This is a genomic window from Mycolicibacterium arseniciresistens (assembly GCF_030519285.1).
GTDB classification, from domain to species: Bacteria; Actinomycetota; Actinomycetes; order Mycobacteriales; family Mycobacteriaceae; genus Mycobacterium; species Mycobacterium arseniciresistens.
This window is the reverse complement of the sequence record NZ_JAUMSQ010000035.1, coordinates 1-50,183: the sequence shown is the minus strand read 5'-3', so window position 1 is coordinate 50,183 and position 50,183 is coordinate 1. Positions and strand designations below refer to the sequence as shown.

The 50,183-nt window shown below is 69.7% G+C and carries 48 protein-coding genes and 1 pseudogene; 32 read left to right on the top strand and 17 right to left on the bottom strand.

The annotated features are described in order from the left end of the window. Window positions 1–85: 85 nt before the first annotated feature. The 4 genes from Q2100_RS07810 to Q2100_RS07795 are packed head-to-tail and all read left to right on the top strand — an operon-like array spanning window position 86 to window position 3,101. On the top strand, window positions 86–916 hold the full coding sequence (locus Q2100_RS07810; RefSeq protein ID WP_302913544.1) for an undecaprenyl-diphosphate phosphatase: 831 nt from the start codon (window positions 86–88) through the stop codon (window positions 914–916). Continuing rightward, entirely contained in the window at window positions 913–1,623 is a 711-nt protein-coding gene (locus tag Q2100_RS07805; RefSeq protein WP_302913542.1) for a histidine phosphatase family protein, read from the top strand. The genes Q2100_RS07810 and Q2100_RS07805 overlap by 4 nt, the downstream gene beginning before the upstream one ends. A gap of 55 nt (window positions 1,624–1,678) precedes the next feature. Beyond that, a complete protein-coding gene (locus Q2100_RS07800; protein ID WP_264010703.1) occupies window positions 1,679–2,266 on the top strand; it encodes an Rv2134c family protein in 588 nt (195 codons plus the stop codon). Continuing rightward, window positions 2,250–3,101: an Rv2133c family protein gene (locus Q2100_RS07795; protein WP_302913541.1), complete on the top strand. Its 852-nt coding sequence runs from the start codon at window positions 2,250–2,252 to the stop codon at window positions 3,099–3,101. The genes Q2100_RS07800 and Q2100_RS07795 overlap by 17 nt, the downstream gene beginning before the upstream one ends. Here the strand turns inward: Q2100_RS07795 and Q2100_RS07790 are convergent. Further along, window positions 3,098–3,262, bottom strand: a complete 165-nt coding sequence (locus tag Q2100_RS07790) for a hypothetical protein (RefSeq protein ID WP_264010701.1) — start codon at window positions 3,260–3,262, stop codon at window positions 3,098–3,100. The genes Q2100_RS07795 and Q2100_RS07790 overlap by 4 nt on opposite strands. A 69-nt stretch (window positions 3,263–3,331) precedes the next feature. On the opposite strand from Q2100_RS07790, the gene Q2100_RS07785 reads away from it, so the two are divergent. The 5 genes from Q2100_RS07785 (at window position 3,332) to Q2100_RS07765 (ending at window position 9,644) form a co-directional block, all read left to right on the top strand. Further along, complete coding sequence (locus tag Q2100_RS07785; protein ID WP_302913540.1) at window positions 3,332–4,093, top strand: 3'(2'),5'-bisphosphate nucleotidase CysQ; 762 nt, start codon at window positions 3,332–3,334, stop codon at window positions 4,091–4,093. A gap of 99 nt (window positions 4,094–4,192) precedes the next feature. Further along, the gene (mshC, locus tag Q2100_RS07780) at window positions 4,193–5,434 is read left to right on the top strand and encodes a cysteine--1-D-myo-inosityl 2-amino-2-deoxy-alpha-D-glucopyranoside ligase (protein WP_302913539.1); all 1,242 of its coding nucleotides are present in this window, start codon (window positions 4,193–4,195) and stop codon (window positions 5,432–5,434) included. A 252-nt stretch (window positions 5,435–5,686) separates the two neighbouring features. Beyond that, complete coding sequence (locus Q2100_RS07775; protein WP_302913538.1) at window positions 5,687–7,288, top strand: polysaccharide lyase family 20 protein; 1,602 nt, start codon at window positions 5,687–5,689, stop codon at window positions 7,286–7,288. Window positions 7,289–7,344: 56 nt separating this feature from the next. Beyond that, complete coding sequence (locus Q2100_RS07770; RefSeq protein ID WP_302913537.1) at window positions 7,345–8,220, top strand: SDR family oxidoreductase; 876 nt, start codon at window positions 7,345–7,347, stop codon at window positions 8,218–8,220. Further along, window positions 8,217–9,644, top strand: coding sequence for a DUF1254 domain-containing protein (locus Q2100_RS07765; RefSeq protein WP_302913536.1), 1,428 nt, complete (start codon window positions 8,217–8,219; stop codon window positions 9,642–9,644). The genes Q2100_RS07770 and Q2100_RS07765 overlap by 4 nt, the downstream gene beginning before the upstream one ends. 10 nt (window positions 9,645–9,654) lie before the next feature. Here the strand turns inward: Q2100_RS07765 and Q2100_RS07760 are convergent, their stop codons facing one another. Further along, window positions 9,655–10,545, bottom strand: coding sequence for a PAC2 family protein (locus Q2100_RS07760; protein WP_269895398.1), 891 nt, complete (start codon window positions 10,543–10,545; stop codon window positions 9,655–9,657). Between the two features lie 463 nt (window positions 10,546–11,008). Between Q2100_RS07760 and metH the strand changes: the two genes are divergently transcribed. The 7 genes from metH to Q2100_RS07725 all read left to right on the top strand — a co-directional run bounded on the left by metH (window position 11,009) and on the right by Q2100_RS07725 (window position 20,050). Next, window positions 11,009–14,653, top strand: coding sequence for a methionine synthase (gene metH, locus Q2100_RS07755; protein WP_302913543.1), 3,645 nt, complete (start codon window positions 11,009–11,011; stop codon window positions 14,651–14,653). Next, window positions 14,654–15,349, top strand: a complete 696-nt coding sequence (locus tag Q2100_RS07750) for an HAD family hydrolase (RefSeq protein WP_302913535.1) — start codon at window positions 14,654–14,656, stop codon at window positions 15,347–15,349. Between the two features lie 109 nt (window positions 15,350–15,458). Further along, window positions 15,459–16,934, top strand: a complete 1,476-nt coding sequence (locus tag Q2100_RS07745; RefSeq protein WP_264010693.1) for a sugar porter family MFS transporter — start codon at window positions 15,459–15,461, stop codon at window positions 16,932–16,934. A gap of 44 nt (window positions 16,935–16,978) precedes the next feature. Next, window positions 16,979–17,248 (top strand): phosphoribosyl-ATP diphosphatase, encoded by a 270-nt coding sequence (locus Q2100_RS07740; protein ID WP_264010707.1) that lies wholly within the window; start codon window positions 16,979–16,981, stop codon window positions 17,246–17,248. Window positions 17,249–17,253: 5 nt separating this feature from the next. Continuing rightward, window positions 17,254–18,105, top strand: a complete 852-nt coding sequence (gene hisG / locus Q2100_RS07735) for an ATP phosphoribosyltransferase (RefSeq protein ID WP_302913534.1) — start codon at window positions 17,254–17,256, stop codon at window positions 18,103–18,105. Between the two features lie 69 nt (window positions 18,106–18,174). Continuing rightward, window positions 18,175–18,657, top strand: a complete 483-nt coding sequence (locus Q2100_RS07730) for a DUF4126 family protein (RefSeq protein ID WP_302913533.1) — start codon at window positions 18,175–18,177, stop codon at window positions 18,655–18,657. A gap of 13 nt (window positions 18,658–18,670) precedes the next feature. After that, the gene (locus Q2100_RS07725) at window positions 18,671–20,050 is read left to right on the top strand and encodes an FAD-containing oxidoreductase (RefSeq protein ID WP_302913532.1); all 1,380 of its coding nucleotides are present in this window, start codon (window positions 18,671–18,673) and stop codon (window positions 20,048–20,050) included. Here the strand turns inward: Q2100_RS07725 and Q2100_RS07720 are convergent. The 6 genes from Q2100_RS07720 to Q2100_RS07695 all read right to left on the bottom strand — a co-directional run bounded on the left by Q2100_RS07720 (window position 20,001) and on the right by Q2100_RS07695 (window position 23,751). After that, the gene (locus Q2100_RS07720) at window positions 20,001–20,648 is read right to left on the bottom strand and encodes a flavodoxin family protein (protein ID WP_302913531.1); all 648 of its coding nucleotides are present in this window, start codon (window positions 20,646–20,648) and stop codon (window positions 20,001–20,003) included. The two genes, Q2100_RS07725 and Q2100_RS07720, sit on opposite strands and share 50 nt — an antisense overlap. Then, window positions 20,641–21,126: an SRPBCC family protein gene (locus Q2100_RS07715; RefSeq protein WP_302913530.1), complete on the bottom strand. Its 486-nt coding sequence runs from the start codon at window positions 21,124–21,126 to the stop codon at window positions 20,641–20,643. The genes Q2100_RS07720 and Q2100_RS07715 overlap by 8 nt, the downstream gene beginning before the upstream one ends. Beyond that, complete coding sequence (locus Q2100_RS07710; RefSeq protein WP_302913529.1) at window positions 21,123–21,440, bottom strand: ArsR/SmtB family transcription factor; 318 nt, start codon at window positions 21,438–21,440, stop codon at window positions 21,123–21,125. Before Q2100_RS07710 ends, Q2100_RS07715 begins: the two co-directional genes overlap by 4 nt. 129 nt (window positions 21,441–21,569) lie before the next feature. Further along, the gene (locus Q2100_RS07705; protein WP_302913528.1) at window positions 21,570–22,082 is read right to left on the bottom strand and encodes a DinB family protein; all 513 of its coding nucleotides are present in this window, start codon (window positions 22,080–22,082) and stop codon (window positions 21,570–21,572) included. After that, the gene (locus tag Q2100_RS07700) at window positions 22,079–22,876 is read right to left on the bottom strand and encodes a thioesterase family protein (RefSeq protein WP_302913527.1); all 798 of its coding nucleotides are present in this window, start codon (window positions 22,874–22,876) and stop codon (window positions 22,079–22,081) included. Before Q2100_RS07700 ends, Q2100_RS07705 begins: the two co-directional genes overlap by 4 nt. Beyond that, the gene (locus Q2100_RS07695) at window positions 22,873–23,751 is read right to left on the bottom strand and encodes a RecB family exonuclease (RefSeq protein ID WP_264010684.1); all 879 of its coding nucleotides are present in this window, start codon (window positions 23,749–23,751) and stop codon (window positions 22,873–22,875) included. The genes Q2100_RS07700 and Q2100_RS07695 overlap by 4 nt, the downstream gene beginning before the upstream one ends. A 75-nt stretch (window positions 23,752–23,826) precedes the next feature. On the opposite strand from Q2100_RS07695, the gene Q2100_RS07690 reads away from it, so the two are divergent. Further along, the gene (locus Q2100_RS07690) at window positions 23,827–24,660 is read left to right on the top strand and encodes a tRNA (adenine-N1)-methyltransferase (RefSeq protein WP_302913526.1); all 834 of its coding nucleotides are present in this window, start codon (window positions 23,827–23,829) and stop codon (window positions 24,658–24,660) included. Here the strand turns inward: Q2100_RS07690 and Q2100_RS07685 are convergent, their stop codons facing one another. The 3 genes from Q2100_RS07685 to Q2100_RS07675 all read right to left on the bottom strand — a co-directional run bounded on the left by Q2100_RS07685 (window position 24,661) and on the right by Q2100_RS07675 (window position 25,856). Then, entirely contained in the window at window positions 24,661–24,957 is a 297-nt protein-coding gene (locus Q2100_RS07685) for a DUF503 domain-containing protein (RefSeq protein ID WP_302913525.1), read from the bottom strand. Window positions 24,958–24,966: 9 nt separating this feature from the next. Continuing rightward, window positions 24,967–25,356, bottom strand: a complete 390-nt coding sequence (locus Q2100_RS07680; RefSeq protein WP_302913524.1) for a lipoprotein LppK — start codon at window positions 25,354–25,356, stop codon at window positions 24,967–24,969. Window positions 25,357–25,502: 146 nt separating this feature from the next. After that, a complete protein-coding gene (locus Q2100_RS07675; RefSeq protein ID WP_328518115.1) occupies window positions 25,503–25,856 on the bottom strand; it encodes a hypothetical protein in 354 nt (117 codons plus the stop codon). Window positions 25,857–26,126: 270 nt separating this feature from the next. Between Q2100_RS07675 and arc the strand changes: the two genes are divergently transcribed. Further along, window positions 26,127–27,965, top strand: coding sequence for a proteasome ATPase (gene arc, locus Q2100_RS07670; protein WP_264010679.1), 1,839 nt, complete (start codon window positions 26,127–26,129; stop codon window positions 27,963–27,965). Between the two features lie 57 nt (window positions 27,966–28,022). Here the strand turns inward: arc and Q2100_RS07665 are convergent. Both Q2100_RS07665 and Q2100_RS07660 read right to left on the bottom strand, forming a co-directional pair. Continuing rightward, window positions 28,023–28,175, bottom strand: a pseudogene (locus tag Q2100_RS07665) (hypothetical protein); the annotation flags it as partial. A gap of 53 nt (window positions 28,176–28,228) precedes the next feature. Then, window positions 28,229–29,413: a DUF418 domain-containing protein gene (locus tag Q2100_RS07660; RefSeq protein WP_302913522.1), complete on the bottom strand. Its 1,185-nt coding sequence runs from the start codon at window positions 29,411–29,413 to the stop codon at window positions 28,229–28,231. 49 nt (window positions 29,414–29,462) lie between these two features. On the opposite strand from Q2100_RS07660, the gene Q2100_RS07655 reads away from it, so the two are divergent. Next, a complete protein-coding gene (locus Q2100_RS07655; RefSeq protein ID WP_302913521.1) occupies window positions 29,463–30,053 on the top strand; it encodes a TetR/AcrR family transcriptional regulator in 591 nt (196 codons plus the stop codon). Here the strand turns inward: Q2100_RS07655 and Q2100_RS07650 are convergent. Beyond that, a complete protein-coding gene (locus Q2100_RS07650; protein WP_269895382.1) occupies window positions 30,001–31,155 on the bottom strand; it encodes a hypothetical protein in 1,155 nt (384 codons plus the stop codon). The two genes, Q2100_RS07655 and Q2100_RS07650, sit on opposite strands and share 53 nt — an antisense overlap. A 53-nt stretch (window positions 31,156–31,208) precedes the next feature. On the opposite strand from Q2100_RS07650, the gene Q2100_RS07645 reads away from it, so the two are divergent. After that, window positions 31,209–32,609: a sensor histidine kinase gene (locus tag Q2100_RS07645; protein ID WP_302913520.1), complete on the top strand. Its 1,401-nt coding sequence runs from the start codon at window positions 31,209–31,211 to the stop codon at window positions 32,607–32,609. Here Q2100_RS07645 and Q2100_RS07640 read toward each other — a convergent pair. Beyond that, window positions 32,570–33,259 carry a response regulator transcription factor gene (locus tag Q2100_RS07640; RefSeq protein ID WP_302913519.1) on the bottom strand — a complete coding sequence of 230 codons (690 nt, stop codon included), beginning with the start codon at window positions 33,257–33,259 and terminating at the stop codon, window positions 32,570–32,572. The two genes, Q2100_RS07645 and Q2100_RS07640, sit on opposite strands and share 40 nt — an antisense overlap. 75 nt (window positions 33,260–33,334) lie before the next feature. On the opposite strand from Q2100_RS07640, the gene dop reads away from it, so the two are divergent. From dop to prcA, 4 genes are all read left to right on the top strand, one after another. Beyond that, window positions 33,335–34,831 (top strand): depupylase/deamidase Dop, encoded by a 1,497-nt coding sequence (gene dop / locus Q2100_RS07635; protein ID WP_269895379.1) that lies wholly within the window; start codon window positions 33,335–33,337, stop codon window positions 34,829–34,831. Window positions 34,832–34,923: 92 nt separating this feature from the next. Then, window positions 34,924–35,118, top strand: a complete 195-nt coding sequence (locus Q2100_RS07630; protein WP_264010673.1) for a ubiquitin-like protein Pup — start codon at window positions 34,924–34,926, stop codon at window positions 35,116–35,118. Further along, window positions 35,115–36,017: a proteasome subunit beta gene (gene prcB / locus Q2100_RS07625; protein ID WP_372503630.1), complete on the top strand. Its 903-nt coding sequence runs from the start codon at window positions 35,115–35,117 to the stop codon at window positions 36,015–36,017. The genes Q2100_RS07630 and prcB overlap by 4 nt, the downstream gene beginning before the upstream one ends. Next, window positions 36,014–36,772: a proteasome subunit alpha gene (gene prcA / locus Q2100_RS07620; protein WP_302913518.1), complete on the top strand. Its 759-nt coding sequence runs from the start codon at window positions 36,014–36,016 to the stop codon at window positions 36,770–36,772. Before prcB ends, prcA begins: the two co-directional genes overlap by 4 nt. Before the next feature lies 1 nt (window position 36,773). Here the strand turns inward: prcA and Q2100_RS07615 are convergent, their stop codons facing one another. Continuing rightward, window positions 36,774–36,992, bottom strand: a complete 219-nt coding sequence (locus tag Q2100_RS07615) for a hypothetical protein (protein WP_302913517.1) — start codon at window positions 36,990–36,992, stop codon at window positions 36,774–36,776. A 224-nt stretch (window positions 36,993–37,216) separates the two neighbouring features. Between Q2100_RS07615 and Q2100_RS07610 the strand changes: the two genes are divergently transcribed. The 8 genes from Q2100_RS07610 to Q2100_RS07575 are packed head-to-tail and all read left to right on the top strand — an operon-like array spanning window position 37,217 to window position 49,138. Beyond that, entirely contained in the window at window positions 37,217–39,652 is a 2,436-nt protein-coding gene (locus Q2100_RS07610) for a GcvT family protein (protein ID WP_302913516.1), read from the top strand. A gap of 3 nt (window positions 39,653–39,655) precedes the next feature. Beyond that, complete coding sequence (solA, locus tag Q2100_RS07605; protein ID WP_302913515.1) at window positions 39,656–40,789, top strand: N-methyl-L-tryptophan oxidase; 1,134 nt, start codon at window positions 39,656–39,658, stop codon at window positions 40,787–40,789. Continuing rightward, window positions 40,786–41,922, top strand: coding sequence for an aromatic ring-hydroxylating oxygenase subunit alpha (locus tag Q2100_RS07600; protein ID WP_302913514.1), 1,137 nt, complete (start codon window positions 40,786–40,788; stop codon window positions 41,920–41,922). The genes solA and Q2100_RS07600 overlap by 4 nt, the downstream gene beginning before the upstream one ends. Before the next feature lie 11 nt (window positions 41,923–41,933). Further along, window positions 41,934–43,412 carry an aldehyde dehydrogenase family protein gene (locus Q2100_RS07595; RefSeq protein ID WP_302913513.1) on the top strand — a complete coding sequence of 493 codons (1,479 nt, stop codon included), beginning with the start codon at window positions 41,934–41,936 and terminating at the stop codon, window positions 43,410–43,412. Between the two features lie 18 nt (window positions 43,413–43,430). Continuing rightward, window positions 43,431–44,966, top strand: a complete 1,536-nt coding sequence (locus Q2100_RS07590) for an APC family permease (protein ID WP_264010666.1) — start codon at window positions 43,431–43,433, stop codon at window positions 44,964–44,966. Further along, window positions 44,959–46,494 (top strand): GMC family oxidoreductase, encoded by a 1,536-nt coding sequence (locus Q2100_RS07585; RefSeq protein ID WP_302913512.1) that lies wholly within the window; start codon window positions 44,959–44,961, stop codon window positions 46,492–46,494. The genes Q2100_RS07590 and Q2100_RS07585 overlap by 8 nt, the downstream gene beginning before the upstream one ends. 49 nt (window positions 46,495–46,543) lie before the next feature. Then, window positions 46,544–48,316, top strand: a complete 1,773-nt coding sequence (locus Q2100_RS07580) for a putative nucleotidyltransferase substrate binding domain-containing protein (protein ID WP_302913511.1) — start codon at window positions 46,544–46,546, stop codon at window positions 48,314–48,316. A gap of 12 nt (window positions 48,317–48,328) precedes the next feature. Then, on the top strand, window positions 48,329–49,138 hold the full coding sequence (locus Q2100_RS07575) for an IclR family transcriptional regulator (RefSeq protein WP_302913510.1): 810 nt from the start codon (window positions 48,329–48,331) through the stop codon (window positions 49,136–49,138). On the opposite strand, the gene Q2100_RS07570 is transcribed toward Q2100_RS07575, so the two are convergent. Beyond that, on the bottom strand, window positions 49,077–50,183 hold a 1,107-nt coding region (locus Q2100_RS07570), incomplete at its 5' end, for an alpha/beta hydrolase (RefSeq protein ID WP_302913509.1). The genes Q2100_RS07575 and Q2100_RS07570 overlap by 62 nt on opposite strands.

The following is a 50,183-nucleotide window of genomic DNA, read 5'->3' as shown; positions in this document are numbered from 1 at the left end:
CGACGCGGTCGCCGACGCGCACCCGGTGCCGCGCCCCGCTCGCTGACCCGCCGCCCACGGTACGGTCGTCGGCGTGACCGAGGCCATGTCGTGGGTGCAGGTGGTGGTCCTGGCGATCCTGCAGGGCCTCACCGAGTTCCTGCCGGTGTCCTCCTCCGGCCACCTCGCCATCGCCTCGAGGGTGTTCTTCTCCGGTGATGCCGGCGCCTCGTTCACGGCGGTCACCCAGCTCGGCACCGAATTCGCCGTGCTGCTGTACTTCGCCCGCGACATCGGCCGCATCGTCACTGCATGGTTCCGCGGACTGTTCGCGCCCGAACACCGCACCGCGGACTACCGGCTGGGGTGGTACGTGATCATCGGCACCATCCCGATCGGGCTGATCGGCCTGCTGCTCAAGGACGAGATCCGCACGGCGGCGCGCAATCTGTGGGCGATCGCGATCGCGCTGATCGTGTTCTCGGCCGTCATCGCGGCGGCCGAATACGTCGGGCGCCAGGGCCGCCGGGTGGAGAACCTGACGTGGCGCGACGGTGTGATCGTCGGCCTGGCGCAGTGTCTGGCGCTGCTGCCCGGCGTGTCGCGGTCGGGCGCCACCATCAGCGCCGGGCTGTTCCTCGGGATGAACCGTGAACTCGCCGCCCGGTTCGGCTTCCTGCTGGCGATCCCGGCGGTGTTCGCCTCCGGGCTGTTCTCGCTGCCCGACGCGTTCGACCCGGTCGGGGAGGGGATGAGCGCCACCGGACCGCAGCTGCTCGTCGCGACGCTCATCGCGTTCGTCGTGGGATTCGCCGCGGTCGCGTGGTTCCTGCGCTTCCTCGCTCGGCACAGCATGTACTGGTTCGTCGGGTACCGGGTGCTGCTCGGCACGGTCGTGCTGGTGCTGCTCGGCACCGGGGTGGTGGCGGCGTCATGACCGTGATCCTGTTGCGGCACGGCCGCTCCACGTCGAACACCGCGCACACGCTGGCGGGCCGCAGCGAGGGCGTGGATCTCGACGACAAGGGCCGCGACCAGGCCGACGGCGTGGTGGAGCGCATCGGCGCGCTGCCGGTGCGCGCGATCGTGCGCTCACCGCTGCTGCGCTGCCGTCGCACGGTCGAACCGCTCGCCGCCGCACTCCAGCTGGAACCGGTGGTCGACGAGCGGCTCTCGGAGGTCGACTACGGCGCCTGGACCGGCCGCAAGATCGGCGACCTGGTCAAGGAGCCGCTCTGGGCGGTGGTGCAGCAACAGCCCAGCGCGGCGGTGTTCCCCGACGGTGAAGGCCTGGCGCAGGTGCAGGCGCGAGCCGTGGCGGCGGTGCGCGAGCACGACCGGGCGCTGGCCGAGCAGCACGAGGGTGACGTGCTGTGGGTGGCGTGCACCCACGGCGACGTGATCAAGGCGGTGCTGGCCGACGCGCTCGGCGTGCACCTCGACGGCTTCCAGCGGATCACCGCCGACCCCGCGTCGATGAGTGTGATCCGGTACACATCCCTGCGACCGTTCGTCCTGCACGTCAACCACACCGGGCCGAGCCTGACATCGGGACTGGTGGCCGCCCCGGCCAAGGCCGACGGCGACGCATCGGAGCGGCCGATGCCCGCCGACGACGCGGTGGTCGGCGGTTCCGTCGACTGACCGGCGCCGTCGTGATTACTGTCGCGACGGCCCTACCGGTATTTTGGGAGGTGCCATGGCCCGCGCTATTCACGTCTTCCGCATGCCCGACCGTTTCGTGGCCGGGACCGTCGGACAACCCGGCAACCGCACCTTCTATCTGCAGGCCGTGCACGAGAAGCGGGTGGTCTCGGTGATCTTGGAGAAGCAGCAGGTGGCCGTGCTGGCCGAGCGCATCGCGGCGCTGCTGCTCGAGATCAATCGAAGGTTCGGCACCCCGATCCCGCCAGAGACCGGGGAGATCGACGACCTCAGTCCACTCGAGACGCCCGTCGACGCCGAATTCCGGGTCGGCACGATGGGTCTGGGCTGGGATTCCGAGGCGCAGACGATCGTCGTGGAACTGCTCGCCGTCTCCGAGACCGAGTTCGACGCCTCGGTGGTGCTCGACGACGCCGAGGAGGGCCCCGACGCCGTGCGGGTGTTCCTGACGCCCGAGTCGGCACGCCAGTTCGCGAACCGCTCGAACCGGGTCATCTCGGCCGGGCGGCCGCCCTGCCCGCTCTGCGACGAACCTCTCGACCCCGAGGGCCACATCTGCGTCCGCACCAACGGCTACCGGCGCGGCGCGCTCACCGAACCCGACGATGAACCAGAAACCTGACCCGGCGGGCGGCGCCGCCAGTGGCGTCGAGGAGGTGCTGCGGTGCGGCGAACTGACCGTCATCGGACGGATCCGCTCGGCGAGCAACGCCACGTTCCTGTGCGAGGCACATCTGGGCGACCGGCAGGTGCACTGCGTGTACAAGCCGATCGCCGGGGAGGCGCCGCTGTGGGACTTCCCCGACGGCACGCTGGCGGGCCGCGAGGTCGGCGCCTACCTGGTGTCTCACGCACTGGGGTGGGACATCGTGCCGCACACCATCATCCGTGACGGACCTGCCGGCGGCGGGATGATCCAGCTGTGGGTGGACCAGCCCGGCGACGACATCGACGGGGACGCCGACGACGCCCCCGCATCCGGACCCGACCTGGTCGACCTGCTGCCCGCGGGCCGGGTGCCACCGGGCTACCTACCGATCCTGCAGGCCTACGACTACGCCGGCGACGAGGTGACCCTCGTGCACGCCGACGACCCGCGGCTCTACCGGATGGCGGTGTTCGACGTGCTGGTGAACAACGCCGACCGCAAGGGCGGTCACATCCTCACCGGGGTCGACGGCCGCGTCTACGGCGTCGACCACGGCGTGACCCTGCACGTCGAGGACAAGCTGCGCACCGTGCTGTGGGGCTGGTCGGGCAAACCGGTCGACGACCCGACGCTGGAAGCGGTGCTCGGGCTCGACGAGGCGTTGCGCGGCGATGTGGCCGAGCAGCTGCGCGATCACATCACCCGTGCCGAGATCGCCGCTCTGCGTGCGAGAGTGGTTGCGCTGCTCAACGATCCGGTGATGCCGACGCCCGATCGGCACCGGCCGATCCCGTGGCCGGCGTTCTAGTCGCAGTTGGAGCAGACACGGGTCAGCGACAACTGCATGCCGCACGTGCAGAACGCGCCCTCACGCCTCGTGTCGATCGGCTTCACGGCTTTCGCCGCCGGGGTCCGGGTCTTCGCCGGTGCCTTCACGAGGGAGTCGGAGGGCTCATCTGCTGTGCTCATCACTCCTCACGGTAGTCCGTCCGGAGGTCCCGTGGTGTCCGCGGACTGCGCGTTGGCGATACTGACCGGATGAGCCTGACCGATGCGGCGCTGGCCGCGGCGGTCGCGGCCGAAGCCGGCGAACTGCTGCTCGGGGTCCGCGACGAGGTGGGCTTCTACGATCCGTACTACCTCGGTGACGTCGGCGACATGCGGGCCAACGCGCTGATCCTCGACCGCCTGCGCCGCCACCGCCCCGACGACGCGGTGCTGTCCGAGGAGGCGGTCGACGACCTGTCCCGGGTGCAGGCCGACCGGGTCTGGATCGTCGACCCGGTGGACGGCACCCACGAGTTCTCGCTGCCCGGCCACGACGACTGGGCGGTGCACATCGCGCTGTGGCAGCGTGGCGCAGGCGGCCCCGACGGCGGCCTCACCGACGCCGTGGTGGCGCTGCCCGCCACGGGCGAGGTGTTCCGCAGCGACACCGTCACCCCGCCTCCGCCACGGCGGGAGGGGCCCATCCGCATCGCCGCCAGCGCCAGCCGCCCACCGGCGGTGCTGTGGCGTCTGCGTGAGCACCTCGACATCCAGCCGGTGCGGATCGGATCGGCAGGCGCCAAGGCGATGGCGGTGGTGCGCGGCGACGTCGACGCCTACATCCACGCCGGAGGGCAGTGGGAGTGGGACTCCGCGGCTCCCGCGGGGGTCGTCCTCGCCGCGGGCCTGCACGCGTCGCGGCTGGACGGTTCGCCGATGATCTACAACCGCCCCGACCCGTATCTGCCGGACTTCGTGATGTGCCGCAGTGAACTGGCCGAACAGCTGCTGGACATCATCCGCAGGCGCTGACGGGCGGCCCGGGAATCAAATCGCGTCCGTCGTTGTCGGTGTCGGAGAGTCACGCACCAGCGGGAGGCCGTCCTGATCGAACACCTTAGAGTCGAAGCCATGCAATCGTGGCCGGCGACGACCGTTCCGGAACTGCCGGGCCGTGGACCGCAGCTGCGCCTCTACGACAGCGCCGACCGCCAGGTGCGGCCCGTGTCGCCCGGCGAGACCGCCACGATGTACGTGTGCGGCATCACCCCGTACGACGCGACCCATCTGGGTCACGCCGCCACCTATCTGACCTTCGATCTGGTGCACCGGCTGTGGCTCGACGGCGGGCACCGGGTGCACTACGTGCAGAACATCACCGACGTCGACGACCCGCTGTTCGAGCGCGCCGCCCGCGACGGGATCGGCTGGCGCGAGCTCGGCGACCGCGAGACCGAACTGTTCCGCCAGGACATGTCCGCGCTGCGCGTGTTGCCGCCGCACCACTACGTCGCCGCGACCGAGGCCATCGCCGAGGTCGTCGAGCTGGTGGAGAAGATGCTGGCCTCCGGCGCGGCGTACGTCGTCGAGGACGCGCAGTACCCGGACGTCTACTTCCGCGCCGACGCCACCGTGCAGTTCGGCTACGAGTCCGGCTATGACCGCGACACCATGCTGCGCCTGTTCGGTGAGCGTGGCGGCGACCCGGACCGTCCGGGCAAGGGCGACCAACTCGACGCGTTGCTGTGGCTCGCCGAGCGGCCCGGCGAGCCGAGCTGGCCGTCGCCGTTCGGCCCGGGCCGGCCGGGCTGGCACGTGGAGTGCGCGGCGATCGCGCTCGACCGCATCGGCACCGGGCTGGACATCCAGGGCGGAGGCAGCGACCTGATCTTCCCGCACCACGAGTTCTCGGCCGCACACGCCGAATCCGTCACCGGTGAGCGGCGGTTCGCCCGCCACTACGTGCACGCCGGGATGATCGGCTGGGACGGGCACAAGATGTCCAAGAGCCGCGGCAACCTGGTGCTGGTCTCGCGGCTGCGTGCCGAGGGCGTCGATCCCGCGGCGATCCGGCTCGGCCTGCTCGCAGGCCACTACCGCGCCGACCGGTCGTGGAGCACCGCCGTGCTCGACGAGGCGCAGACCCGGCTGCGGCACTGGCAGGCCGCGACGACGCTGCAGGCCGGTCCCGCCGCAGGCGATGTGCTGGCCCGTGTCCGGCAGTACCTCGCCGACGATCTGGACACCCCGAAAGCCCTTGCCGCGCTTGATGGCTGGTGCACCGACGCGTTGCAGTACGGCGGTCACGACGAGGGTGCGCCGCGCCTGGTGCGCGACGCCGTCGACGCACTGCTCGGCGTGCGGCTGCCGTAGCCCGACCGTGTCCATTGCGCTTGTCCGGACATCGCCCGGACGCATTGCTCGTCGCACCCCGTAGCGCACTTTCGGCACTCGACGGTGTCGGAAGCGGCTGGAGAGCACTTTGCCAGCGCGCAATGGCATTGTTGCAGTGTCAAACATGCGTGCATTGACGACCTCGATAGTATTTGCCAGATCCGCACGAACGGTAGCTTGAGAGGGGCGTTGGGTTTGCCAACTTCCTCGCCGAGTGACCAGGAGCGGACGATGAATCGTCGAGATCTACGAAGCTGCGCGGTGACGTCGGTGGTGGCCGCCGCTTCGCTCGCCGTGATAGCAACCAGCGCCATCGCCACCATCCCCGACGCCCCCCGGTCGACGTCGCACGAGGCGGTCAGCAGCGCGGCGCTGCCCAGTTCACCGCCGAGCATCGTCACCACGCTGCTCGGGCTGCAGAAGCTGGGTGTCACCTCGGTGCGGGTCCGGGTGCCGGACCCCGCCGCCGACCCGCGGACCGTGCAACAGCCCGCCCTGGTGATCGCCGACGGCGTCACGCCAACCGCCGCCCGCAGTGCTGCTGCGACCGCCAGCGCCGCCTCCACCACGCGCACTGCCACCACCACCCGCACTGCCACCACCACCACGAGCACCACCACCCAGAGCACCACCACCTACTTGCAGCAGCTGTCGGCGTACATGCAACAGCTGGCGGCCGCTCTGGCCCAGCCGCGCATCGTGCCGTCCGGGGCGAAGAAGCTCTTCACGGGCGACTACAACACCGGGAACTTCACCCAGTGGGCCATGTTGCAGGCCAAGGGAATCAACGCGCCCGCGCCGGCGAACTACTGCACCTACAGCGCGTGTGTGCGCAACGGGGGGCTGGGGCACGAGACGGCGGCGCGCTTCGAGGTCCGCGACGGCGACATCCCGCCGTTCGGTGGCGGCGAACGCGCAGAGGTCACCCCCGGCGCCTGGTACGCCCCCTCAGCGGGCGCATTCGTCAAGGAGGGCGACGAGCGCTGGTATTCGTTCTCGATGAAGTTCGACGAGGGATTCCAGAACCCGCGGCACGGGCCGGACAGCTGGTTCATGGTGTCCCAGTGGTTCCCCCAGCAGGGCGGCGCCCCCGCGTTGACCCTCCAGGTGACCCAGGACAACTATCTCGAACTCGGCGGCGCGGGCGCGGCGGTGCCCTACCGCCGCAAGATCTCACCCGTGAAGCCGGGGCAGTGGGTGGATTACGTCGTCCACGTCAAGTTCTCCGAGGACCCGAACGTCGGCTACGCGGAGGTCTACGAGAACGGCAAACTGGTTGTCGAGAAGCACTATCGGCCCACCCTCGTCGCCGGCGGCGGCGGCGCGTACTACAAGCAGGGTGTGTACCGCGACGTCGAGTCCACCGGTACGCAGGTGGTGTGGCATGACGGCCTGGTGATCTACGAAGGAGTGGCGCCGCCGACGACGCTCGCGCTGACCCAGTCGCCTTCGCCGGTCGCGCGGACCCAGACACTTGTCGCCGACGCGGCCGTCGCCGACACCGGCATCGTCGCCGCCGACACCGCCGTCGCACAGGCCGACGAGATCGACGGGCAGGTCCCGGCCGATCGCGGTACCACTGCAAGCACGGAGGCGCAGGAGACCACGTCCGCCCTCGATGCACGCAGCGCGGCCCGCGAGGAACGGCGGGAGGCTCGCGAGGAACGGCGGGAGGCCCGCGAGGAGCGACGCGAGGCGCGGGCCGCCGAGCGTGAGGCTCGCGCTGCCGAACGTGCGGCCCGCCAGGAAGAGCGTGCGGCCCGCATCGCCGAGCGTGCGGCGCGCGCCGCCGATCAGACGACCGACGCGGAGTCCGCCGAACCGGCTCCGTAGACACGCAAGGCGGTGGTATTCGGCCGAGCCATGGGGTCGCGCGGTACGTTTCCGCCATGACTTCGGTACGTGGCAAGGTCGTGGTGATCACCGGCGGCGCGAGGGGTGTGGGCGAGGAACTGGCCCGCAGGCTGCATGCCAAGGGCGCCTCGCTGGTGCTGACCGACCTCGACGAGGGACCGCTGGCCGCACTGGCCGGCGACCTCGGCGAGGATCGCGTGCTGACCGTCGTGGCCGACGTGAGCGACCTCAAGAGCATGCAGGAAGTGGCGGAGCAGGCGGTGGCCCGCCTCGGCGGCATCGACATCGTCATCGCCAACGCCGGCATCGCCAGCTACGGCTCGGTGCTGGTGGTCGATCCCGACGCGTTCCGGCGGGTGCTCGACGTCAACATCGTCGGCGTGTTCAACACCGTCCGGGCCACCCTGCCGTCATTGATCGACCGCAAAGGATACGTCCTGGTCGTCTCGTCGCTGGCGGCATTCGCGGCCGCGCCCGGCATGGCGCCCTACGACGCGTCGAAGGCGGGCGTCGAGCAGTTCGCGAACGCCCTGCGGCTGGAGGCGGCGCACCACGGCGTCGGCGTGGGCTGCGCACACATGTCCTGGATCGACACGCCGCTGGTGCAGGACACCAAGAGCGATCTGCCGAGCTTCGTCGCGATGCTCGACTCCCTGCCGGGGCCGTTGAGCAGGACCACCTCGGTGCAGGAGTGCGGCGAGGTGTTCGTCAAGGGCATCGAACGCCGCAAAGACCGCATCTACTGTCCGCGCTGGGTGGGCCTCGCCAGGTGGTTCAAACCGGTGCTCACCACCAGGATCGGGCAGGCATCGCTGCTCAAGGCGGCGCCGAAGATCCTGCCGCAGATGGACGCCGAGGTCACCGCACTGAAGCGTTCACTGGGCGCCCGCACCCACGGCCTGAAGAAGTGATCCGCCGCGTCGCCGCGATTCTGATCGGAACCATCCTGCTCGCCGGTTGTGTCAAGGACGGCCGGGAGGCCGACCCCTCGACCCCGCCACCCCCTGCGGAAGTCACCCCGCAGCAGGCGCGCGCGATAGCCAAGGAGGCCTACATCTGGGGCTTCCCGGTCGTGGACAACTACCGGGTGCAGTACTCCTACTTCGTCAACCGCGACAACCCCGAGTACAAGGGCGGTTGGAATGCGATCCACAACACCGCACGGCTGTTCACGCCGGAGGACAAGACCGTCCAGACACCGAACTCCGACACGCCCTATTCGGTGGTGGGCGCCGACCTGCGCGCCGAGCCGCTGGTGCTGACGGTCCCGCCGGTAGAACAGGACCGCTACTACTCACTGCAGTTCGTCAACGGCTACACCAACAACATCGCCTACGTCGGCAGCCGCACCACCGGCAACGGCGGCGGGAAGTACCTGCTCGCCGGCCCCGGCTGGCAGGGCGACAAGCCCGAGGGCGTCGACGAGGTGATCCGGTCCGACACCGAGCTGAACAACGTCATCTACCGCACCCAGCTGTTGAACCCGTCGGACCTGGAGAACGTCAAGCGGATCCAGGCCGGCTACCAGGTGACACCACTGTCGGTGTTCCTCCGGCAACCGCCTGCCGCGCCTGCGCCCGCGATCGACTTCGCGCCGCCGCTGACGCCCGACCAGCAGCGCACCTCGCCGCAGTTCTTCGAGATCCTCAACTTCGCGCTGCGGTTCGCGCCCGTACTGCCCGAGGAGAAGGACCTCCGCGACCGGTTCGCGACCATCGGCATCGGGCCCGACGGCGACTTCGCGGCCGATGAGCTCAGCCCGGAGATGCGCTCGGCCGTCGAGGGCGGCATGGCCGACGCCTGGGCGGAGCTCGACACCCTGAAGAAGGACAAGATCGACACCGGCGAGGTGGGGCCGGCGCAGTTCTTCGGCACCGCCGCCGAACTGAAGGGCAACTACCTGTACCGGATGGCCGGCGCGGTGTTCGGCATCTACGGCAACACCGCCGCCGAGGCGCTGTATCCGACGCTGACCAACGACTCCACCGGGGCGCCGCTGACCGGCGCGAACAACTACACCGTGCGGTTCGCGCCCGGCCAGCTGCCGCCGGTCAACGCGTTCTGGTCGCTGACGATGTACGAGATGCCGCAGAGCCTGCTCGTCACCAACCCGCTCAACCGGTGGCTGATCAACTCGCCGATGCTGCCCAGCCTGGTCGCCGATCCCGACGGCGGCTACACGTTCCTGGTGCAGAACGCGTCGCCGGGCATCGACAAGGAGTCGAACTGGCTGCCCGCGCCCGCCGGTCCGTTCCAGATGGTGCTGCGGCTGTACTGGCCGAAGCCCGACGCGCTGAACGGCACCTGGAAGCCGCCGCAGGCCGTCAGGAGCTGAGCGGTCCGGCCTAGCTGCGGTAACCCGGTCCGCGCCGGCGCAGGTAGCGTTCGAACTCGGCGGCCAGCGCGTCGCCGTCGATCTTGCTCAGGGTCTCGTGCATGTCGACCTCGGCGTCGCCGCGTTCCTCGAGTGCCGTCACGTACTCGGCGATCTCGTCGTCGTCGGCGGTCATCTCCGTGACGGCCTCTTCCCACTCCTCGGCCGCGGTCGGCAGGTCCGCCAGGGGCACCTCGATGTCCAGCACGTCCTCGACCCGGCGCAGCAGCGCGACCGTCGCCTTGGGGTTCGGCGGCTGCGAGACGTAGTGCGGGACGGCCGCCCAGAAGGTCACCGCGGGGATGCCGGCCTGCACGCACGCGTCCTGGAAGACCCCGGCGATGCCGGTCGGACCCTCGTAGCGGGTCTCCTCGAGCCCGAAGAACTTGGCCGACTCGGGGGAGTAGGCGGCTCCGGACACCGGCACCGGCCGGGTGTGCGGGGTGTCGGCCAGCAGCGCGCCGAGGATCACGACCGTCTGGACGTTCAGCTTGTCGGCGATCGCCAGGAGTTCGGCGCAGAACGTACGCCACCGCATGTTCGGCTCGACGCCGTGCATCAGCACGATGTCGCGTTCGGCGCCCGGCGGGCGGCAGTGCGAGATCCGCATCGACGGCCACACCAGTTCGCGGGTGACACCGTCGATCTGCCGGATCACCGGGCGATTGACCTGGTAGTCGTAATAGGACTCGTCGTCGATCTCGACGATCGGGTCGGCCTCCCAGATCGCGTCCAGGTGCTCGAGCGCGTCGCTGGCCGCGTCTCCGGCGTCGTTCCAGCCCTCGAACGCCGCGACGATGATGGCGTCGTGCAGTTCGGGCAGCTCAGGTCCCTTCGGTGCACCGAATTCCGATGGGGTCACCTGGCCAGCGTAAGGCCTCCGGGGTGGTGACGAGCGTCATCGGCCGCTCGGGCGGGGTGCACGCCGCGACTACCCTGTCGTTGTGACCGCAGCCGCTCCAGCAGGCCGGGACCGGCGAGACGAAATACCCTCGGCTGCACTTCGGTTGATGGTGGTGCGATCACCGAACGGGTCGTGGTCAGCCGGGCGTCCGGACGTCCATCGGGTGAGGACGTAGACTTTTCTGGTCGAGAGGCGTTGCAACGGCTATTCGGGGGGCCTGGATCCCCCTCGGTATCCGCCACGCTCGGCAGAGTCAAGGACGCCTTCCGCTACGGAAGGAGTGCGCGTGAACACGTCTGAGTCGACCGCCGTCGAGTCGAATACCGTCGAGTCGACCACCTTCGCGCCGAACATCCGCCCCGACTGCACCGAGGAACTGACGGCCGCTCTGCGCCAGCGGATCGTGGTGATCGACGGCGCGATGGGCACGGCGATCCAGCGCGACCGGCCCGACGAGGCCGGCTACCGCGGCGACCGGTTCACCGAGTGGCCGACCGCCCTGCAGGGCAACAACGACCTGCTCAACCTGACGCAGCCGCAGATCATCGAGGGCATCCACCGCGAGTACCTCGAGGCGGGCGCCGACATCCTCGAGACCAATACGTTCAACGCCAACGCGGTCTCGCTGTCGGACTACGACATGGCCGAGCTCGCCTACGAGCTGAACTACGCCGGCGCCGCGCTGGCCCGCAGCGCAGCCGACGAGTACAGCACCCCGGACAAGCCCCGCTACGTCGCGGGCGCGCTGGGGCCCACCACGCGGACCGCGTCGATCTCACCGGACGTCAACGATCCCGGAGCGCGCAACGTCTCCTACGACCAGTTGGTCGCCGCCTACCTCGAGGCCGCCAACGGCCTGGTCGACGGTGGTGCCGACCTCCTCATCATCGAGACGATCTTCGACTCGCTGAACGCCAAGGCGGCGGTGTTCGCCGTCGAGACGCTGTTCGAGGAGCGCGGACGCCGCTGGCCGCTGATCATCTCGGGCACCATCACCGACGCCTCAGGGCGGACCCTGTCCGGTCAGGTCACCGAGGCCTTCTGGAATGCGATCAGGCACGCCAAGCCGCTCGCGGTCGGCCTGAACTGCGCCCTTGGCGCGCCGGAGATGAGGCCCTACATCGCCGAGATGGCGCGGATCGCGGACACCTTCGTGTCCTGCTACCCGAATGCCGGCCTGCCCAACGCGTTCGGCGAGTACGACGAGGACCCGGAGCATCAGGCCGGCTACATCGGTGAGTTCGCCGAAGCCGGCCTGGTCAACCTCGTCGGTGGGTGCTGCGGAACGGCGCCCGAGCACATCGCCGAGATCGCCAAGGTCGTCGATGGCAAGCCGCCGCGCGAGCTGCCGGAGATCGAGGTCGCCACCCGGCTCGCGGGCCTGGAGCCGCTCAACATCAACGACGACTCCCTGTTCGTCAACATCGGTGAGCGCACCAACATCACCGGTTCGGCCCGGTTCCGGAACCTGATCAAGGCCGAGGACTACGACACCGCGCTGTCGGTCGCCCTGCAGCAGGTCGAGGTCGGTGCGCAGGTCATCGACATCAACATGGACGAGGGCATGATCGACGGCGTCGCCGCGATGGACCGGTTCACCAAGCTGATCGCGGCCGAGCCCGACATCAGCCGCGTCCCGGTGATGATCGACTCGTCCAAGTGGGAGGTCATCGAGGCCGGCCTGAAGAACGTGCAGGGCAAGCCGATCGTCAACTCGATCTCCATGAAGGAGGGCGAGGAGAAGTTCATCCGCGAGGCGCGGCTGTGCCGCAAGTACGGCGCCGCCGTCGTCGTGATGGCCTTCGACGAACAGGGCCAGGCCGACAACCTGGAGCGCCGCAAGGAGATCTGCGGGCGCGCCTACCGGATCCTGACCGAAGAGGTCGGCTTCCCGCCCGAGGACATCATCTTCGACCCGAACTGCTTCGCGCTGGCGACGGGCATCGAGGAGCACGCGACATACGGGATCGACTTCATCGAGGCCTGCGCCTGGATCAAGGAGAACCTCCCCGGCGTGCACATCTCCGGCGGCATCTCCAACGTGTCGTTCTCGTTCCGGGGCAACAACCCCGTCCGCGAGGCGATCCACGCGGTGTTCCTGTACCACGCCATCAAGGCCGGCCTGGACATGGGCATCGTCAACGCCGGTTCGCTGGTGCCCTACGACTCGATCGATCCCGAACTGCGGGACCGGATCGAGGACGTCGTGCTGAACCGTCGGGAGGACGCCGCCGAACGGCTGCTGGAGATCGCCGAGCGGTTCAACAGCTCGGAGAAGGCCGACGATCCGGTCGCAGCGGAGTGGCGCAGCCTGCCGATTCGTGAGCGGATCACGCACGCCCTGGTCAAGGGCATCGACGCCAACGTCGACGCCGACACCGAGGAACTGCGCGCCGAGATCGAGGCCGCGGGCGGTCGTCCGATCGAGGTGATCGAGGGCCCGCTGATGGACGGCATGAACGTCGTCGGCGACCTGTTCGGCGCGGGCAAGATGTTCCTGCCGCAGGTGGTGAAGTCGGCCCGGGTGATGAAGAAGGCCGTGGCGTACCTGTTGCCCTTCATCGAGGCGGAGAAGGAGCAGACCGGGGCCACTGCGAGCAAGGACACCAACGGCACGATCGTCATGGCGACCGTCAAGGGCGACGTCCACGACATCGGCAAGAACATCGTCGGAGTCGTGCTGCAGTGCAACAACTACGAGGTGATCGACCTCGGTGTGATGGTGCCTGCCGACAAGATCCTGGACGCGGCCAAGGAGCACGACGCCGACATCATCGGGCTGTCCGGCCTGATCACCCCGTCGCTGGACGAGATGGTCAACTTCGCCGTCGAGATGGAGCGTCAGGGCCTGGAGATCCCGCTGCTGATCGGCGGCGCGACCACCTCGCGCGCTCACACCGCCGTGAAGGTGGCGCCGCGCCGAAGCGGTCCTGTGGTCTGGGTGAAGGACGCGTCCCGCTCGGTGCCGGTCGCCGCGGCCCTGCTCGACGACAAGCAGCGGCCTGCCCTGCTGGAGGCCACCGAGAAGGATTACGCGTCGCTTCGCGAGCGGCATGCGCAGAAGAGCGAGCGGCCGATGCTGACGCTGGAGAAGGCGCGGGCGAACCGGACGCCGATCGACTGGGACGACTACACGCCGCCGGTGCCCGCGCAAGGCCTCGGCGTGCGGGAGTTCGGCGACTACGACTTCGCCGAGCTGCGCGAGTACATCGACTGGCAACCGTTCTTCAATGCCTGGGAGATGAAGGGCCGCTTCCCCGACATCCTCAACAACCCGGTGTCGGGCGAGACGGCCCGCAAGCTGTACGACGACGCCCAGGAGATGCTGGACACCCTCATCAAGGAGAAGTGGCTGACCGCCAACGGCGTGATCGGCTTCTTCCCGGCGAACGCGGTCGGTGACGACGTCGAGGTCTACACCGACGAGAGCCGTTCGGAGGTGCTGAAGACGTTGCGCAACCTGCGCCAGCAGGGCGAGCACCGCGACGGCATCCCGAACCGGTCCCTCGGCGATTTCGTCGCGCCCAAGGACACGGGCCTCCGGGACTACGTCGGCGCGTTCGCCGTCACCACGGGGCTCGGCATCCACGACAGGATCGCCGAGTTCAAGGCGGCCAACGACGACTACAACGCGATCCTGTTGGAGTCGCTCGCCGACCGGCTGGCGGAGGCGTTCGCCGAACGGATGCACCAGCGGGTCCGCAAGGAGTTCTGGGGATACCAGCCCGACGAGCAGCTGGACAACGAGGCGCTGATCGGTGAGAAGTACTCAGGCATCCGCCCCGCCCCCGGTTACCCGGCCTGCCCGGAACACACCGAGAAGGCGACGCTCTGGGAGTTGATGGACGTCAAGGAGCGCACCGGGATCGAGCTGACGGAGTCGATGGCGATGTGGCCCGGCGCCGCCGTCAGCGGCTGGTACTTCTCGCACCCGCAGTCGCAGTACTTCGTCGTCGGCCGGATCTCCCAGGACCAGGTCGCCGACTACGCGAAGCGCAAGGGCTGGACGCTGAAGGAGGCCGAGCGCTGGCTCGCCCCCAATCTCGGCTACAACCCGGAGGACTGAATGGGGGAGGTGCTCTCCGCCGTCCTCTTCGACATGGACGGCACCCTGGTGGATTCCGAGAAACTGTGGGACATCTCGCTGGAGGCGCTCTATGCCCGGCTCGGCGGTGACCTGAGCGCCGGGGTGCGCCAGGCACTGGTGGGCAGCTCGGCGGAGAACACCATGCGCACCGTGTTCGCCGACCTGCGCCTGGAGCCCGACCCGCAGGCGATGGCCGAGGCGCACCGGTGGCTGCACGACTACACCGCCGAGTTGTTCGAGCAGGGCCTGCCGTGGTGTGCGGGGGCTCGCGAGCTGCTCGATGCGCTGGCCGCCGACGGGGTGCCGTTGGCGCTGGTCACCAACACGCTGCGGCCACTCACCGACAAAGCACTCAAAAGCATTGGCGGTCACTACTTCTCGGCTACTGTCTGCGGTGACGAGGTGACGAACGGGAAACCAGCGCCGGATCCGTACCTGCGTGCGTCGGAGTTGCTGGGACTGGCGCCCGGCGCGTGCCTGGCCGTCGAGGATTCGGTGACGGGCACGGCGGCCGCCGAGGGCGCGGGCTGCCCGGTGCTGGTGGTGCCCAACGACATCGCGGTGCCCACCGGGCCGGGACGGCGCCACGCGCAGTCGCTGCTCGGCCTCGGCGTCGAGGACCTCCGGGCCATCCACGCCGAGCTGACCGACGAGCTCTCCGAACGCAGCGCCTGAGCACACGTTCACGGCCCACTTCCCGGTCTCGATACGCCCTTGCGCAGGTGTGAATTGTGCAATCGTGGGGAACGAGTGATTCCACGCAGCGCTGCGGAAAGGAAATCCCATGGCAGGTCAGGGTGGAGCCCCGGTAGGCGATGACCTACCGGTCTCGGACGAGGACTTCTCGTCGGGCAAGACGGCGCTACGCATCGCCTCGGTGGCGGCCCTTGGCGGCCTGCTGTTCGGTTACGACAGCGCCGTCATCAACGGGGCGGTGGACTCCATCCAGGAGGACTTCGGGATCGGCAACGCCGAACTCGGCTTCGCGGTCGCGTCCGCGCTCCTGGGCGCTGCGGTCGGCGCCATGACCGCGGGCCGCATCGCCGACAAGATCGGCCGCATCGCGGTCATGAAGATCGCCGCGGTGTTGTTTCTCATCAGCGCGTTCGGCACCGGCCTGGCACCCGATGTGCTCTGGGTGGTGATCTTCCGCGTCGTCGGCGGCATCGGCGTGGGTGTGGCGTCGGTGATCGCACCCGCCTACATCGCCGAGACCTCGCCGCCGGGCATCCGCGGCCGGCTGGGATCCCTACAGCAGCTGGCGATCGTATCCGGCATCTTTCTGTCGTTCGTGGTCAACTGGCTCCTGCAGTGGACCGCCGGCGGCCCGAACGAACCGCTGTGGCTCGGTCTGGACGCGTGGCGGTGGATGTTCCTTGCCATGGCGTTTCCGGCCGTCCTGTACGGCGCGTTGGCCTTCACCATCCCGGAGTCGCCGCGGTATCTCGTTGCCAGCCACAAGATCCCGGAAGCCCGCCGGGTGCTCAACATGCTGCTGGGGCAGAAGAACCTGGAGATCACCATCACGCGCATCAGGGAGACGCTGGAGCGCGAGGACAAGCCGTCCTGGAAGGATCTGCGCAAGCCGACCGGCGGCGTCTACGGCATCGTCTGGGTGGGTCTCGGCCTGTCGATCTTCCAGCAGTTCGTCGGCATCAACGTGATCTTCTACTACTCGAACGTGTTGTGGCAGGCGGTGGGATTCAGCGCCGACGAATCGGCGGTCTACACCGTGATCACGTCGGTGATCAACGTGCTCACCACCCTGATCGCCATCGCACTCATCGACAAGATAGGCCGGAAACCGCTGCTGCTCATCGGTTCCTCCGGCATGGCCGTCACGCTCATCACGATGGCGGTCATCTTCGCCAACGCGGCCGTGGGGCCCGACGGCAATCCGAGCCTGCCCGGCGCGTCGGGCGTGGTCGCGCTGGTGGCGGCCAACCTGTTCGTCGTCGCGTTCGGCATGTCGTGGGGTCCGGTGGTCTGGGTGCTGCTGGGCGAGATGTTCCCCAACCGCATCCGCGCCGCGGCTCTGGGGATCGCCGCCGCCGGCCAGTGGGCGGCGAACTGGCTGATCACCGTCACCTTCCCCGGCCTGCGCGAACACCTCGGGCTGGCCTACGGCTTCTACGGGTTGTGCGCGATCCTGTCCGGGCTCTTCGTGTGGCGCTGGGTGATGGAGACGAAGGGCGTGTCGTTGGAGGACATGCACGGCTCGATCCTCAAGGGCGAGGAGTTGCCCAAAGCCGCCACCTGAGCAGCGGTCGGGCGTCGCCCGGTCGACCTGGCATGGGACAATAGCTGCCCGTGAAGACCTTCGACGCCCTGTTCGCCGAGCTCAGTGAGAAAGCGCGCAGCCGGCCCGCCGGCAGCGGCACCGTCGCCGCGCTCGACGGCGGTGTGCACGGCCTCGGCAAGAAGATCCTCGAGGAGGCCGGCGAGGTGTGGCTGGCGGCCGAGCACGAGAGTGACGACGCGCTCGCCGACGAGGTCAGCCAGCTCCTGTACTGGACCCAGGTGCTGATGCTGGCCCGCGGGCTGTCCCTCGACGACGTCTACCGGAAGCTGTGAGCGGCATGTTGCGGGTCGCGGTTCCCAACAAGGGCGCGCTGAGCGAGTCCGCCGCGGAGATCCTGGCCGAGGCCGGCTACCGGAAGCGCACCGACCCCAAGGACCTCACGGTCATCGACCCGGCCAACAACGTGGAGTTCTTCTTCCTGCGGCCCAAGGACATCGCGATCTACGTCGGCTCGGGCCAGCTGGACCTCGGCATCACCGGGCGGGATCTGGCCGCCGAGTCGGATGCGCCGGTGCGCGAGCGGCTGGCGCTCGGCTTCGGTTCGTCGACGTTCCGCTACGCCGCGCCTGCGGGCCGGGACTGGACCGCGGCCGACCTGGCCGGCAAGCGGATCGCCACGGCCTACCCGAATCTCGTGCGGAAAGACCTGGCGGCGCGGGGAATCGACGCCGCTGTGATCCGGCTCGACGGTGCGGTGGAGATCTCGGTCCAGCTCGGGGTGGCCGACGCGATCGCCGACGTGGTCGGCTCCGGCCGCACGTTGCGCCAGCACAATCTGACGGCTTTCGGTGAGTCGCTGTGTGATTCGGAGGCGGTGCTGATCGAGCAGGACGGCCCGCCCGACGACAGGTCGGCCGCCCGCGACCAGCTGGCCGCCCGGGTACAGGGCGTGGTGTTCGGCCAGCAGTACCTGATGCTGGACTACGACTGCCCGCGCACGGTGCTCGACCGCGCCACCGCCGTCACCCCCGGACTCGAATCACCCACCATCGCACCGCTGGCCGACCCCGACTGGGTCGCGGTGCGGGCGCTGGTGCCGCGCCGCGACGTCAACGCCATCATGGACGAGATCGCCGCCATCGGGGCCAAGGCGATCCTGGCCTCCGACATCAGGTTCTGCCGCTTCTAGATCGCCGGGCCCCGTCGCGGTCTGCGTGTTAGCGTCCGGAGGACCTTTTCGCCCGCCTCGGAGGTACGCATGACGCATGTCCTGGTGTTGGTGCTCGCGCTGCTGATCGGGGTGATCGCGGGGCTGCGGGCGCTGACCGCCCCGGCAGTGGTGGCCTGGGGCGCGTTCCTGGGCTGGATCGACGTCGACGGCAAATGGTCGGAATGGGTGGCACATCCGATCACCGTGGCGGTGCTCTCCGTCCTCCTGGTGGTCGAACTCGTCACCGACCAGCTGCCCAAGACACCGAGCCGCAAGACGCCGCCGCAGTTCGTCACCCGCCTCCTCATGGGCGCCTTCGCGGGTGCGGTGATCGGCAGCGCGTTCTACCACACCTTCAGCTCCATCGGCGCCGGGATCATTGGCGCGGTGCTCGGCACGCTGGGCGGCGCGGAGCTGCGGTCCCGGCTGGCGGCGGCGAACGGCGGCAAGGACCGGCCCGGTGCGATCATCGAGGACGTCGTCGCCGTCGGCGGCGGTTTCCTGGTCGTGTTCCTCGTCAGCTTGATCTGACCGGACCCCGGAGATGAGCGAGGCGACAGAGCATTTCGACGCGATCGTCATCGGCGCGGGGCAGGCCGGGCCGCCGCTGGCCGGCCGGTTGACCGAGGCCGGCCAGACCGTCGCGGTGATCGAGCGCAAACTGGTCGGCGGCACCTGCGTCAACTACGGCTGCATCCCCACCAAGACCCTGGTGGCGAGCGCGCACGCGGCCCACCTGGCCCGGCGCGGCGCCGACTACGGCATCGGCACCGGCGACGTCGCTGTGGACATGGCCAAGGTCAAGGCCCGCAAGGACAAGATCATGCTCGACGATCGCCATGGCGTCGAGTCATGGCTGCAGGGCATGAAGGGCTGCACCTTCATCCGCGGCCACGCTCGCTTCACCGATCCGCACACCGTGGACGTCGACGGCCGGATCCTCACCGCCGACCGCATCTTCCTCAACGTCGGCGGCCGCGCCGTGGCGCCCGACCTGCCGGGACTGGCGGACATCGACTACCTCACCAACGTCGGCATCCTCGAACTCGACACCGTACCCGAGCATCTGGTGATCATCGGCGGCAGCTACATCGCGCTCGAGTTCGCGCAGATGTACCGCAGGTTCGGCGCCGAGGTCACCGTCATCGAGAAGGGCCCCCGGCTGACGTCCCGGGAGGACGAGGACGTCTCGGCCACCGTCTGCGAGATCCTCGAGGCCGAGGGCATCACCATCATCGTCGGCGCCGATGACATGCGCTTCACCAAGCGCGACAACGGGTTCGACGTGACACCGCGCGACGGCGCCGACGCTGTGTCCGGCACCCACCTGCTGGTCGCGGTCGGGCGCCTGCCGAACACCGACGACCTGGGTCTCGACGCCGCCGGTGTGCAGACCGACGAGCGGGGCTTCATCGTCGTCGACGACCAGCTGCGCACCTCCGCCGAGCACATCTGGGCGATGGGGGACTGCAACGGCAAGGGCGCCTTCACCCACACGTCGTACAACGACTTCGAGATCGTGGCGGCCAACCTGCTCGACGACGACCCCCGGCGGGTCAGCGACCGCATCACCACCTACGCGCTGTACATCGATCCGCCGCTGGGCCGGGCCGGGATGTCGGTCGACCAGGTGCGGGCGTCGGGCCGGAAAGCGTTGGTGGGCAAGCGCCCGATGACCCGCGTCGGCCGCGCCGTCGAGAAGGGCGAGACCCAGGGCTTCATGAAGGTGGTCGTCGACGCGGACACCGAGGAGATCCTGGGCGCCGCGATCTTCGGCGTCGGCGGCGACGAGGTGATCCACTCGATTCTCGACGTGATGACCGCCAAGCTGCCCTACACGGCGATATCCCGCACGATGCACATCCACCCGACCGTCAGTGAGCTGGTGCCGACGCTGCTGCAGGATCTGAAGCCGCTGTCATAGCGTGCCTGCCGGCCTTGAGCTGGCGCGTCACCAGGGCCACCCGGGTCCCGAGATGGGCACAGGTCCGGGCGTCGGACCCGTGCACCCGGTCCGGTCCGGCGTCGACGTCGGTCTGTGCGCCCGCCCCGAGGAAGAACGCGAGCCGGTTGAGGTCGTCGGGACCGGAGGCGGAGCTGTTCCAGCCGGCGACCAGACCGAGGTTGACCCAGTGCATGTGGTGCTGGGCGGCGAACACGGCCAGCGACGTCAGCGTCTGCAGCTTGTCACCGCTCTTGCCGCCCGAATTGGTGAACCCCGCCGCGATCTTGTCGCTCCAGGTGCCTTCCTGGCAGCGCCTGCCGGTCTTCTCCGCGAACGCCTGGAACGCCGCGGACACGTTGCCCATGTAGGTCGGCGTGCCGAAGACGATCGCGTCGGCGGTGTCCAGGGTGTCCCAGTCCGCGCCGGACATCGCGTCGACGGCGATCAGGGTCACGTCGGCGCCGGCGTCGCGGGCGCCCGCGGTGACGGCGTGTGCCAGCGTCTCGGTGTGCCCGAATCCGGAGTGGTAGGCCACCGCCACCCGCGGCGCACCGACGTCGAAGTGGTTGTCAGGCATGATTTCTCCGCATCCGGTTGGTCCATTCTGGTAGCTCGTTGCCGCCGAGGTGGGCCTCCAGCCGATCCAGGAAGGCCTCGGTGCCGCCGCGGAAGCCCGTGGCGTTGCGCACCCCGAGGCCGCGATGGGTGAAGCGCAGCACGGTGGCGCCGGCGCCGTCGGGGGTCAATTCGTAACGCACCACACCGTCCTCGACGATCTGCTGCCTCCACTCGTGTTCCAGCACGTGCGGTGGATCCCACACCAGGATCCGGCCGGTCATCCGTTTGAGGTCGTCGGGCACCGGCGGGCCGGTCGCGACCATCTCGATGGTGCCGCCTTCACGGGGGTCGATGGTGGTCGGCCCGAACCACTGCGCCCGTTCGCCGGGGTCGGTGATGGCCGACCACACGGCCTCGACGGGGTAAGGCAGCCGGCGCTCGAAATGCAGCACCGCGCGGTCGCCGTCGATCGTGAGCGTGCCGTCGCGCCCGGTCATTCGGCTGCCCCCCGGGTGGTCCGCAGATGACGCTCCAACGCATCGAGGTGACCGGTCCAGAACTGGCGGTAGCGGTCGATCCACTGGTCGATCGCCACCAGGCCGTCGGCGCGCAACGCGTAGATGCGGCGCTGGGCGTCGGGTCGCACCTCGACGAGGCCGACCTCGCGCAGCACCCGCAGGTGCCGCGACACGGTCGGCTGTGTCAGGCCCGGCAGCGTGGCCACCAGGTCGCCGGCCGTGCGTTCACCTTCGGTCAATGCGTCGAGCAGTGCCCGCCGGCTGGGCTCCGCCACCGCCTCGAATACGTCCACGCCCCTAATATTGCACGGCATCTATATAGACGCAAGGGCATATACGTACGTCGAACGTGAGCAAGATGGCGATGATCGGGCGATTTTTGAGAAACAAGCTCACGTTCGGCGGATCGGCGGCGGACGCCGTCAGCTGCGCGCGGCGCGCAGCAGCCGCAACTGACCGATCTCCGAGATGTTCTTGGTCAGTTCGACATTCACCCACAGCACGGTGTGGGCCATGGTGCGGCCGGCGTCGGCGCCCCAGGGGAATGCGGACGGCCCGTGCAGGTCCTGCGTGCTCAGCGCCTCCAGCAGCGCCCGCCACTGCCCGGCGAGGTCACGCAACCGCGTCACCGCCGCCGACCCGGAACCGGGCCACGTCACGTCTGTGCGCTCCGGCGCGGACTCGCCGCGCCCGTGTGCCAGCGTCACCGACCACCACCAGTCGATGTGCCAGGTGAGCCACGCGATCGTGGGCACCGGGATCGGGTCGGGCTCGGTGTCCGCCCAGTCGGGACGCCAGCGGCCATCGCCACCCGGTCGCACGGTCCACACCAGTTCGCTTGGCTGCCAGAGGAAGTCGTCATCGACCAAAGTGTCGAGGTGCACCTCGGCCAGCGCCCACACCAGGTGGAACTGCCATCGCAGTTCCTCGTTCACCGGCGCTGCACCAACAGTGTCTGCGCGCTGGTGCCGACGAACCCCTGCCGGTCGAAGATCTCCGCCGTGGTGACGCCGACACCGTCCGGACCGATCGAACCGCGCGCCCGCAGCGCGAAGTCCGACCCCGTCGGCAGCCGGTGCAGGTGGACGGTGGTGTCGGTGTTCATGAACATGAACCGCTCGGGGTCCAGAGCGGCGCCCGCCCCGTTGGCGGAGTCGACGACCATCGCCAGCCGCTGCACCGCCGTCGTCTCCTCGTCGTCCACCAGCGGCACCAGCGGGCTGAGCCAGGCCACCGCGGCATCGCCGTCGGCGCTGGGCTGCCTGCGCCACCTGACCGTCTCGAGGTAGCCCTGCGCGCCCTCCCAGCTGTGCGGCACCGGTATCGCGGCGCCCTCCACGAGCGGTGGATACCGGTCGGTCGCCACCTCGCGGGTGTCGCTGGTGGCCAGCAGCCAGGCGGTCACGCGGGCCACCGCACGCTCGGAGCCGTCGGGTGCGGCGGCGGTCATCTCGGCCACGATCATCGAGATCCGGGTGCCCGGCCGGGACACCCGGCTGCGCACCGTCACCGGCGCGACCGGGATGGCGCCGAGGATGTCGAGGCTGAGCCGGCCGATCCGCAGCGGCGTGCCTGCCGCCAGATCTTCGATGGCGCGGGTCATCAGTGCCAGTGGCGGCGAGCCGTGCTGGATGTCGGCGGCCCAGTTGCTGCGGGTGCCGTCGGTGGATTCGAAGCGCTCACCGGCGGGCCCGCCGCCGGGCAGGCGGCGGTAGAGGCAGTCGATCACGCAGCGGGCTCCGTCGCCGTCTGCAGCACCGCGTCGGGGTCGCCGTCGTCGATCACGGTGGGCCAGCCGGGGTACGGCGGTGGCGTGCCGCCGAACGCCGGGCAGTGCGCGTGATGGGCGCACCAGTCGCACAACCGCGACGGCTTGGGCCGGAAATCGCCCGAGGCGCCCGCCGCCTGGATCGCCCGCCACATCGCCGACAGCGTGCGCTCGAAGCGCAGCAGCTCGTCGGCGTCGGGGGAGTAGTCGAGTACCTGACCGTCGGCCAGGTAGAGCAGCCGCAGCCGGGCCGGCAGCACGCCGCGGGACCGCAGCAGCGCGACGGCGTAGAACTTCATCTGGAACAGTGCCTTCGCCTCGGCCAGCGTGCGGGCCTCCGGCGGCGCCTTGCCGGTCTTGTAGTCGACCACCCGCAGCTCGCCGGTGGCGGCGACGTCGATGCGGTCGACGAATCCGCGCAGCAGGGTGCCGTCGGCGAGTTCCACCTCGACGCGTTGCTCGCAGGACTGCGGGTCGAACCTGGTCGGGTCCTCGAGGCGGTAGTAGCCCGACAGCAGCTTGCGCACCTCGTCGATCAGCGCCGTGCGCACCGCGGGGTCGACGTCGGCGACGAGGTCGGGGTGCTCGGCCACCACGCGGTCCCACGCGGGGCCGACGAGTGCCAGCGCGGTGTCGTGGCCCCGCTGCTCAGCGGGCAGGGAGTACAGCTGCTCGAGCGCGGCGTGGGCGACCGAACCCCGCAGCTGCGCGGGAGAGGTGGGCTCCGGCAGGCGGTCGATGGCCCGGAACCGGTACAGCAGCGGGCACTGCTTGAAATCGCTGGCCCGCGACGGGGACAGCGCGGGCCGCCGCACACCACCCCGTTCGCTGCTCACGCACAGCAGCCTAGGACGGGCCCCCGACAACCCCGCGCACCCGCGGCGGCGCGTCCCCTGGCAGGCTTGACGGCTATGCGCCGCACCGGTCCCTTCGCTGTCGGTGACCGGGTGCAGCTCACCGACGCCAAGGGCAGGCACTACACGATGCTGCTCGAGCCCGGCCGCGAGTTCCACACCCACCGCGGGATCATCGCGCTCGACTCCGTGGTCGGGCTGCCCGAGGGCAGCGTGGTGAAGTCGACGAGCGGCGACCAGTTCCTGGTGCTGCGCCCGCTCCTGGTCGACTACGTGATGTCCATGCCGCGCGGAGCACAGGTGATCTACCCGAAGGACGCCGCCCAGATCGTGCACGAGGGGGACATCTTCCCCGGCGCCCGGGTGCTCGAGGCGGGCGCGGGATCGGGCGCGCTGACCTGCTCGCTGTTGCGCGCCGTCGGCCCCGGCGGTCACGTGTCGTCCTACGACGTGCGCGATGACCATGCAGTGCACGCCGAGCGCAATGTCGTCACCTTCTTCGGTGAGCGCCCGCCCAACTGGGACCTGGTCATCGCCGACGTGAACGACTACGCCGGTCCGGAGGTGGACCGGGTGGTGCTGGACATGCTCTCGCCGTGGGAGGTGCTCGACACGGTGTCGCGCAGCCTGGTGCCCGGCGGGGTGCTGATGATCTACGTCGCGACCGTCACGCAGCTCTCGCGCGCGGTGGAGGCGCTGCGCGAGCAGCAGTGCTGGACCGAGCCGCGGGCGTGGGAGAGCATGCAGCGCGGCTGGTACGTGGTGGGTCTGGCGGTCCGCCCGCAGCACACCATGCGCGGCCACACCGCGTTCCTGATCAGCGCGCGCCGGCTCGCGCCGGGCGCCGTGGCGCCGATGCCCCTGCGCCGCAAGCGGCAGCTCGGGACCTGATCACTCGTCGGTGCTGCGGCGCAGGCCGCGCCGGACCGACAGCAGTTCCAATTCTGGCCGCGCCGCCACCAGCCGCTCGGCGGCGTCGAGCACCTCGACCACGTGCGCCCGGTCCGCCGCGACCATCGCCACCCCGACAGCGGCCCGCCGGTGCAGTTCCTGGTCGCCGACCTCGGCGGCCGACACGCCGAACCTGCGGGCCAATTCAGCGATCACCGGCCGCACCGCGGACCGCTTCTGCTTGAGCGAACGGACGTCGCCGAGAAGCAGGTCGAATTCGAGCCAGCCGATCCACATGAGGCGGCCTCAGCGGGGCGGCGCAGGCGCGGCGGGCGCGTTCAGCGCGAAGAGCAGTTCGGCGGTCTCGTGGGTGAGCTGCCAGCCGCCGTCGGGCGTGCGCGCGAACTCCATCGGGTAGGTGAAGTCGCCGCCCTCCCGTCCCGCGGGGGTCCTGGCGATCACGGTGGCAGTGACGTTGCCGGGGTCGGACTCCGACCAGGCCAGGTCGGCGGCGTCGAAGGTCATCGGGTGGTAGCCGTTGTCGGTCAGTGCCCGGCCGAAGCGGTCGAGGGCCTCGGTGTCGGCGGTGGTGGCCTCTTCGACGAATGCGATCTTCTCGGCGCCGGGCACGTTCACGTCGGCCAAGCGGTAGAGCACATCGGTCAGTGCGCTCGGGGGCGGCAGCGGCGCGGCCACCGGGGCCGGCGGCGGGCCTGCCGGTGTGCTGCGCGCCGGGGGGGCCGGTGCTGGTTGTGGGGCCTCGGTACTGCACCCGACAAGCCCGAACGCCGCCACCAGGATGGTGACGGCGCTCGAGATGACGGTGCTTGTACGGCGGATCGTCAGCCCACCAGGTCGCCGAGGGCGAACAGCGACTGGCTCGACAGCTGCCAGCCGGTGGGGCTCGGGCCGCGCACGAACGACAGCGGCATCGAGCGGACCTGACCGTTGGCGAGCGTCGCGGTGACGTTCGCGGTCGCGAGGTTTCCGTTGAGATCGGGGTTGGCGACGGTGGCGCTCAGCGGCAGGTAGCCCTTCGCGACCGCGTCGTTGTACTTGATCTCGGCGCCCTTGCCGGTGAACCGGCCGAGGCCCTGGATGTAGGGCGACTTGCCGCGGAAGGAGCCACCGGAGCCAAGGGCGTTGACCGTCTGGGTGATCTCGTTGGTGATCTCCGGCGCGGGTGCGGTGGGCACCGGCGCGCCGAAGGCGACAGGCGAAGCGGACGAGATCGCAGGGGATGCAATCGAGGTCACACCCACCGCGGCGGCTCCGACAACGGCGGCCGCTGCCATGCCGGTTACGAGGGTTTTCAGGATCACAACTGTCCTTTCGAAGGGTCCAACGCTTTCTTACGTTAACAGTGATGCTGGTGTGTCCCATTGCTACACCGCACACAAAGGCTGAATCGCCGGTAGCGTTGAAGTTGTTACTGCACCAATATTCGGTGCGGGAGGGAGTTCGGTATGAGTGAGTCAGATCGTTCGGAAGCCTTCTCGGACGGTTTCGGGACCCCGATGTCCAGCGATGATGCTGCCGAATTGGAACAGCTGCGCCGAGAGGCCGCGCTGCTGCGCGAGCAGTTGGAGAACGCTGTGGGCCCGCAGAGCGGGCTGCGCACCGCGCGTGACGTCCATCAGCTGGAAGCTCGGATCGACTCGCTCGCGGCGCGCAACGCCAAGCTGATGGAGACCCTCAAGGAAGCCCGTCAGCAGTTGCTGGCGCTGCGCGAGGAGGTCGACCGGCTGGGGCAGCCGCCGAGCGGTTACGGCGTGCTGCTGGGGACCCACGACGACGACACAGTCGACGTGTTCACCTCCGGCCGCAAGATGCGCCTGACCTGCTCGCCGAACATCGAGACCGAGGGACTCAAGCAGGGCCAGACGGTCCGCCTGAACGAGGCGCTGACCGTCGTCGAGGCGGGCACGTTCGAGTCGGTCGGCGAGATCAGCACGCTGCGCGAGATCCTCTCCGACGGACACCGGGCGCTGGTGGTCGGTCACGCCGACGAGGAGCGCATCGTGTGGCTGGCCGAACCGCTGGTGGCCGCCGAGCACCTGCCGGATGATCCCGACGCCGACATCGACAACGACAACGACAACCGGCCGCGCAGGTTGCGGCCCGGCGACTCGCTGCTGGTCGACACCAAGGCCGGCTACGCCTTCGAGCGCATCCCCAAGGCCGAGGTCGAGGACCTGGTGCTCGAGGAGGTGCCCGACGTCAGCTACAACGACATCGGTGGCCTCGGCCGTCAGATCGAGCAGATCCGCGATGCGGTGGAGCTGCCGTTCCTGCACAAGGAGCTCTACCGGGAGTACTCGCTGCGGCCGCCCAAGGGTGTGCTGCTCTACGGTCCGCCCGGCTGCGGCAAGACGCTGATCGCCAAGGCGGTGGCCAACTCGCTGGCCAAGAAGATGGCCGAGGTGCGTGGCGACGACGCGCGCGAAGCGAAGTCCTACTTCCTCAACATCAAGGGCCCCGAGCTGCTCAACAAGTTCGTCGGCGAGACCGAACGCCACATCCGGCTGATCTTCCAGCGGGCGCGCGAGAAGGCGTCCGAGGGCACACCGGTGATCGTGTTCTTCGACGAGATGGACTCCATCTTCCGCACCCGCGGCACCGGTGTGAGCTCCGACGTGGAGACCACCGTGGTGCCGCAGCTGCTGTCGGAGATCGACGGCGTCGAGGGCCTGGAGAACGTCATCGTGATCGGCGCCTCCAACCGCGAGGACATGATCGACCCGGCGATCCTGCGGCCCGGCCGCCTGGACGTCAAGATCAAGATCGAGCGGCCGGACGCCGAATCGGCTCAGGACATCTTCAGCAAGTACCTGACCGAGGAACTGCCGATCAACGACGACGATCTCGCCGAGTTCAGCGGCGACCGTTCGCTGACCATCAAGGCGATGATCGAGAAGGTCGTCGACCGGATGTACGCCGAGATCGACGACAACCGGTTCCTGGAGGTCACCTACGCCAACGGTGACAAGGAAGTCATGTACTTCAAGGACTTCAACTCCGGCGCCATGATCCAGAACGTCGTCGACCGGGCGAAGAAGAACGCGATCAAGTCGGTGCTGGAGACGGGCCAGAAAGGCCTGCGCATCCAGCACCTGCTCGACTCGATCGTCGACGAGTTCGCCGAGAACGAGGATCTGCCGAACACCACGAATCCCGATGACTGGGCCCGTATCTCGGGCAAGAAGGGCGAGCGGATCGTCTACATCCGCACGCTGGTCACCGGCAAGTCGTCCAGCGCCAGCAGGGCCATCGACACGGAGTCGAATCTCGGCCAGTACCTGTAGCCGCCGAACACCGACGAGGGGCCTGCGCAGTGCGCTGCGGAGGCCTCTCGCGTCGCGTCAGTCCCCGTGGCTGCGGTAGCGGTTGCGGGCGGTGACGGTGGTGCGCAGGTCCTCGACCAGCGGGTCGAGGAACTCCGTGCGGTATTCGCCGTCGCCGACGGCCCGGGCGCTGACATACACGAAGGTCAACGCGCCCAGGAACATCAGCACGTGGACAACCTTCCACGGACCCGCGACGGCGTGGGGGCTGAAGTCACGATCGGTCACCGGTGTGCGGGCCGCGGCTTCCTCTCGTCGGCCGCCGTGCCGCTGCGCACGGTGACGGCCCGGTAGGTGGTGTTCCACAGCCACTCCACCGGGCCGCGGTCGTACCGGCGCAACCACAGGTGGGCGAACGTCATGACGGTGGCGATCACCACCGCGTAGATCGCGACGGTGACCGGCACTCGGTGCTCAGCCGGTGTCGCCGCCGCCAGGCCGAGACCCCAGCCGTAGCACAGCGCCGAGGCCACGAGATTCTGCAGCACGTAGCTGGACAGGGCCATCCGGCCCACCTCGGCCAGCCGGCGACCGGCGAGGCTGCGCGCACGGTCGGGCCTGCGGTGGTAGTACTCCGCGACGAGGGCCAGGACCCCGAGGGCGACCACGGGTGCGGTGCCGTAGCGGGAGGCCAGCAGTCCGGCGCCGCCGGGTACGCCGAGTTCCAGAGCGAAGTCGAGTGGAAGGGCGACGCCGAAGCCGGCGATCATCAGGCGGCGGCGCAGTGTCGCGCCCCGCTCGTCGAGCACACCCGCGTCGAACAATCGTGCGCCGAGCAGGAACAGCGCAATGGACAACGGGAAGATCAGCATGGTCTCGATCCGGAACAGCCACGCGTTGTCGAGGCGGAAGATCACCAGGTCCCACCAGGATCCGTCGGCGTAGGGGTTGGGGTGCAGGATTGACGGCCCGCCGCCGCTGCGGGGAGCAAGGGCGACGGCAGCGGTGATCGCGGCGAGCATCGTCATGTGCACCGCCGTCGCACCGGCGATCACCCGCCACTGCACACGCGGGGTGGTCACCAGCAGGTAGGCGACGATCCATCCGGTGACGGCGTAGCCCATCAGCACGTCGAACTCGGTCATCAGCACGAAGTGGGCGATACCGTCGACGAGCAGCAGCGCTGCCCGCCACAGGTAGCTGCCAGGCCACGCCAGGCCGGCCCGGCGCGCCGACGCCTGCTGCAGCGCCAGCCCGATCCCGAACATCACCGTGAGAAGGCCGAGGAACTTTCCCTGGGTGAGCCACTGAAGGACGAGTTCCACCGGCCGCCAACCACTGTCGGGTGTCCCGCTGAGATAGCCGATCAATCCCTGCGGATGGGTGAAGATCCAGATGTTGGTGCCCAGCGTGCCCAGGATCGCGATCCCGCGCAGCACATCGAGGGCCGGGTAGCGCACTGCTGCCATGGCTGCCGAACGTACCATACGATCGTATTGGCACCGGTATGATGGGCGCGTGAGCGCACCCTACGAGCGGATGGTCGACGCGGTGCTGCGCGCCCTGCTCGCCGAGGGCTTCGAGGGAGTCTCCGTGCGCAAGGTCGCCGCGGTGGCGGGGGTGTCGATCGGTGCTGTGCAGCACCACTTCCCGACCCGCGACGCGATGCTCGGCGCGGCGATGGACCGGGCCGCGCAGCGGTTCCGCGACCGGCTGGCCGACCGGCTGCCGGTGGGGCTCTCCCCGGCACAGTTGTGCGCCGAACTGGCCGTCGCGCTGGTCAGCGCCGATGATCGCGACGTCAGTGTGATCTGGTTGCTGCGCCTGGCCCGGGCGGCGGTCGACGAGGGCACCGCGGCGCGCCACCGCCGCGAGTGGCAAGCGCTCGAGGACCACCTGGCCGGCGTGCTCGCCGACGCCGGTGTCGACGACCGGGCGGCGGCGGTGGAACTGCTGGCGCTGCTCGACGGTCTGGCCTGTTCGGTGGCCGTGGAACCGGGCCGCGTCAGCGCCGAGCTGGCCGAGCGCATCGTGCGAGGCCACGTCGCCCGCCTGCTCAGCCCTGCGCGGCCTCCCGCTCGAGGTAGGCGTCGCGACCTGCGAGGCTGACGGCGACGTCGGCGATGAGCGGATCGAAGAACCGCTCCCGGTAGAGCGGATCGACACTGGTGCTGACGGTGAAGTACAGCCCGGACAGCACGGACACGAACAGCGACATGTGCACCACCGTCTGCGGCACCGGCAGGGCGATGCCGAACCACGTTCCGGCGCAGGGTGGTTGACCTTCTGCGCAGACCTCCTCGGCGGACCACAGCACGGTCACCTCGTCGGGGATGGCGATCACTCCGAGGGCCAGGAAGAACGCGAACAGGCCCGCGGTGAAGAACACCACCTGGATCGCCTGAGCCACCAACATGATCGCGACGACGTTGACTCGCTCGCCGCGGGACAGCGAGGTGCGCGGCGGCTGGTGCCCGGGTGTGACGGCCAGTGGGGTACCCGCCAGCAGTTCGTTCGGATTCTGCTCCTCGGCGCGCTCCTCCCGCAGGGATCGCACCTCGTCGCGAATGGTGGTGACCATGAACAGGATCGCCACCAGCGCGAGGAACGCGATGGTCTCCCACAGCCGCTCCCGCGTCACCCGTGCCGACAGCTGCCACAGTTCGCCGGTGAAGTACACCACCACGGTCAGCATCAGGAACGGCAGGGCGCGGCTCATCAAGGTGCCCAGCGCTCCCAGCTGCAGGAACGCGAAGCGGAACGCCCACAGCGCGATCGAGCCGAAGCCGACATAGGTCAGCCAGATCGCGAGCAGGGACAGCAGCAGGAAGACCGGTGCCTCCGCCAGCGCCTCCGCTGACCAGCCGTTGACGGCGACCGGCATGACGGCGACGAAGATCGCCATCACCAGCACCGCCGCCGAACGCCGTCCCGCCAGGCCGAGGCGGGTGACGGTGCGACGCAGCATGTTCATCACGAACGGCGCCACGACGAGTGCCGCGGCGATCAGACCGAGCCTCAGCACGTAGCCGAGATCGGGATCGCCGTCGGTGAGTTCGGCCGCCGACAGCATCAGGGCGGTGACGGCGCCGAGCCCGGAGACCATGGGGGCGGACCGCTCGATCAACCGGCGTGAACGCACCCGCCGGGTGAGCACCAGCGGCAGCCCTCGCTGCAGGAACCACTCGTGGACCTGCCGCTCGTCGGACACAGCGCACCATTGTGCGCGATCCCTTCCCGCGCGGCAGCGGTAATGATGGACCGGTGGACACGCCGGCCCCCGCAGACCGCGTCCTGCCGCGCACCCGGTGGGGCATCTCGGCGCGCTCGTCCTTCGTCGCCGCCGCGGTGGTGTTCGTGGCGTTGACGTTGTCTGGCGCCGGACTGGCCGCGGTGCTGTACCGGACGCTGCTGGCCGACGTGGACAGCGCCGCGGCCGAGCGGCTCGGCGAGATCGCCTCGGCCCTGCGCACCGGCGGCGTCGACCGGCTCGATCCCGGGCTGCTCGACACCGACGAACGGATTCTCGCGGTGCAGATCCTCACCACCGACGGCGTGGTGGTGCGGCGCTCGCAGGCCGCGCCCGACACCCCGCTGATCCCGATCGGCGAGATCGGTGACGTGGTCCGGATCGGCATGCCCGAGCACGCGTCGCCGTACGGGCCGATCCGGTTCAGCGCGGGCACCTACGACGGGCCCGGCGGCAGCCACACCGTGCTGGTCGGTGAGGGCAGCCACGTCGTGGAGTCGACCGTCCGGGCGGTGATCATCGCGCTCGCGGTCTCGGCGCCCATCGTGATCGCGGTGTCGGCGGCGGCGACGTACCTGCTGGTGCGCCGGTCGATGCGGTCGGTGGAGGCGATCCGGGGCCGGGTCGACGCCATCACCACCTCGGACCTGACCGAGCGGGTGCCTGTTCCGGACAGCCGCGACGAGATCGCCGCGCTGGCGGTGACGATGAACGAGATGCTGGCGCGGATCGAGGCCGGTCACGCCGCCCAGCAGCGGTTCGTCGGCGACGCCTCCCACGAGTTGCGCAGCCCGCTGGCGACCATCGTCTCGGCGCTGGAGGTGGCGGCCGCCCACCCGGACCTGCTGGGCCCGCTGGCCACGGAGACGCTGCTGCCCGAGGCCCACCGGATGCAGGCGCTCATCGAGGACCTGCTGCTGCTGGCCCGGGCCGACGAGCGCGGGCTGGTGCTGCGCCGGGAGGACGTCGACCTCGACGACCTCGTCGCTGCCGAGGTCGACGCCGTGGCGGGGCGCTCCGGTCCGGTCGTGCACAGCGATCTGGCGCCCGTCCGCTTGCTCGGCGACCGCGCCGCGCTGTCGCGCGTGGTGCGCAACGTGCTCGACAACGCGGCCCGGCATGCGTCGAACCGGGTCGACGTCACCGTGCGCGCCGCCGCGGGCGCGGCCGTGCTGACGGTGGCCGACGACGGGCCGGGAGTGCCGCCCCACGAGCGGACCCGGGTGTTCGACAGATTCGTCCGGCTCGACCCGGACCGGTCCCGCACCGGTGGCGGCGCCGGGCTGGGGCTGGCGATCGTCAAGGAGATCGTCACCGCCCACGCAGGCGCGGTGTCGTTCGGCGAGCGTCCCGGCGGCGGGTCGGTGCTGACCGTTCAGCTGGCGCTGTCGACGGCTCCGGAGTCGAGCCGGTAGCCGACACCGCGGATCGTCTTGATGCTGTTGGCGCCGAACGGCACGTCGATCTTGCGGCGCAGGTAGCCGACGTAGACCTCCACCACGTTGTCGGGGCCGTCGTAGTGCGCGTCCCACACGCTGTGCAGGATCGTCGTCTTGGCGAGTGCGACGTCGGGGTGGCGCATCAGGAATTCGAGCAGGCCGTACTCGCGCGGGGTCAGCGGGATCGGCGTCCGGTTGCGCATCACCACCCGGCGCACCGGGTCGAGCGTCAAGGTGCCCGCGGTCAGCACCTTCGGTCGGTGCACCGCGCTGCGCCGGTTGAGCGCCCGCAGCCGGGCCACCAGCACCGCGAACGAGAACGGCTTGGTCAGGTAGTCGTCGGCGCCGAGGTCGAACGCGTCGGTCTGGTCGTACTCGCCGTCCTTGGCGGTCAGCATCATCACCGGCGTCCATACGCCGTGGCGCCGCATCCGCCGCAGCACCTCGTAGCCCGACAGCCCGGGCAGCATGATGTCGAGCACCACCACGTCGAACTGCTCCTCGCACGCCCGCCGCAGACCGTCCACCCCGTCGAAGGCCTCGACCGTCGTGAAGCCCTCGGCGGCCAGGCCGGCGGCGAGCGTCGCCGCCAGCCGGCGCTCGTCTTCGACGATCAGAACCCGCACCGTCCCAGTATCCCGGCAGCCGGCCCCGCCACCGTCGGTCACCGCCGCCTCGCGGCCGTCGCCTAGGCTGACGGCATGCAACGGATCATCGGAACGGAGGTCGAGTACGGCATCTCCTCGCCGTCTGATCCGACCGCGAATCCGATCCTCACGTCCACGCAGGCGGTGCTGGCCTACGCCGCCGCCGCAGGCATCCAGCGCGCCAAGCGCACCCGGTGGGACTACGAGGTGGAGTCCCCGCTGCGCGACGCCCGCGGGTTCGACCTGAGCCGCTCGGCCGGGCCACCGCCGGTGGTCGACGCCGACGAGGTCGGCGCCGCCAACATGATCCTCACCAACGGCGCCAGGCTCTACGTCGATCACGCCCATCCGGAGTACTCGGCGCCCGAGGTGACCGACCCGATGGACGCGGTGATCTGGGACAAGGCCGGCGAGCGGGTGATGGAGGCCGCCGCGCGGCACGTGGCGAGCGTCCCGGGCGCGGCCAAGCTGCAGCTCTACAAGAACAACGTCGACGGCAAGGGCGCCTCGTACGGGTCGCACGAGAACTATCTGATGAGCCGTCAGACGCCGTTCTCGGCGGTCATCGCCGGGTTCACGCCGTTCCTGGTGTCGCGGCAGGTGGTCACCGGGTCCGGACGGGTCGGGATCGGCGCGGCGGGCGACGAGCCGGGCTTCCAGCTCACCCAGCGCGCCGACTACATCGAGGTCGAGGTCGGCCTGGAGACCACGCTCAAGCGCGGCATCATCAACACCCGCGACGAGCCGCACGCCGACGCCGACAAGTACCGCAGGCTGCACGTCATCATCGGCGACGCGAACCTGGCCGAGACGTCCACCTACCTCAAGGTCGGCACCGCGTCCCTGGTGCTCGACCTGATCGAGGAGGGCGTCGACCTCACCGACCTCGCGCTGGCGAGACCGGTGCACGCCGTCCACGTGATCAGCCGTGACCCGTCGCTGCGGGCCACCGTCGCGCTGGCCGACGGCCGCGAACTCACCGCCCTTGCGATGCAACGCATCTATCTGGACCGGGTGGCCAAGATGGTGGACTCGCGCGACCCCGATCCGCGGGCGTCCCATGTCGTGGAGACCTGGGCCGAGGTGCTCGACCTGCTCGAGCGCGACCCGATGGAGTGCGCCGAGATCCTGGACTGGCCGGCCAAGCTCCGGCTGCTGGAGGGCTTCCGCAACCGCGAGAACCTCAGCTGGTCGGCGCCGCGCCTGCACCTGGTCGACCTGCAGTACTCCGACGTACGACTCGACAAGGGTCTCTACAACCGGCTGGTGGCCCGCGGGTCGATGAAGCGACTGGTCACCGAGCAGCAGGTGATCGACGCCGTGGACAACCCGCCGACCGACACCCGGGCGTACTTCCGCGGGGAGTGCCTGCGCCGGTTCGGCGCCGACATCGCCGCGGCCAGCTGGGACTCGGTGATCTTCGATCTCGGCGGCGATTCACTGGTCCGGATCCCGACACTGGAGCCGCTGCGGGGCAGCAAGGCCCATGTCGGAGCGTTGCTGGACTCGGTGGACAGCGCCGCCGAACTGGTAGCGCAGCTCACCAACTGATCCGGCTATCCCGGGCAATCGGGATTCCGACCGGTAATGTGAAAGAACCGGTGCGCGGCTTCGTTCACCGATGACATGTGCAGGAGGCAGCGATGGCTCAGGAGCAGACCAAGCGCGGTGGCGGTGGCGGTGAGGACGATGACGTCACCGGCAGCACGGCGGCCGGCCAGGAGCGTCGCGAGAAGCTGACCGAGGAGACCGACGACCTGCTGGACGAGATCGACGACGTCCTGGAGGAGAACGCCGAAGATTTCGTGCGTGCGTACGTCCAGAAGGGCGGACAGTGACTTGGCCGCACGACCACCAGGCATTCGCCCGATTCACCCTCCCGACCCCTGGGGCACCCGCCGTACCGGTGGACCTGTCGTCGTTCTCTGACATGCTGCGCCGGCAGGCGCCCCATCTGCTGCCGTTCGGCGGTGGTGCGGAGCACGTGGGGCGGGTCACGGACGCGGTGCCGCACGGCACGACGATCGTCGCGCTGAAGTTCCCCGGCGGCGTGGTGATGGCCGGCGACCGGCGCGCCACGCAGGGCAACATGATCGCCAGTCGTGACGTGCAGAAGGTGTACATCACCGACGATTACACGGCCACCGGGATCGCGGGCACCGCGGCCATCGCGGTGGAGTTCGCCCGGTTGTACGCCGTCGAACTCGAGCACTACGAGAAGATCGAGGGCGTCCCGCTGACGTTCCCCGGCAAGGTCAACCGGCTGGCGACCATGGTGCGCGGCAATCTCGGCGCGGCGCTGCAGGGCTTCATCGCGTTGCCGTTGCTCGCCGGATTCGATCTCGATGATCCCGACCCTCAGGGCGCCGGACGGATCGTGTCCTTCGACGCGGCGGGTGGCTGGAACATCGAGGAGGAGGGCTACCAGTCCGTCGGTTCCGGCTCGCTGTTCGCCAAGTCCGCGATCAAGAAGTTGTACGGGCAGGTGCAGGACGCCGATTCGGCACTGCGCGTGGCCATCGAGGCCCTGTACGACGCGGCTGACGACGACTCCGCCACCGGCGGGCCGGATCTCGTGCGCGGCATCTATCCGACCGCGGTGGTCCTGAGCGCCGAGGGCGCCGAAGAAGTGAGCCAGGAGCACATCGCGACACTGGCTCGCGAAGTCATCCAGAGTCGTTCCCGCGCCGATACCTTCGGCCCCGATGCGCATGCGCCGCGAGGTACAGATTCGTGAGCTTCCCCTATTTCATCTCGCCCGAACAGGCGATGCGCGAACGTTCGGAGCTGGCGCGCAAAGGCATCTCCCGGGGCCGCAGCGTGGTCGCGCTGGCCTACGCGGGCGGTGTGCTGTTCGTCGCCGAGAACCCGTCGCGGTCACTGCAGAAGGTCAGCGAGCTCTACGACCGGGTGGGCTTCGCCGCGGTCGGCCGGTTCAACGAGTTCAACACGATGCGCAGCGGCGGTATCCGGTTCGCCGACACGCAGGGCTACGCGTACTCGCGCCGCGACGTGACCGGCCGCCAGCTGGCGAACGTGTACGCCCAGACGCTGGGCACCATCTTCACCGAGCAGGCCAAGCCGTACGAGGTCGAGCTGTGCGTCGCCGAGGTGGCGCACTACGGCGAGACCAAGGCGCCGGAGCTCTACCGGATCACCTATGACGGCTCCATCGCCGACGAACCGCATTTCGTCGTGATGGGCGGTACCACCGAGCCGATCCTGACGGCGCTCAACGATTCGTACACGGAGAACGCCGAGCTGGGCGACGCCGTGAAGATCGCGGTGGCCGCGCTGAGTGCGGGCGCGGGCGGCAACGGGAGCGAGGCCCGCACGCTCGGGGTGTCGACGCTGGAGGTCGCGATCCTTGACGCGAACCGGCCCCGCCGGGCGTTCCGGCGGATCACCGGTGCCGCACTGGAGGCGCTGCTGCCCGAACCCGGTGAGGCCGACGCCGGTGGCGCCGAATCCGGGGACAAGCCAGCGGATTAGCTCACCTCACGGGGGGCAGAGTGCCACGCCTCGTGCTCCGTATCTCCTGGGCTCTGCTGCGGAGTTCCACCGACACGGCGATCGTCCGGGCGGTGCGCTCGAAGAGGTCGGTCAGGTCGCGCGCTTCGTAGTGCAGTCCGGTGGCGCCGTTGCTGTTCGCAGACATCTTCTCGAATCCGTTGCCGTAGGGCACCGGGTCGATGTGCTGCGAGCGTGTCACCGGAGCACTGGTGATCGAGTGGCAGCGCGCGGCGTAAACCCAAGTCGTCGCCGCTGCCGTTGATCCGGTTGCGTTCAGGCTATCCGTTGCGCGAGGTCTGAAACGTCCGCGCGCGTGTCCGAGTTGACGCGGGGGCCGGCGAAGACGAGGATGTGTTGCGTATAGAACATCACGTTGCGTCAAGCGCAACAAAATAGGCGTATCCGTCCGGAAGTGGTCAATCCATGCCGAAAATCGTCGTGATCGGTGCCGGTATCGTCGGCACCTCGCTCGCCGACGAACTCACCGCGCGCGGGTGCGCCGACGTGACGGTGGTCGACCGCGGACCGCTGTTCGCCACCGGCGGGTCGACATCGCACGCTCCCGGCCTGGTGTTCCAGACCAACCCGTCCAGGACGATGACGGCATTCGCCCGCTACACCGTGGAGAAGTTCCGCACGCTCGACCACCCTGGCGGCTGGGCGTTCAACCCGGTCGGCGGACTCGAGATCGCGACGACGCCGGAGCGGTGGGCCGACCTGCACCGCAAGGCCGGCTGGGCGCAGGCTTGGGGCATCCGGGGTGAGCTGATCACCGCCGATGAATGCCTGGCGCTTCACCCGCTGCTCGACAAGGACCGGGTTCTCGGCGGATTCCACACGCCCACCGACGGATTGGCCAAGGCCGTGCGCGCCGCCGAAGCGCAGGCACGACGCGCGATGGCACGCGGCGCCACCTTCTTGGCCGGCACCGAGGTGCTCGGCATCGTCGATCACGCCGGCCGGGTGACCGGCGTACGCACCGCCGACGGGGTGCTGCCCGCCGACATCGTCGTCTGCGCCGCGGGCTTCTGGGGCGCGCAACTCTCCCGGCAGGTCGGCCTCGTGCTGCCCCTGGTGCCGATGGCCCACCAGTACGCGAAGACCGGCCAGGTGGCGCCGCTCGTCGGCCGCAACACCGAAGCGCTCGAGGCCGGGCTGCCCATCCTGCGCCACCAGGACGCCGACCTGTACTTCCGCGAACACGTCGACCGCATCGGTATCGGCTCCTACGCCCACCGCCCGATGCCGGTGGAGATGGCCACCCTGTCGGCGGACACCGCGGGGGAGACCATGCCCTCGATGCTGCCGTTCACCGACGAGGATTTCGCCCCCGCGTGGGCCGAGGCCACCGCACTCCTGCCCGCACTGGACGATTCGAAGGTCGAGGAGGCCTTTAACGGCATCTTCTCGTTCACCCCGGACGGTCTGTCGCTGATGGGTGAGCACCGCGAGCTCAGCGGCTTCTGGGTGGCCGAGGCCGTCTGGGTGACGCATTCGGCCGGGGTGGCCAAGGCGACCGCCGAGTGGATCGTCGACGGCGCGCCCTCGATCGACGTCCACGAATGCGACCTGTACCGGTTCGAGGACGTGGCACGCAGCCCGAAGTTCATCGCGCAGACCAGCTCACAGGCGTTCGTCGAGGTGTACGACGTCATCCACCCGCACCAGTACCGCAACGCCCTGCGCGGGCTGCGCACCAGCCCGTTCCACGCCCGGCACCGCGAGCTCGGCGCCTTCTTCTACGAGGGCGGCGGCTGGGAGCGGCCGGCCTGGTTCGAGGCCAACGCCGGACTGGCCGAACGCATCGACGGCCTCGACCTCCCGCGGCGCGACGAATGGTCGGCGCGGTTCTGGTCGCCGATCTCGGTCGCCGAGGCGCACTGGACGCGGCACCGCGTGGCGATGTACGACATGACGCCGCTGACCCGCTACGAGATCGCCGGGCCGGGCGCCGCCGCTTTCCTGCAGCGGATGACGACGAACAACGTCGACAAGAGCGTCGGCTCCGTCACCTACACCCTGCTGCTCGACCACACCGGCGGCGTCCGCAGCGACCTCACGGTGACCCGGCTCGCCGACACCACCTTTCAGGTCGGTGCCAACTCGCCGCTGGACTTCGACTGGCTGACCCGCCATCTGCCGCTGGACGTGACACTGCGCGACATCACCGGTGGCACCTGTTGCGTCGGCGTGTGGGGACCACTGGCCCGCGACCTCGTGCAGCCGCTGTGCCCGGACGACCTCTCCCACAACGCCTTCCCATATTTCCGCGCACTGCACACCCACCTCGACGCGCTTCCGGTGACCATGTTGCGCGTCTCCTACGTCGGCGAACTGGGCTGGGAGATCTACACCGAGGCCCAATACGGTGCGGCGCTGTGGGATCTGCTCTTCGAGGCCGGCCGTGACCACGGCGTCATCGCCGCGGGCCGGATCGCGTTCAACAGCCTGCGCATCGAGAAGGGCTACCGCAGCTGGGGCACCGACGTCACCGCCGAGCATTCGCCTGCGGCCGCCGGCCTGGGGTTCGCCGTCCGGATGGCCAAGGACGACTTCGTCGGCAAAACCGCATTGGAGGCCGCGGAACCGCCGCCGAACACGTTGCGCAGCATCGTTTTCGACGACCCGGCGGCAGTGGTGCTCGGCAAGGAGCCGGTGTACGTCGGCGCGGAGTGCGTGGGCTACGTGACGAGTGCGGGGTATTCGCCGACCGTCGGCCGCACCATCGCCTACGCGTGGCTGCCCACCGCCGTCGCGAACGGCGACACTGTTTCCGTGGACTATCGCGGAACACGGCACACCGCGGCCGTCCACCCCGAACCGGTGGTCGACCCCGAGATGGCCCGGATCAGAAGGTAGGCCATGACATACGACGTCATCGTGATCGGTCTCGGCGGGATGGGCAGCGCGGCGGCCTACCACCTCGCCGCCCGCGGGCAGCGTGTGCTCGGGCTGGAGAAGTTCAGCCCCGCCCACGACCGCGGCTCCAGCCACGGCGGGTCACGGATCATCCGGCAGTCCTACTTCGAAGACCCCGCCTACGTCCCCCTGCTGTTGCGCTCCTACGAACTGTGGGACAAGCTCGCCGCCGACTCCGGGCGCGAGGTGTTCCGGCTGACCGGAGGGCTGTTCATCGGGCCGCCCGACAGCCTCACCGTCGCGGGCAGTCTGCGCGCCAGTCAGGAATGGGACCTGCCGCACGAGGTGCTCGACGCCGCCGAGATCCGGCGCAGGCAACCGAATTTCACCCCTCGCGACGAGGACATCGCGCTCTACGAGGCCAAGGCCGGATTCGCCAGACCCGAGATGACCGTGCAGGCCCACATCGACCTCGCCGGACAGGCGGGCGCCACCCTGTACTTCGGCGAGGAGGTCCTGCACTGGGCGGAGACCGCCCGGGGCGTCACGGTGACGACGGCGCGCGGCACCTACACCGCGGGCCAGCTCGTCGTCTGCCCGGGCGCCTGGGCGCCACAGCTGTTGGCGGAGTTCGGTATCCCGATCACCGTCGAGCGGCAGGTGCTGTACTGGTTCGATCCGGTCGGCGGCGCAGGCGCCTTCGCCGACCAGCCGATCTTCATCGCCGAGGACGCCGGGGGCGAGCAGATCTACGGCTTCCCGGCGATCGACGGCCCGGCCGGGGGAGTGAAGGTCGCGTTCTTCCGCAGGGGTGTGGTCTGCACGCCCGAGACCATCGACCGCCAGGTGCACGACCGCGAGGTCGGCGAGATGCGCAGCAGGGCCGCCGAACTGCTGCCCGCCCTGGACGGGCCGCTCGTGCACTCGGCGACGTGCATGTACTCCAACACCCCCGATCAGCACTTCGTCATCGCCCGCCACCCCGACAGCGCGAACGTCACCGTGGCGTGCGGCTTCTCGGGGCACGGCTTCAAGTTCGTGCCGGTGGTGGGCGAGATCCTGGCCGACCTGGCGACCGAGGGCGCCACCCGCCACCCGATCACGCTGTTCGATCCCCGGCGGCTGGTGACCACATGACCACCGTGCAACCGCCCCCGGGGCTGCGCGCCACCCTGCGCGGCGAGTACTACACCAGCGAGCGGGTGTTCGCCGCAGAGCAGGAACGCATCTTCGAGGACATGTGGTTCTGCGCGGTTCGCTCCGCCGAACTCGCGACTCCCGGCATGTTCCGGAAGGTGCAGGTGGGCCGCGAGAGCGTGCTGCTGGTCCGGGGACGAGACGGGCTGCTGCGGGCGTTCCTCAACATCTGCCGCCACCGCGGGGCGCAGCTGTGCACCGACGACGCGGGCGAGCTGCGGCGCAACCTGCGCTGCCCGTACCACTCCTGGACCTACGCACTCGACGGCAAACTCGTCGCGGCGCCGAACATCGGGACGCTGACCGACGGCGACGGCGCGCCGATCGACCGCTACCGGTTCGGGCTCGTCCCCGTCGCCCTCACCGAATGGCTCGGCTATGCGTGGGTGTGCCTGTCCGACACGCCGCCACCGTTCGACGACGTGGTCGCCGAGGCAACCCGCACCCTCGGCGACGCCGACGCGATCAACCGCTACGGCATCGGCGGGCTGGACGTCGGCAGGCGCATCGTCTACGACGTCGCCGCGAACTGGAAGCTGATCGTCGAGAACTTCATGGAGTGCTACCACTGCAGCTCGATCCACCCCGAACTCGTCGGCGTGCTGCCCGAGTTCGCCCGCGGTGTGGCCGCCCAGGCGAACATCGGCCGAGGTGCCGAATTCGGCTCGGCCGTGGACGGATTCACGGTGGACGGCACCGCCGGATTCGAGCGGCTGCCGGGCATCACCGACGGCCAGGACCGCCGCTACTACGCGATCACGGTCAAGCCGACGGTGTTCATCAACCTGGTTCCCGACCACATCATCTTCCACCGGATGATCCCGATGTCACCGACGCGGACCGTCGTGGAATGCGACTGGCTCTACACCGCCGACGTGATCGCCTCCGGGCGCGACGTCACCCGGTCGGTCGAGCTGTTCCACCGGGTGAACGAACAGGACTTCGAGGCCTGCGAGCGAACGCAGCCGGCGATGGCGTCGCGGGCATACCGGAAGGGCGGTGTCCTCGTCCCCGCCGAACATCACATCGCGGAGTTCCACGAGTGGGTAGTGTCCCGTCTCGACTGTGACTGACGGGACGTGTCGTGGACGGTGAACCGGACCTCTACATCGGAGGGTCATGGCGCCATGCCTCCGACGGGGGCACCCGGGAGGTGATCAACCCCTCCGACGGCTCCGTCGCCGCGACCGTCGACGAGGCGACGCCCGACGACGCACGGGCCGCCGTGGCCGCCGCGCGGGCCGCCTTCGACGACGGGCAGTGGCCGGCCACCGCCGCCGCCGACCGTGCCGCCCTGCTGCTGCGGGTCGCCGAACTGCTGCAGCGCGACAAGGACCGGCTGGCCCGGCTGGAGACCCGCGACACCGGCAAGACGCTGGCCGAGAGCGAGATCGACATCGACGACGTCACGTCGGTGTTCCGGTACTACGCACACCTGATCGCGACGCAGTCCGACCGCCTCGTCGACGTGGGCGACCCGACGGTGATCAGCAGGGTGGTGCGCGAGCCGATCGGCGTCTGCGTGCTGATCGCGCCGTGGAACTACCCACTGCTGCAGATGGTGTGGAAGATCGCGCCCGCGCTGGCCGCCGGCGCCACGATGGTCGCCAAGCCCAGCGAGGTGACGCCCCTGACCACCATCGCGTTCACCCACCTGCTCGTCGAGGCCGGTGTCCCCGCCGGGGTGGTCAACCTGGTGCAGGGCAGCGGCGCCCGCCTCGGCGAGGCACTCACCGACAACGCGGCCGTCGACCTCATCTCCTTCACCGGGGGTGCGGCCACCGGGCGCGTCATCGCCGAGACCGCCGCCAAGCACGTCACCAGGGTGGCGCTGGAACTCGGCGGCAAGAACCCCCACATCGTGTTCGCCGACGCGGACTGGGAGTCGTCGGTCGACCAGGTGCTCACCGGGGTGTTCCTGCATTCGGGCCAGGTCTGCTCGTCGGGAACGCGGCTGATCGTCGAAGAATCGATCGCCGACGACTTCGTCGCCGAACTCGCCCGCCGTGCCGAGAAGATCCGCGTCGGCGACGGCATGGACCCCACCAGTGAGACCGGCCCGCTGGTCTCCGAACAGCATCGCGCGAAGGTGGAGGAGTATGTCGCGCTCGGCATCTCGGAGGGCGCGGTACTGGTCACCGGTGGTGCGCGGCCCGATGATCCGGCGCTGGCCGCGGGCAGCTTCTACCTGCCGACGATCTTCGACCGCTGCGACCGGTCGATGCGGATCGTCACCGAGGAGACCTTCGGGCCGATCCTCACCGTGGAGCGGTTCACCCAGGAGTCCGAGGCGATCGCACTCGGAAACGACACGCAGTACGGTCTCGCGGCCGGAGTCCGGACATCGGACGCGGCGCGGGGCGAACGTGTGGTGCGGGCACTGCGGCACGGCACGGTGTGGCTCAACGACTTCGGCTACTACACCGCCGCGGCGGAGTGGGGCGGCTACGGGAAGTCGGGCAACGGCCGCGAACTCGGACCCACCGGGCTCGCGGAGTATCAGGAGATCAAACACATCTGGCACAACGTCGCGCCGAAGCCGGCCGGCTGGTTCAAGGGCTAGCCGCAGAGAGGACACCACATGGTGATCAAGGAACCGCACGCCGACAGCGGGATGGAGGACTTCGGCTACAAGGAGTCGCTGGACCGCAGCATCGGCAAGTTCGCCAGCTTCGCCGCGGGCGTCAGCTACATCTCCATCCTGACCGGTACGTTCCAGCTGTTCTACTTCGGTTTCGGCGCAGCGGGTCCGGCATACCTGTGGTCGTGGCCGATCGTGTTCGTCGGGCAGATGGCCGTCGCGCTGTGCTTCATGGAACTCGCGGCGAAGTACCCGGTGGCCGGATCGGTCTACAACTGGAGCAAGAAGCTCGCCAGCAGGCTGGTGGGGTGGATGTCGGGTTGGCTGATGCTCACCGCGTCCATCGTCACCATCTCCGCGGTGGCGCTGGCCTACCAGCTCAACCTGCCGAGGCTGTGGAGCGGCTTCCAGATCATCGGCGACGGCAGCGACAACGCCTCCTACGCCGCGAACGCCGTGCTGCTCGGCACCATCCTGATCGCGTTCACCACCCTGATCAATGCGCTCGGGGTGAAGCTGATGGCGAGGATCAACAGCTCCGGGGTGTTCATCGAACTCATCGCCGCGGTGCTGATCGTGGTGCTGCTCGCGGTGAACCTGGAGAACAGTCCGGATGTCTTCTTCTCCGCCAACGGTTATGGCGCGGGGGAGAGCATGGGATACCTCGGCGCGTTCCTGGTGGCGTCGCTGGCCTCGGGCTATGTGATGTACGGCTTCGACACCGCCAGTTCACTGGGCGAGGAGACCGTCGAACCCCGCCGCACCGCCCCCAAGGCGATCTTCCGGGCGATCTTGGCCTCCTTCGTGATCGGCGGCGGCATCCTGGTGTTCGCGGTGCTGGCGGCGCCGAACCTGGCGGACCCCAAGCTCGGTGAGAGCTCGGGTGGCCTGCAGTACATCGTCGAGCAGGTGATGTGGGGGCCGCTGGGCAAGATCTTCCTGGTCTGCATCGTCATCGCGGTCACGGTGTGCACGCTGGCCGTGCACACCGCGGCGATCCGGCTGACCTTCGCGATGGCCCGCGACAACGCACTGCCGTTCGGTGAACGGCTGGCCACCGTCAACCCGAAGACGCAGACACCGATCGTCCCCGCCGTGACCATCGGAGTCATCGCGGTGATCATCCTGGTCATCAACATCGGCCAGCCGAAGATCTTCACGGTGCTGACCTCGATCGCGATCATCATGATCTACCTGGCCTACCTGATGGTCACCGGGCCGTTGCTCAAGAAACGGCTCCAGGGGCAGTGGCCGCCGAAGGATCTCAAGGAGGGCGGCTATTTCACCATGGGCCGCTGGGGCCTGCCGGTCAACATCTTCGCCGTGGTGTGGGGCGCCGGGATGGCGCTCAACCTGGCGTGGCCGCGGGCGGCCGTCTACGGCGAACCCTGGTACAACACCTGGGGCGCGTTCATCTACATCGGCGTGATCCTCGGCGCGGGGCTGCTGTGGTACTTCCTCAAGGGACGCAACCACATCGGTTGCCTGGAGAGCCATGCCGCGACCACGAAGGCCGAGGCCGTCCTGGATGACTGACACCGCATCTCCGACAGGCACCTTCGATTACGTCGTCGCCGGCGGCGGTACCGCGGGGTGCGCGCTGGCGGCCCGGCTGTCCGAGGATCCCGACGTCACGGTGTGCCTGATCGAGGCCGGGCCCACAGACGTCGGCGACGACGCCATCCTGGTGCTCTCGGACTGGATGCACCTGCTGGACTCGGGGTACGACTGGGACTATCCGGTGGAGCCGCAGGAGCGGGGCAACTCGTTCATGCGGCACGCCCGCGCCCGGGTGCTCGGCGGCTGCTCGTCGCACAACTCGTGCATCGCGTTCTGGCCGCCCGCCGAGGCGCTCGACGAGTGGGCGGCGATGGGGGCGACCGGCTGGAGCGCCGAGGAGGTGCTGCCGCTGATGCGCCGGTTGACCGGAACGGTCGGCCTGCGCGACATCCCACCCGAAGACCCCTGCGGCGCAGCGGTACTGGAGGCGGCCGCGGCGCTCGGGATGCCGACCGTCGCCTTCAACCGCGGCGAGACGGTGCGCAACGGCGCGGGCTGGTTCCAGATCAACGCCGGTGAGGACGGGCTGCGCAACTCGAGTTCACACGCCTACCTGCACCCGGTTCTCGGCCGACGCCGCAACCTGGAGGTGCGCACCGACTGCTGGATCGCCGAGATCCTGTTCGACGACGCCCGCAACGCCACCGGCGTGCGCTATCAGCGGCCCGACCTCACCGGGTACGACACCGTGGCGGCCCGCCGCGAGGTGATCCTGTGCGCCGGCGCCATCGACACGCCGAAACTGTTGATGCTCTCCGGGATCGGGCCCACCGCGCATCTTCGTGAGATCGGTGTCCCGGTCCGCGTCGACTCGCCGGGGGTGGGCGCCAACCTCGACGACCACGTCGAGGGACTGGTGTTCTGGGAGGCGTCGCGGCCGATGGTGACGACCTCGACGCAGTGGTGGGAGATCGGGCTGTTCACCTCCGTCGACGAGGGCACCACCCAACCGGACCTGATGATGCACTACGGCAGTGTGCCGTTCGACATGAACACCCTGCGGCGCGGCTACCCCACCACCGACAACGGGTTCTGCCTCACGCCCAACGTGACGCAGGGCCGCAGCCGCGGCACGGTGCAGCTGCGTTCGCGGGACTTCCGCGACCGGGCCAGGGTCGACCCGCGCTACTTCACCGATCCGGAGGGCTACGACGAACGCATCATGCTCGCCGGGGTGCGGCTGGCCCGCCGGATCGCCGAGCAACCCGCGCTGGCCGACTGGGTGGCGCGCGAACTCGCGCCGGGTCCCGAGGCCACCACCGACGACGAACTGCTCGACTACATCCACAAGTGCCACAACACCGTCTACCACCCGGCCGCCACCGCCCGGATGGGCGCGGCCGACGACCCGATGGCGGTGCTCGACCCGCAGCTGCGGGTCAAAGGGGTGTCGCGGCTTCGTGTCGTGGACGCCTCGGCGATGCCGAAACTGCCTGCGGTGAATCCCAACATCACCGTGATGACGATGGCGGAGAAGTGCGCTGACCTCATCCGCAACCCCTGAGCCGGCGGACCTGCCGGCGTTCCTGGCCGAGCACACCCCGTTCCAGGCGATGCCCGGCGACGAGCTCGCCGCGCTCGCCGCCGGCGCGTCGATCGTCGAGTTCCCGGCAGGCGCGCTGATCGCCGACTACACCGACCGGGTGCCCGACGACGTCTGGATGGTCCACTCCGGTCAGGTCACCCTGCGGGCCGGGGTCGACGGCGCCGTCATCGACACCGTCGGGCGCGGCGGCATCTTCGGCTACACCCCGCTGCTCACCGGCGGCGGGATGGAGTTCGACGCGCGAGCAGCGGTGCCGAGCACGCTGATCCGGCTGCCGGGCGCGCCGGTGCGGGCCCAGTTCGCCCGGCCGGCGGGGCTGGCCTTCCTGGCGTCGTCGGCATGGAACACCTCGGGCGAGCGCCCCGCGATGGCCCCTGCCACCGACAACCGCGCGGTCGGCGAACTCCTGCATGGCGACGTGCTCGTGGTGCCGCCGGCCACCACGGTGCGTGACGCGGTGGTGCAGATGACGTCCCATCACGTGTCCTATGCGCTGATCCGCCTGCCGGACGGCGCATTCGGCATCTTCACCGACCGCGACCTGCGCAGCAGGGTCGTCGCGGCGGGACTCTCGGTGGACGTGCCGATCTCGGCGGTGATGAGCGCGCCGGTGCGGACCGTGACCGCGGATCAGACGGCGGAGACCGTGCTGATGGAGATGCTCGAGTGCGGCCTGCGGCACATGCCGGTGGTGACCCCGCGCGGCGACGTCGTCGGCGTGCTGGAGGACGGCGACCTGCTGGCCGCGTCCGCCCGACAGAGCTTCCTGCTGCGCCGCGGCATCGCCACGGCCGCCGACAGCGCCGAACTGGCCCGCGTCGGCCAGCGGGTGACCGGGGTCGCCGCGGACCTTTTCCGCAACGGCACCAAGGCTTCGGCCACCAGCGCGATCCTCTCGGTCGTCATCGACAGCCTGGTCCGCAAGGCGCTCGAACTGGCACGGGCCGAGACGCCCGACGCCCCCGACGACGGGTTCGCCTGGCTGACCCTCGGCTCCGTGGCGCGCCGCGAGGCGATGCCGTCCTCCGATGTGGACAGCGCGCTCTCGTGGGCCGACCACCTTTCACCCGCCGCGGGCTCGCTGCGGGCGCTCGCCGCACGCACCCACCACATCCTCGACGCGTGCGGACTGCCGTCGGACCGCAACGGCGCCACCGCGGACCGGCCCGCGTTCTCCCGATCTGCCGCGCAGTGGTCCGGCGCGGCGACAGGCTGGCTCGACGACCCGCTGCGCGACCGCGGGCTGATCCTGTCGTCGCTGCTCATCGACGGGCGGGTGGTGTGGGGCGATCCGGCGCTGCACACCGTGCCCGCCGCCTACCGGCGGATGCGCGACCGGCACCCGAACACCCTGCGCCTGCAACTGCTCGACGCGCTCTCGGGCAAGGTGCGCACCCGGTCGCTGCGCGACGTGCTGTCCCGGCGCGGCGGGACGTTCGACCTCAAGAACCACGCGGTGCTGCCGATCGTCAACCTGGCCCGCTGGGGCGGACTGACCGCCAACGTGACCACCGGCGGCACGCCCGCCCGGCTGGCCGCCGCGGCCGAGGCGGGGGCGATCACCGATCACGACGTCACCGCGCTGCGCGACGTCTTCGTGATGGTGCAGCGACTGCGGATGACCCACCAGGTCGGTCAGCTCGCCGCCGGCCACGCCCCCGGCGACGTCATCACCTACGCGGAGTTGTCGCCGCTGAACCGCAGCCTGCTCGGCGACGGCCTCCGCGAGATCGCCGCCGTCCAGCGCCGGGTCCGCAACTTCGCGATCCCACCCGGATAGGATCGACCGGCGATGGCAAACGGCGAGGACAGACCGGCAGCGGCGGTGCAGTCAGTGGACCGGGCGCTGCTGGTGTTGGAGAGCCTGGCGAAGTCGGGGCAGGCCGGCGTCACCGAGATCGCCGCCGAACTCGGCGTGCACAAATCGACCGTGTCGCGGCTGATCGCCGTGCTGGAGTCCCGCGGATACGTCGAGCAGGTGTCGGGCCGCGGCAAGTACCGGCTCGGGTTCTCGATCGCCCGGCTCGCGCGCGCCAGCAGGGCGCACCTCGACCTCGGCAAGCTGAGCCAGGACATCTGCGACGGCCTCACCGAGGCCGTCGGCGAGACCAGCAACCTCGCGATCCTCGCCGACGACCGGGTGATCAACATCGTGGAGTCGATCGCGCCCGCGGAGATCAGCCTGCGCACCTGGGTCGGCCAGACCTGCCCTCCGCATGCCACGTCCAGCGGCAAGGCGCTGCTGTCCGGCCTGTCCGCCCAGGAGGTCCGGGACCACTTCGCGGGTCCGTTCGAGGCGTACACACCCAACACCGTCGTCGACGTCGAGGCGCTGCTGCGCCAGCTGGACGGCGTGCGGGAACGCGGCTGGGCGAGCGTCAGCGAAGAACTCGAGGTCGGCCTCAACGCCGTCGCCGCACCGGTCTACGACGACGACGCGCGGGTGGTCGCGGCGGTCAGCGTGTCGGGGCCGTCCTACCGGCTCGGCGACGACCGCTTCGAGGAGGTCGCCAAGCAGACGATCGCCGCGGCCGACGCCGTCAGCCGCCGACTCGGCTGGGTCGAACCCGGGGACCGTGCAGCGACTCCGGGTCGCCGGTGATCACCCCCAGCACGTTGCGCCAGGCGTCAGACGGCCAGTTCAGCACGTCGCTGTGGGCCGCTGGACCCGCCATCGGCCTGCCGTCGTCGTAGCGACCGGCGTCCAGCCGGACGACGCCCGGCATCTCGTCGGGGTTGGCGCCGTGCGGGCCGCCGGGAATGCCCTGCACCAGCTCGATCGGATCACCCGGTGCGGTCATCGAGAACCGCAGCACGTCGGGGTTGCGGTTGCGCCATTCGTCCGGTTGCTCGACCCCGACACCCGCCCCGGCGGCCGCGACGTAGAGGATCCGGTCGCCTGTGAGGCCCAGCGCTTCCGCGGTGCCCACGATCGAGCCGCCGTAGGAGTGCCCGACGTAGGTCACCGGCACGCTGCGGCCGGTCGCCTCGACGGTCCGCTCGACGTCGTGGCTGAACGACACCAGCCGGGGCGCCATGTCCAACGCATAGCGGGGGTCCGCCGCGCCGACGAGGCCGGTCAGCGGATTGCCGCGGGGAAACGGCCCGCCCAGGTACGTGATCATCGCGACGTCGCCGCGGGTGGCCGACACGAACCGGCGCGCCGTCTGCGTGGTGCCCGCCGAACCCTCGACGGTGGTGTTGAGTCCAGGCACCAGCACCGCCACGCTGCGCGCGGTGGCCAGCGATCCGGTGAGTTCGACCAGTGATGCCCGAGCCGGATCGAAGGCCAGGATCTGCCGGTCGACGCGGGCGCCGGTGCGGGCGGGGTCGTCGACCTCGGCGAGCAGACCGCGGTAGAACTCGATGCGTCGCCGCGACGCCGGGTCGGCGCCGTCCTCGGCCACGACCGCCTCGGCGATGTTGATCCGGTTGGCGGCGAAGCGCATGTCCCACGGAACCCCGTCCGTGTTGCCGACCTGCTGAGGGAACTCGTCGACCAGCATGCGGCGCTGCCCGGGCGTCATCCCCGCGATCTGGGCGGCGATGCGGTCCTGGTGGAGCCGGGGCCAGCCGGCCACCAGGTCGGCGCCCGAGGGCGGCACGCTGCCTGCCGGATTCGTGACCGCCGGCCGTCGCGCGGGGGC

Coding starts and splice junctions, on each gene's coding strand:
- Q2100_RS07810 (WP_302913544.1), top strand. CDS start 86: ATGTCGTGGGTGCAGGTGGTGGTCCTGGCGATCCTGCAGGGCCTCACC.
- Q2100_RS07805 (WP_302913542.1), top strand. CDS start 913: ATGACCGTGATCCTGTTGCGGCACGGCCGCTCCACGTCGAACACCGCG.
- Q2100_RS07800 (WP_264010703.1), top strand. CDS start 1,679: ATGGCCCGCGCTATTCACGTCTTCCGCATGCCCGACCGTTTCGTGGCC.
- Q2100_RS07795 (WP_302913541.1), top strand. CDS start 2,250: ATGAACCAGAAACCTGACCCGGCGGGCGGCGCCGCCAGTGGCGTCGAG.
- Q2100_RS07790 (WP_264010701.1), bottom strand. CDS start 3,262: ATGAGCACAGCAGATGAGCCCTCCGACTCCCTCGTGAAGGCACCGGCG.
- Q2100_RS07785 (WP_302913540.1), top strand. CDS start 3,332: ATGAGCCTGACCGATGCGGCGCTGGCCGCGGCGGTCGCGGCCGAAGCC.
- mshC (WP_302913539.1), top strand. CDS start 4,193: ATGCAATCGTGGCCGGCGACGACCGTTCCGGAACTGCCGGGCCGTGGA.
- Q2100_RS07775 (WP_302913538.1), top strand. CDS start 5,687: ATGAATCGTCGAGATCTACGAAGCTGCGCGGTGACGTCGGTGGTGGCC.
- Q2100_RS07770 (WP_302913537.1), top strand. CDS start 7,345: ATGACTTCGGTACGTGGCAAGGTCGTGGTGATCACCGGCGGCGCGAGG.
- metH (WP_302913543.1), top strand. CDS start 11,009: ATGGGCACGGCGATCCAGCGCGACCGGCCCGACGAGGCCGGCTACCGC.
- Q2100_RS07750 (WP_302913535.1), top strand. CDS start 14,654: ATGGGGGAGGTGCTCTCCGCCGTCCTCTTCGACATGGACGGCACCCTG.
- Q2100_RS07745 (WP_264010693.1), top strand. CDS start 15,459: ATGGCAGGTCAGGGTGGAGCCCCGGTAGGCGATGACCTACCGGTCTCG.
- hisG (WP_302913534.1), top strand. CDS start 17,254: ATGTTGCGGGTCGCGGTTCCCAACAAGGGCGCGCTGAGCGAGTCCGCC.
- Q2100_RS07730 (WP_302913533.1), top strand. CDS start 18,175: ATGACGCATGTCCTGGTGTTGGTGCTCGCGCTGCTGATCGGGGTGATC.
- Q2100_RS07725 (WP_302913532.1), top strand. CDS start 18,671: ATGAGCGAGGCGACAGAGCATTTCGACGCGATCGTCATCGGCGCGGGG.
- Q2100_RS07720 (WP_302913531.1), bottom strand. CDS start 20,648: ATGCCTGACAACCACTTCGACGTCGGTGCGCCGCGGGTGGCGGTGGCC.
- Q2100_RS07715 (WP_302913530.1), bottom strand. CDS start 21,126: ATGACCGGGCGCGACGGCACGCTCACGATCGACGGCGACCGCGCGGTG.
- Q2100_RS07690 (WP_302913526.1), top strand. CDS start 23,827: ATGCGCCGCACCGGTCCCTTCGCTGTCGGTGACCGGGTGCAGCTCACC.
- Q2100_RS07685 (WP_302913525.1), bottom strand. CDS start 24,957: ATGTGGATCGGCTGGCTCGAATTCGACCTGCTTCTCGGCGACGTCCGT.
- arc (WP_264010679.1), top strand. CDS start 26,127: ATGAGTGAGTCAGATCGTTCGGAAGCCTTCTCGGACGGTTTCGGGACC.
- Q2100_RS07660 (WP_302913522.1), bottom strand. CDS start 29,413: ATGGCAGCAGTGCGCTACCCGGCCCTCGATGTGCTGCGCGGGATCGCG.
- dop (WP_269895379.1), top strand. CDS start 33,335: ATGCAACGGATCATCGGAACGGAGGTCGAGTACGGCATCTCCTCGCCG.
- Q2100_RS07630 (WP_264010673.1), top strand. CDS start 34,924: ATGGCTCAGGAGCAGACCAAGCGCGGTGGCGGTGGCGGTGAGGACGAT.
- Q2100_RS07610 (WP_302913516.1), top strand. CDS start 37,217: ATGCCGAAAATCGTCGTGATCGGTGCCGGTATCGTCGGCACCTCGCTC.
- solA (WP_302913515.1), top strand. CDS start 39,656: ATGACATACGACGTCATCGTGATCGGTCTCGGCGGGATGGGCAGCGCG.
- Q2100_RS07600 (WP_302913514.1), top strand. CDS start 40,786: ATGACCACCGTGCAACCGCCCCCGGGGCTGCGCGCCACCCTGCGCGGC.
- Q2100_RS07590 (WP_264010666.1), top strand. CDS start 43,431: ATGGTGATCAAGGAACCGCACGCCGACAGCGGGATGGAGGACTTCGGC.
- Q2100_RS07585 (WP_302913512.1), top strand. CDS start 44,959: ATGACTGACACCGCATCTCCGACAGGCACCTTCGATTACGTCGTCGCC.
- Q2100_RS07580 (WP_302913511.1), top strand. CDS start 46,544: ATGCCCGGCGACGAGCTCGCCGCGCTCGCCGCCGGCGCGTCGATCGTC.
- Q2100_RS07575 (WP_302913510.1), top strand. CDS start 48,329: ATGGCAAACGGCGAGGACAGACCGGCAGCGGCGGTGCAGTCAGTGGAC.